Origin of the sequence: Corynebacterium sp. HMSC08F01 (assembly GCF_001807545.1) — a bacterium.
In the GTDB taxonomy this organism is placed as follows: domain Bacteria; phylum Actinomycetota; class Actinomycetes; order Mycobacteriales; family Mycobacteriaceae; genus Corynebacterium; species Corynebacterium coyleae.
In genome coordinates, this window is the sequence record NZ_KV789263.1 from 1 (window position 1) to 43,851 (window position 43,851).

Annotated in this window: 46 protein-coding genes and 1 pseudogene; 32 read left to right on the forward strand and 15 right to left on the reverse strand. The window is 62.0% G+C overall.

The window, feature by feature from the left end; genetic code table 11:
* The first annotated feature begins 117 nt into the window (after nucleotides 1-117).
* On the forward strand, nucleotides 118-579 hold the full coding sequence (locus tag HMPREF3171_RS00010; RefSeq protein WP_070482058.1) for an ASCH domain-containing protein: 462 nt from the start codon (nucleotides 118-120) through the stop codon (nucleotides 577-579).
* Between the two features lie 35 nt (nucleotides 580-614).
* On the opposite strand, the gene HMPREF3171_RS00015 is transcribed toward HMPREF3171_RS00010, so the two are convergent.
* Complete coding sequence (locus tag HMPREF3171_RS00015) at nucleotides 615-1,121, reverse strand: GNAT family N-acetyltransferase (RefSeq protein ID WP_070482060.1); 507 nt, start codon at nucleotides 1,119-1,121, stop codon at nucleotides 615-617.
* Nucleotides 1,114-2,148: an HAD family hydrolase gene (locus HMPREF3171_RS00020; protein WP_070482062.1), complete on the reverse strand. Its 1,035-nt coding sequence runs from the start codon at nucleotides 2,146-2,148 to the stop codon at nucleotides 1,114-1,116. Before HMPREF3171_RS00020 ends, HMPREF3171_RS00015 begins: the two co-directional genes overlap by 8 nt.
* Before the next feature lie 85 nt (nucleotides 2,149-2,233).
* On the opposite strand from HMPREF3171_RS00020, the gene HMPREF3171_RS00025 reads away from it, so the two are divergent.
* The 10 genes from HMPREF3171_RS00025 to HMPREF3171_RS00070 all read left to right on the forward strand — a co-directional run bounded on the left by HMPREF3171_RS00025 (nucleotide 2,234) and on the right by HMPREF3171_RS00070 (nucleotide 13,738).
* On the forward strand, nucleotides 2,234-2,470 hold the full coding sequence (locus HMPREF3171_RS00025) for a glutaredoxin family protein (RefSeq protein WP_070421703.1): 237 nt from the start codon (nucleotides 2,234-2,236) through the stop codon (nucleotides 2,468-2,470).
* Nucleotides 2,471-2,515: 45 nt separating this feature from the next.
* On the forward strand, nucleotides 2,516-3,841 hold the full coding sequence (locus HMPREF3171_RS00030) for a glutamyl-tRNA reductase (RefSeq protein ID WP_083291877.1): 1,326 nt from the start codon (nucleotides 2,516-2,518) through the stop codon (nucleotides 3,839-3,841).
* Nucleotides 3,842-4,723, forward strand: a complete 882-nt coding sequence (gene hemC / locus HMPREF3171_RS00035) for a hydroxymethylbilane synthase (protein ID WP_070421705.1) — start codon at nucleotides 3,842-3,844, stop codon at nucleotides 4,721-4,723. It begins immediately after the preceding gene.
* A 132-nt stretch (nucleotides 4,724-4,855) separates the two neighbouring features.
* On the forward strand, nucleotides 4,856-6,556 hold the full coding sequence (locus HMPREF3171_RS00040; RefSeq protein ID WP_070482066.1) for a bifunctional uroporphyrinogen-III C-methyltransferase/uroporphyrinogen-III synthase: 1,701 nt from the start codon (nucleotides 4,856-4,858) through the stop codon (nucleotides 6,554-6,556).
* Nucleotides 6,557-6,598: 42 nt separating this feature from the next.
* Complete coding sequence (gene hemB, locus HMPREF3171_RS00045; RefSeq protein ID WP_371325692.1) at nucleotides 6,599-7,600, forward strand: porphobilinogen synthase; 1,002 nt, start codon at nucleotides 6,599-6,601, stop codon at nucleotides 7,598-7,600.
* On the forward strand, nucleotides 7,593-8,207 hold the full coding sequence (locus HMPREF3171_RS00050; RefSeq protein ID WP_070482068.1) for a hypothetical protein: 615 nt from the start codon (nucleotides 7,593-7,595) through the stop codon (nucleotides 8,205-8,207). Before hemB ends, HMPREF3171_RS00050 begins: the two co-directional genes overlap by 8 nt.
* Before the next feature lie 7 nt (nucleotides 8,208-8,214).
* A complete protein-coding gene (locus HMPREF3171_RS00055; RefSeq protein WP_070482070.1) occupies nucleotides 8,215-8,736 on the forward strand; it encodes a hypothetical protein in 522 nt (173 codons plus the stop codon).
* Nucleotides 8,737-11,262: a heavy metal translocating P-type ATPase gene (locus HMPREF3171_RS00060; RefSeq protein WP_070449656.1), complete on the forward strand. Its 2,526-nt coding sequence runs from the start codon at nucleotides 8,737-8,739 to the stop codon at nucleotides 11,260-11,262. It abuts the gene before it with no gap.
* Nucleotides 11,263-11,288: 26 nt separating this feature from the next.
* Nucleotides 11,289-12,338: a uroporphyrinogen decarboxylase gene (gene hemE, locus HMPREF3171_RS00065; RefSeq protein WP_070482071.1), complete on the forward strand. Its 1,050-nt coding sequence runs from the start codon at nucleotides 11,289-11,291 to the stop codon at nucleotides 12,336-12,338.
* Nucleotides 12,338-13,738 (forward strand): protoporphyrinogen oxidase, encoded by a 1,401-nt coding sequence (locus HMPREF3171_RS00070; RefSeq protein WP_070482074.1) that lies wholly within the window; start codon nucleotides 12,338-12,340, stop codon nucleotides 13,736-13,738. The genes hemE and HMPREF3171_RS00070 overlap by 1 nt, the downstream gene beginning before the upstream one ends.
* On the opposite strand, the gene HMPREF3171_RS00075 is transcribed toward HMPREF3171_RS00070, so the two are convergent.
* Entirely contained in the window at nucleotides 13,735-14,157 is a 423-nt protein-coding gene (locus HMPREF3171_RS00075; RefSeq protein ID WP_070482076.1) for a type II toxin-antitoxin system VapC family toxin, read from the reverse strand. The two genes, HMPREF3171_RS00070 and HMPREF3171_RS00075, sit on opposite strands and share 4 nt — an antisense overlap.
* Nucleotides 14,154-14,468: a FitA-like ribbon-helix-helix domain-containing protein gene (locus HMPREF3171_RS00080; RefSeq protein ID WP_141743295.1), complete on the reverse strand. Its 315-nt coding sequence runs from the start codon at nucleotides 14,466-14,468 to the stop codon at nucleotides 14,154-14,156. The genes HMPREF3171_RS00075 and HMPREF3171_RS00080 overlap by 4 nt, the downstream gene beginning before the upstream one ends.
* A gap of 100 nt (nucleotides 14,469-14,568) precedes the next feature.
* On the opposite strand from HMPREF3171_RS00080, the gene HMPREF3171_RS00085 reads away from it, so the two are divergent.
* On the forward strand, nucleotides 14,569-15,387 hold the full coding sequence (locus HMPREF3171_RS00085; protein WP_083291878.1) for a DedA family protein: 819 nt from the start codon (nucleotides 14,569-14,571) through the stop codon (nucleotides 15,385-15,387).
* Nucleotides 15,388-15,565: 178 nt separating this feature from the next.
* Here HMPREF3171_RS00085 and HMPREF3171_RS00090 read toward each other — a convergent pair whose 3' ends face one another.
* The gene (locus HMPREF3171_RS00090) at nucleotides 15,566-16,402 is read right to left on the reverse strand and encodes an NAD(P)-dependent oxidoreductase (RefSeq protein ID WP_070482078.1); all 837 of its coding nucleotides are present in this window, start codon (nucleotides 16,400-16,402) and stop codon (nucleotides 15,566-15,568) included.
* A gap of 20 nt (nucleotides 16,403-16,422) precedes the next feature.
* Between HMPREF3171_RS00090 and hemL the strand changes: the two genes are divergently transcribed.
* From hemL to HMPREF3171_RS00130, 8 genes are read left to right on the forward strand one after another with little or no spacing between them, the layout of a single operon-like run.
* Nucleotides 16,423-17,745 (forward strand): glutamate-1-semialdehyde 2,1-aminomutase, encoded by a 1,323-nt coding sequence (hemL, locus tag HMPREF3171_RS00095; RefSeq protein WP_070482080.1) that lies wholly within the window; start codon nucleotides 16,423-16,425, stop codon nucleotides 17,743-17,745.
* Entirely contained in the window at nucleotides 17,742-18,371 is a 630-nt protein-coding gene (locus HMPREF3171_RS00100) for a histidine phosphatase family protein (protein ID WP_246815276.1), read from the forward strand. The genes hemL and HMPREF3171_RS00100 overlap by 4 nt, the downstream gene beginning before the upstream one ends.
* Nucleotides 18,372-18,380: 9 nt before the next feature.
* Entirely contained in the window at nucleotides 18,381-18,968 is a 588-nt protein-coding gene (locus tag HMPREF3171_RS00105) for a TlpA family protein disulfide reductase (protein ID WP_070482082.1), read from the forward strand.
* Nucleotides 18,969-19,742, forward strand: a complete 774-nt coding sequence (locus HMPREF3171_RS00110) for a cytochrome c biogenesis CcdA family protein (RefSeq protein ID WP_070449639.1) — start codon at nucleotides 18,969-18,971, stop codon at nucleotides 19,740-19,742. It abuts the gene before it with no gap.
* Nucleotides 19,743-21,404 (forward strand): cytochrome c biogenesis protein ResB, encoded by a 1,662-nt coding sequence (locus HMPREF3171_RS00115; protein WP_070482084.1) that lies wholly within the window; start codon nucleotides 19,743-19,745, stop codon nucleotides 21,402-21,404.
* A 26-nt stretch (nucleotides 21,405-21,430) separates the two neighbouring features.
* Nucleotides 21,431-22,441, forward strand: coding sequence for a c-type cytochrome biogenesis protein CcsB (gene ccsB, locus HMPREF3171_RS00120; protein WP_070482085.1), 1,011 nt, complete (start codon nucleotides 21,431-21,433; stop codon nucleotides 22,439-22,441).
* Nucleotides 22,441-23,439, forward strand: coding sequence for a UDP-glucose 4-epimerase GalE (gene galE, locus HMPREF3171_RS00125; protein WP_070482087.1), 999 nt, complete (start codon nucleotides 22,441-22,443; stop codon nucleotides 23,437-23,439). The genes ccsB and galE overlap by 1 nt, the downstream gene beginning before the upstream one ends.
* Nucleotides 23,436-23,684 (forward strand): helix-turn-helix domain-containing protein, encoded by a 249-nt coding sequence (locus HMPREF3171_RS00130; protein ID WP_070421722.1) that lies wholly within the window; start codon nucleotides 23,436-23,438, stop codon nucleotides 23,682-23,684. The genes galE and HMPREF3171_RS00130 overlap by 4 nt, the downstream gene beginning before the upstream one ends.
* A gap of 222 nt (nucleotides 23,685-23,906) precedes the next feature.
* Here HMPREF3171_RS00130 and HMPREF3171_RS00135 read toward each other — a convergent pair whose 3' ends face one another.
* A complete protein-coding gene (locus tag HMPREF3171_RS00135; RefSeq protein ID WP_070421775.1) occupies nucleotides 23,907-24,173 on the reverse strand; it encodes a hypothetical protein in 267 nt (88 codons plus the stop codon).
* A 39-nt stretch (nucleotides 24,174-24,212) separates the two neighbouring features.
* Here HMPREF3171_RS00135 and HMPREF3171_RS00140 point away from each other — a divergent pair, with 39 nt between their 5' ends.
* Nucleotides 24,213-24,524: a DUF4229 domain-containing protein gene (locus tag HMPREF3171_RS00140; RefSeq protein ID WP_070421723.1), complete on the forward strand. Its 312-nt coding sequence runs from the start codon at nucleotides 24,213-24,215 to the stop codon at nucleotides 24,522-24,524.
* 60 nt (nucleotides 24,525-24,584) lie between these two features.
* Here the strand turns inward: HMPREF3171_RS00140 and HMPREF3171_RS00145 are convergent, their stop codons facing one another.
* The 5 genes from HMPREF3171_RS00145 to HMPREF3171_RS00165 all read right to left on the reverse strand — a co-directional run bounded on the left by HMPREF3171_RS00145 (nucleotide 24,585) and on the right by HMPREF3171_RS00165 (nucleotide 29,363).
* A complete protein-coding gene (locus tag HMPREF3171_RS00145; protein ID WP_070421724.1) occupies nucleotides 24,585-25,343 on the reverse strand; it encodes an ATP-binding cassette domain-containing protein in 759 nt (252 codons plus the stop codon).
* On the reverse strand, nucleotides 25,344-26,405 hold the full coding sequence (locus HMPREF3171_RS00150; RefSeq protein ID WP_070482089.1) for an ABC transporter permease: 1,062 nt from the start codon (nucleotides 26,403-26,405) through the stop codon (nucleotides 25,344-25,346). It lies immediately after the preceding gene.
* Nucleotides 26,402-27,391 (reverse strand): substrate-binding domain-containing protein, encoded by a 990-nt coding sequence (locus tag HMPREF3171_RS00155; RefSeq protein WP_070449627.1) that lies wholly within the window; start codon nucleotides 27,389-27,391, stop codon nucleotides 26,402-26,404. The genes HMPREF3171_RS00150 and HMPREF3171_RS00155 overlap by 4 nt, the downstream gene beginning before the upstream one ends.
* A gap of 73 nt (nucleotides 27,392-27,464) precedes the next feature.
* Nucleotides 27,465-28,367: an AEC family transporter gene (locus tag HMPREF3171_RS00160; RefSeq protein WP_070482091.1), complete on the reverse strand. Its 903-nt coding sequence runs from the start codon at nucleotides 28,365-28,367 to the stop codon at nucleotides 27,465-27,467.
* A 9-nt stretch (nucleotides 28,368-28,376) separates the two neighbouring features.
* A complete protein-coding gene (locus tag HMPREF3171_RS00165) occupies nucleotides 28,377-29,363 on the reverse strand; it encodes a 1,4-dihydroxy-2-naphthoate polyprenyltransferase (protein ID WP_141743296.1) in 987 nt (328 codons plus the stop codon).
* A gap of 48 nt (nucleotides 29,364-29,411) precedes the next feature.
* Here HMPREF3171_RS00165 and HMPREF3171_RS00170 point away from each other — a divergent pair, with 48 nt between their 5' ends.
* The 4 genes from HMPREF3171_RS00170 to HMPREF3171_RS00185 are packed head-to-tail and all read left to right on the forward strand — an operon-like array spanning nucleotide 29,412 to nucleotide 32,874.
* Nucleotides 29,412-30,251: a glycosyltransferase gene (locus tag HMPREF3171_RS00170; protein WP_070482095.1), complete on the forward strand. Its 840-nt coding sequence runs from the start codon at nucleotides 29,412-29,414 to the stop codon at nucleotides 30,249-30,251.
* A 37-nt stretch (nucleotides 30,252-30,288) separates the two neighbouring features.
* Complete coding sequence (locus tag HMPREF3171_RS00175; RefSeq protein ID WP_070421730.1) at nucleotides 30,289-31,665, forward strand: TrkH family potassium uptake protein; 1,377 nt, start codon at nucleotides 30,289-30,291, stop codon at nucleotides 31,663-31,665.
* On the forward strand, nucleotides 31,658-32,350 hold the full coding sequence (locus HMPREF3171_RS00180; RefSeq protein ID WP_070421731.1) for a potassium channel family protein: 693 nt from the start codon (nucleotides 31,658-31,660) through the stop codon (nucleotides 32,348-32,350). Before HMPREF3171_RS00175 ends, HMPREF3171_RS00180 begins: the two co-directional genes overlap by 8 nt.
* A gap of 32 nt (nucleotides 32,351-32,382) precedes the next feature.
* Nucleotides 32,383-32,874 (forward strand): carboxymuconolactone decarboxylase family protein, encoded by a 492-nt coding sequence (locus HMPREF3171_RS00185; RefSeq protein ID WP_246815277.1) that lies wholly within the window; start codon nucleotides 32,383-32,385, stop codon nucleotides 32,872-32,874.
* Nucleotides 32,875-32,902: 28 nt separating this feature from the next.
* On the opposite strand, the gene HMPREF3171_RS00190 is transcribed toward HMPREF3171_RS00185, so the two are convergent.
* On the reverse strand, nucleotides 32,903-33,250 hold the full coding sequence (locus HMPREF3171_RS00190; protein WP_070421732.1) for an ArsR/SmtB family transcription factor: 348 nt from the start codon (nucleotides 33,248-33,250) through the stop codon (nucleotides 32,903-32,905).
* 82 nt (nucleotides 33,251-33,332) lie between these two features.
* Here HMPREF3171_RS00190 and arsB point away from each other — a divergent pair, with 82 nt between their 5' ends.
* Entirely contained in the window at nucleotides 33,333-34,412 is a 1,080-nt protein-coding gene (gene arsB / locus HMPREF3171_RS00195; RefSeq protein ID WP_070421733.1) for an ACR3 family arsenite efflux transporter, read from the forward strand.
* 346 nt (nucleotides 34,413-34,758) lie between these two features.
* On the opposite strand, the gene HMPREF3171_RS11450 is transcribed toward arsB, so the two are convergent.
* Complete coding sequence (locus HMPREF3171_RS11450) at nucleotides 34,759-35,625, reverse strand: Abi family protein (RefSeq protein WP_246815281.1); 867 nt, start codon at nucleotides 35,623-35,625, stop codon at nucleotides 34,759-34,761.
* Nucleotides 35,626-36,378: 753 nt separating this feature from the next.
* Between HMPREF3171_RS11450 and HMPREF3171_RS12205 the strand changes: the two genes are divergently transcribed.
* The 5 genes from HMPREF3171_RS12205 to HMPREF3171_RS00215 all read left to right on the forward strand — a co-directional run bounded on the left by HMPREF3171_RS12205 (nucleotide 36,379) and on the right by HMPREF3171_RS00215 (nucleotide 41,231).
* Entirely contained in the window at nucleotides 36,379-37,311 is a 933-nt protein-coding gene (locus tag HMPREF3171_RS12205) for a DUF262 domain-containing protein (RefSeq protein WP_246815278.1), read from the forward strand.
* Nucleotides 37,312-37,427: 116 nt separating this feature from the next.
* Nucleotides 37,428-38,195 (forward strand): hypothetical protein, encoded by a 768-nt coding sequence (locus tag HMPREF3171_RS12210; protein ID WP_246815279.1) that lies wholly within the window; start codon nucleotides 37,428-37,430, stop codon nucleotides 38,193-38,195.
* Between the two features lies 1 nt (nucleotide 38,196).
* Nucleotides 38,197-38,694, forward strand: a complete 498-nt coding sequence (locus HMPREF3171_RS00205; RefSeq protein ID WP_246815280.1) for a GIY-YIG nuclease family protein — start codon at nucleotides 38,197-38,199, stop codon at nucleotides 38,692-38,694.
* A gap of 129 nt (nucleotides 38,695-38,823) precedes the next feature.
* On the forward strand, nucleotides 38,824-40,467 hold the full coding sequence (gene istA / locus HMPREF3171_RS00210) for an IS21 family transposase (RefSeq protein WP_070452904.1): 1,644 nt from the start codon (nucleotides 38,824-38,826) through the stop codon (nucleotides 40,465-40,467).
* Complete coding sequence (locus tag HMPREF3171_RS00215; protein WP_070452901.1) at nucleotides 40,464-41,231, forward strand: ATP-binding protein; 768 nt, start codon at nucleotides 40,464-40,466, stop codon at nucleotides 41,229-41,231. The genes istA and HMPREF3171_RS00215 overlap by 4 nt, the downstream gene beginning before the upstream one ends.
* A 399-nt stretch (nucleotides 41,232-41,630) precedes the next feature.
* Here the strand turns inward: HMPREF3171_RS00215 and HMPREF3171_RS12150 are convergent, their stop codons facing one another.
* Complete coding sequence (locus HMPREF3171_RS12150) at nucleotides 41,631-42,308, reverse strand: TetR/AcrR family transcriptional regulator (RefSeq protein ID WP_070452898.1); 678 nt, start codon at nucleotides 42,306-42,308, stop codon at nucleotides 41,631-41,633.
* 91 nt (nucleotides 42,309-42,399) lie between these two features.
* Between HMPREF3171_RS12150 and HMPREF3171_RS00225 the strand changes: the two genes are divergently transcribed.
* The gene (locus tag HMPREF3171_RS00225; protein WP_052205465.1) at nucleotides 42,400-43,629 is read left to right on the forward strand and encodes an MFS transporter; all 1,230 of its coding nucleotides are present in this window, start codon (nucleotides 42,400-42,402) and stop codon (nucleotides 43,627-43,629) included.
* Here HMPREF3171_RS00225 and HMPREF3171_RS00230 read toward each other — a convergent pair.
* Nucleotides 43,630-43,851: pseudogene (locus tag HMPREF3171_RS00230) on the reverse strand (hypothetical protein); the annotation flags it as partial.

The window sequence follows — 43,851 nt, forward strand, 5'->3', positions numbered from 1 at the left end:
CAAACACAGAGCTAGACGACCAGGGAAAACGACTGTCCAGGATTGCGGAAACCCAAAACTACGAGGCATAACAGTGCGACACCAAGGACGGTGAGCCTCGCTGCCTAATATGAATGTATGAATCGGGACGCCGCAGAACCCATTTCGGAGTTGCCTCGTGGCGAGTTCGCCTTTCCAGGCCCGCTCCGTGACGCTCTTGTCAACGCCATCCTGGACGGCACGAAAACTGCGACAGCATCCTTGCTGGCTGAATACCCCAACGACTATCAGCCGCATGAGGAAGTGGGTGCCCTCGAGGCCGTCCTTGACTCACATGACAACGTGGTGTGCGTCATCCGCACGACTGAGGTTCAGATTTACCGGTTGGCGGACGTGAGCGACGAGCATGCCATTGCCGAGGGAGAGGGCTACACGGATGCCGGCGAATGGCGTGCCGGGCATGAACGTTATTGGCGCTCTCCAGAATTTGTGGAATACATCGGGGAGCTTGATATCGACGACGACACGCAGGTGGTGTGCCAACGCTTTACCGTTGATGAGCGGTACCCGATCAGGGCATTGGAGCCGTGGCGCGGCTGAGGCCACACAGCCCGAACCAACGCCGGCTTTCCCAGCTAGGAAAGCCGGTACACCTCGTAGTCGCCGGGGACGCCCGCTCCGGGAACATACGCAAGTCCGAGCCTCAAAGCTAGGCCAATCGATGCCTCATTCACAGGGTCGATGATGGCGATGACGGGGAGCGACGGGAAGCGCTCGCGGGCGCTGGCAATCGCGGCAGCCGCGGCTTCTTTGGCGTAGCCCTGGCCTTGCGATTCTGGTGCGAAACGGTAGTAGAGGTTCAGGACTTCTTCGCCGGCTTCCTCGCTGTGCCGTACCCCGGTAAAGCCGATGGTCGCGCCGTCGAGGGTGCGTACCGTGTAGTAGCCCAACTGCTGCTCAGCCCAATTGTTCTGCCACGAGCGCGCAAGCTCGACAGCCTCATCGCGGGTCTTCATTGTCAGCTCGGGGCGGTGCTCGTAGGTGCGGGGATCTGAGTGAATCGCAAAAATGGCATCGATATCCGCATCCGTCGGCACCGACAACTCAAGCCGCGGGGTGCGCAGGGCAAACGCATCAGGCATGGTGAGTCCTTTCCTGCCGCTTGTTCCACAGGCGCCACAGCGAGAACGCTCCCGCAGCGCCCAACACTGGCAGGGCGGACAGGCGCACGGCGCGGCGAACGGAGCGGTAGTCGCGGACGGCCCAGCCTTGGGCTTTTGCGTGGCGACGCAGCGCGCGGTCCGGATTGACGGCAACGGGGGAGCCGACCATCTCCAGCATTGGCAGGTCGTTGATGCTGTCGGAGTAGGCGGTGCACTGCTTCAGGTCGAGTTGCTGCAGCGCGGCCAGCGCGGCCACGGCGTGCTTCTTACCGGGGCCGTGGAGGATGTCGCCGACAAGGCGGCCGGTGAACTTGCCGTCCTCTTCTTCCGCCACGGTGCCCAAAGCACCGGTGAACCCGAGGGTTTCTGCCAGGGCCTGGCCGATCTGGACCGGGGTGGCGGAGACGAGCCAGACTTGCTGGCCGGCGGCGATGTGCATGGAGGCCAGTTCGATGACGTCCGAGTAGGACTTGTTCAGCATCTGCTTGTCGACGATCTCCTGGCAGGCCTCCTTGAGCTCGTCGACACGTTTGCCTTTGACCACAGCAAGGGCCTGTTCGCGGCCTTCGGCGATGTCGTCGGCGTTTTCGGAGCCGGAGACGCGAAACCGGATCTGCTTCCACAGGGCCGGGGCGAGTTCGCGCAAGGTGATGAAGCGTTTCTTGAACAGGCCTTGGGCGAGCAGGATTAGCGACGAGCCCTGGATGAGGGTGTTGTCGATGTCGAAGAATGCCGCCGCCTCGAGGTCCTGGGGAATATCGGGGTCCGGCTGGGTGATTTTTTGGCGGCCCGCGGTTTTGAAGGCGCCGCCGACAGAGTCGACGCCGAGGGCGAAGTCTTGGATGTTGATGCCAAAGGTTTCTTCAACGGCGGCAGCGGCGGCGGCTTGGCCGGCGGTGCGCTGGGCGTCGTCGTCAAGCGGGGGCAGTGCAAGGTCCTCAAGGAAGCGGCGGAGGTTTCCTTGAGAGACTGACCATTGTGCGAGGAATTCCCGCTGTTCTGACATGGCGATCGTGACTCTTTCGGTGGCGGTGTTAGCGTGAGCAATCGTACAACGGCGAGCGCCGCAGACACGATGTAGAGGAGTTCGGATGAAGACGGTGGAGTTGATGGTGCGGTCCACGTGCGGTTCGTGCGAGCGGGTGGCGGCGCAGATTGCTCCGGTAGTGGAGAAGTGTGGCGCGGAGCTAATGCTTGTCGACGTCGACCTGGACCCCGACAACGCTGCCGAATACGGCGATCGCGTGCCGGTTGTCGTCATTGACGGCGAGGAGCTTGCCTGCTGGGAAGTGGACAACGCAGACCTTGAGGCGGCGCTCCTCGCGTAAGGGGCTATCCTTTAGTTTGATTTCCAACGCGGACTGGAGGGTTTTGTGAGTGTTCTTGTCGTGGGGATGTCGCATAGGTCTGCACCTGTGTCCCTACTAGAACGTCTCAGCATGGATACGGAGCTGCAGGAGGGGACGTCCGCGGCTCTTGTTGAGCGGCCTTCGTTGTCCGAGGCGATGATTATCTCCACCTGCAACCGTCTCGAGGTGTATGCGGTGGCCAACGCGTTCCACGCTGGTGTGGAGGACGTGTTGACGGTGCTGACGAAGGTGTCTGGGGTGGGCATCGAGGAGCTGCGTCGCTACCTGTACGTGCGGTACGCGGATGCTGCTGCGGAGCACATGTTTACTGTGGCGTCGGGGTTGGATTCGATGGTTGTGGGGGAGCAGCAGATCATCGGCCAGGTGCGTACGGCGTATGTGGATGCGGCGGAGCGTGGCACGGTGGGGCCGAATCTGCATTCGTTGGCGCAGATGGCGCTGCATACCGGTAAGCGTGTGCACACTGAGACCACTATCGACGACTCGGGCGCGTCCATGGTTACCGCCGCCTTGGATGAGGCGATGGGGCTGATGGGGATTGAAGACTTCAAGGGGAAGAAAGCTCTGGTGTTGGGGGCTGGCGCGATGAGTTCGCTGGCGGCGACGCACCTGGGCAAGCGCGGCATTGACGGGTTGGTGATTGCCAACCGCACGCGCGACCGCGCCGAGCGCCTTGCTGGACATTCCCGCGAGGCGGGCGTGCCGGCGGAGGTTGTGGATTTTGAAGACCGCTCGCACGCGATGGGTGGGGTGGACATTGTGGTGTCCGCGACGGCGGCTGACGGCTTCACCATTACGCCGGAGGACATTGCGGGTCCGGTGATGCTGGCGGACCTGTCGTTGCCGCGCGATATCGACGACGCGGTCACTGACATCGACGGCGTGCACCTGGTCAACATTGAATACCTGCACGAGCAGATGCGTAACACGACCAACGAGGATTCGCGCGCGCTGCGTGAGGCAGAGGCGATTATCGACGAGGAAGTGAAACTGTTTTCCTCCGAGCAGCGGGTGCGTGGGGTGGCCCCGGCGGTGACGAGGCTTCGCAGAAACGCTGCGGAGATCTCTGGTCAGGAGCTGCAGAAACTTCGCACCCGGCTTCCGGATATGTCTGAGGAAGATTTTGAACAGGTTGAGCGCACGGTCCGTAGGGTCGTGGACAAGCTGCTGCACGCGCCGACGGTGAAGATTAAGGAACTTGCGGCGGCGCAGGAGACAGTGAGTGTGGAAGAGGTAGTGACCGAACTGTTCGGGCTGGATCAGCCGGCGGTGTCGGTGGAGGCGCAGCGTCTCCCGCTGCCTGAGGAACTGCGCGGTAAGGAGAAGTAAATGTTGAAGATTGGTACTCGTGGTTCGCACTTGGCGACGACACAGGCGGGCCATGTCCGCGACGACCTTGGCGCGGTTGGCCACCCGGCTGAGTTGAAAATCGTGGTCACCCCGGGCGACCTGTCGCAGGCGCCGGTGGAGCGCATTGGCGTCGGTGTGTTCACTTCCGCGCTGCGCGACGCGCTGTTTAATGGCGAGGTGGATGTTGCGGTCCACTCGTTTAAGGACTTGCCCACGGCGTACGAGCCGCGTTCCTATCTCATCGTGCCCAAGCGTGAGGACAACCGCGAGGCGCTCATCGCCCGCGATGGGCTGACGCTGGCGGAGCTGCCGGAAGGTGCCCGCGTGGGCACATCGGCACCTCGTCGTATTTCCCAGCTGCGCGCGATGCGTCCGGACCTGGACATTCGTCCGCTGCGCGGCAACATTGAGCGTCGTATGGGCTACGTCGAATCTGGCGAGTTGGACGCGATCATGCTCGCGTACGCAGGCTTGGTGCGTGGTGGCTACGGCGACCGGGCGACCCAGATCTTCGACCCGCACGAGTTCATCCCAGCGCCGGCTCAGGGTGCACTTGCGGTCGAGTGCCGTGTCGACGATACGGCTGGCCGCGAAGCAATTGCGAAACTTATCGACGACACCGCAACCGCCGAGGCCCGCGCCGAGCGCACCGTACTTGCCGTACTCGAGGCCGGCTGCACCGCGCCGGTGGCGGCAACCGCGCGTGCGACGGAGAACGGCATCGAGCTGCGTGCCGGCGTGTTTGCGCTGGATGGGTCCCGTTCCCTCGTGGAAGATGTCCAGGGTACGGACCCGGAGGAGATCGGTCGACGCGCTGCTGAGGCGTTGCTTGAACGCGGTGCCGCCGACGTTATGAAGTAGCGGTGGTTTTGTTCTGGGGCATATCCCTTTTATGGTGTAAATACCATACGTTCACACCCCTCCGCGCAACGGGTCGCTTAAGTGGATCCGTCTGCGTGGGGGATGTTATTTGTGCCTAGAAGAGATTCCTCTATGACATTGCCCTCTCACACCCCCCAGCCGGGGAAGGTGATCTTCGTGGGTGCCGGACCGGGCAACCCTGAACTGCTCACGGTCCGTGCCCGCGAGGTGATGGAAGCTAACGCTATCGCACTCGTCGATCCGGAAGTGTCGGCGGGGGTCAGAAACTTCGTTGGCTCAGCATTGCCAGTGCCACAGGCCAAGCTCGACGAGGCGAAAGCCGTCTACGAGCAGATGTGCGCCGACGCGAAGGCGGCGGGTGCGCGCCGTAAGCCGCCGAAGCCGGAAGATCCGACGGCGGCGGAGCTCCAGGAGTGCGACCTGGCAGGTGAGGGCATTGTGCCGAAGCTGCGCGAGGCGCTCGAGGCGGCAGCGAAGTCCATCGAGGACGGCGAGGCAGGCGACGGTGACGTGATCCGTCTGGTCGCCGGCAACCCGCTGACCCGTGATGCTGTGATGGAGGAGATCTCCGCCGTTGCAGACGCTGGCCTGGAGTTCCACGTGGTGCCGGGCATGTCCTTGCCGTCGACGGTGCCGTCCTTCGCTGGTATTGCGCTGGGCTCGACCTATACCGAGGCTGACCTGACCAACGGTCCGGTGGACTGGGATCAGTTGGCGTCTGCGCCGCAACCGTTGGTGTTCCAGGCCACCCAGGAGCACCTCGCAGAGATGGCAGAAGCGCTTATGGAGCGCGGTTTCCAAGGCGCCACTCCGGTGACGATTACGACGAACGGAACGACGCGTCTGCAGCGCACGTTTGATGCCACGTTGCAGACGGTGGGCAAGTTGGATGCGGATCTGTCGGGTGCGCTCGTCGTTACGCTTGGCACTGTTGCGGACGACCGCTCGAAGTACTCCTGGTGGGAAAACCGGCCGTTGTATGGCTGGCGAGTGCTTGTGCCGCGTGCGAAGGAGCAGGCTGGCCCGATGAACGCCCGCCTGACGCAGTACGGTGCGATCCCGCAGTCGGTGCCGACGATTTCGCTCGAGCCACCGCGCAACCCGGCACAGATGGACCGCGCGATCAAGGGCATTGTGGAGGGACGCTACCGCTGGGTGCTGTTTACCTCTGTTAATGCCGTTGATGCGGTGTGGGACAAGTTCGAGGAGCTTGGTCTGGACGCCCGCTCGTTTGCCGGCGTGCACCTGGGTGCGGTGGGGCAGAAGACCGCTGATGCGCTGCGTGCCCGTGGCATGTACCCGGAGCTGATCCCGCACCGTACAAAGCAGAACGCTGCTGGTCTGGCGGAGATCTTCCCGGAGTATGTCGAGGATATCGACCCGGTTGGCCGTGTGCTGCTGCCGCGCGCGGACCTGGGCTCCGACGTCCTGGTCGATGGCCTGGAGGCCAAGGGGTGGGAGGTCGACGACGTTGTCGCCTACCGCACCGTGCGTGCTGCTCCGCCACCGCCGGAGACGCGCGACATGATCAAGACTGGCGGGTTCGATGCCGTGTGCTTCACCTCCCCGTCGACGGTGAAGAACCTTGTGGGTATTGCCGGCAAGCCGCACGCGCGCACCATCATCGCCTGCATTGGCCCGGTGACTGAGACAGAAGCCCGCGAGCAGGGCTTGCGTGTGGACGTCGTCCCGGAGGTCGCCGATATCCCGTCGCTCATTGACGCCTTGGCAGAGCACGTTGCTGGCCTGCGTGCGGCTGGGCAGTTGCCGCCGCCGCGCAAGAAGCGCCGGAAGTCGGCAGCGAGCAACTAGCACGGCTGGGGTCGTGTCGGGTGACGTTCTAAGATGTGGCGCATGGCAGATTTTGAGCTCACCCGACGACCACGGCGCTTGCGGCAGAACCCCGCATTGCGCACCCTGACGGCGGAGACGAGGCTGCACCCGGCCGACTTCATCCTCCCGCTGTTTATCGCAGACGGCCTTGATGCGCCGCGCGAGATTGCCTCCATGCCGGGGGTGTACCAGCACACCGAGGATTCCCTGAAGGCAATTTGCCACGAGGCGCTTGAGGCTGGTGTGCGGGCGATCGACCTGTTTGGTGTGCCGCTTGAAGCGGATAAGGACGCCACAGGCTCCATCGGTGTTGCGGAAGATGGCATTTTGAACCGCGGGATCAAGGCGCTTCGCGACGAATTCGGCGACGACCTGGTCATCATTTCCGATACGTGCCTTGATGAGTTCACCGATCACGGCCACTGTGGTGTGCTGCGTACCGATGCACACGGCAACGAGATCGTGGACAACGACAAGACGGTTGAAATCTACTGCGACCTCGCCCTGTCCCAGGCGCGCGCTGGCGCACACATGGTCAGCCCGTCCGGCATGATGGACGGCCAGATCGGCGAGATCCGTAAGGCACTCGACCGCGAGGGCTTTGAGGACGTCATCATCATGGCGTACTCCGCGAAGTATGCCTCCAAGTTCTTTGGTCCGTTCCGCGATGCTGTCGGCTCGTCGCTGAAGGGCGATCGCCGCACCTACCAACAGGATCCCGCAAACGTGCGCGAATCCCTTTTGGAGACCGAACTGGACATCGCCGAAGGCGCAGACATTGTCATGGTCAAGCCGGCCTTGCCGTACCTTGACGTGCTGGCCAAGGTGGCAGAAATGTCACCAGTGCCGGTGGCGGCCTACCAGGTATCCGGCGAGTACGCGATGCTCAAGGCAGCAGGCGTGAACGGTTGGATCGACTTCGAAGAGACCATGATGGAGTCGCTGGTATCCATTAAACGCGCTGGTGCGGACCAGATTCTGACCTACTACGCCATCGAAGCAGCAAAGCAGCTCAATGGTTAGCCTCCCGCCACTCAACCCGAAGAGTCCCAGCCACGTCGACGCCAGCGCCGTGGACAAGAAGACGCCGGGCGGCCCGCCGGAGGCCGTGCAGTTGATGCTGCGGTGCTGGGCAGTGATGATCGCAGGCGAGTTAATCCACCAGATTCTCTCCGTCGTATTCGCGTTCGTCGACCCGTCCGCGCTGCGGGACGCCGCCAAGCAACAAGCTAAGCAGCGTGGCGAGGAAATCTCGGACGGCCTAATCAACATGGGCGTCTACGGATCCCTGATCCTCATGACACTCATCCAGTTGGGTGTGCTGCTGTTGTTCGTGTTCGCGCTGCGCGCCGTGCGGAACAAAAGCTCCCAGGCTGGCAACGCGTACCGGCTGCTGCAGATCTTCGGGGTGTTCTTCGCCCTCCGCATGATCACGCTGTTCATGATGCAGCCCGCCTCCACCGCCATACCGGTGGTGTTCTACGGCATCGACGGTGTCGTCCAAATCATTCTGGGTGTGGCCGGCATTCTGGGCATCATCTACTCCACGGACAAAGACGCCGTGAACTGGGTAGCGCCCAAGAAGGATGCGTCGAAGAAAGACGCAGCCAAGACAGAGAAGGAACAGTAGGTCCCCAATGGCAGGCATGTTCCCCACGATGGTCTCAGACCCGAATGACAAGAACCGTAGGTACAGCGGCGAGGCCACTGAGCAGTGGCCCCGACCGCTACGTACCGCCTACTACCTGGTGGTTGCCAGTGCGGTGTTGATGATCGTCATCGGGCTGATGACCCTGGCCAAGGGCGTGCCTGACCGGCTGCCGGATACCTGGATGATCGAAGGTGCCGACGAAGCATTGATCGAACGTTTCCGGTTCAATCTGCGCATCTTGGCGTGGGGCAACATCGCCTTGGCCATCCTGCTGTCGATGAGTGCGGCCTACTTCCATAAAGGGTCGAAGACTGCGCGAAGGATTGCAGCCGCAAGCATTGGGGCAACTGTGTTCCTCAACGTTGCCGGCTTCTTCATCGGCGTGGCTGGCTGGGCCTCCATCGTGGTGGTTGTCCTGCTTGTCGCAGCCCTGTTTGGGATGTTCCGGCCGGCGGCGAATGTGTTCGTCGATACGCGAAGTGGCGACCTGTGGAGGGGAGTTGCGTAAGTGAGCAACCACGAACACCTGGACAATTGCATCGAGGAAGCCCGCCACGCCGCACGCCAAGCAGGCATTGACCCGGGCACTGCGACGTGGGATCTGGACGGGGAACTTGTCCGCCCCAACGCCTCCTACGCCTTCGAGCTGGAGGGCATTGAGGACGGGCCCCAACTGACCGACATCGCCGAAGCACTTGAGGCGCTGCCAGGTGTGTCGGCGCGCTTGGTGTACCCGACGAAGATGGCGTGGGTCACCGCACCGGCAAGTACGCCGCTTGTGGAGCTCACCGACACCATCGAACGCTTTGGCGTCACCGCAACCGTGACCGACTCGACCCTGCAGCGTCGCGCACACGGCCGCTACTGGCAGGAACACCCGATGCCGCGCCGGGCGAAGCATCGTCGCAACGAAGAGGCGAACCTGATCGCCCGTGCGCAAGGGTTTGTGCGTCCGGTGTCGCGGCGCTCCCGCCGTGAAGGCGACGTGCTGTTTACCGCCCGCGACCTAGTCACACCGACGCGCCTTGTGGTGGCGGTGCTGCTGACCATCCCGGTGCTGCTACTCACCTACATCCCGTCGCTGGACTTCCCGGGCTGGCAGTGGGTGTGCTTCGCGCTGGCCACCCCGGTGGCGCTGTGGTGCGCATCCCCGTTCCACCGCGCCATGGCAGGCGGCGTGCGTCGCGGTATTTCGGCGCTAGACGGTGCGAGTTCGATCGCCATCCTGGCCTCCTATGTGTGGTCGTTTGCCATGCTGCTGTTTACCAGCGTCGGCGACATCGGCTACACCACCACCGGCAGCTGGATGCCGCTGCGCATGTCAGACAGCCCAGAGCTGTACTTCGAGGTGTCCTGCACTGTTACCACGTTGTTGCTGTTCGGCAGGTACTTCTCCATGCAGGTGCGCACAGACCTGCGCGAGGAGCTCGAATCACGCAGACCAGGTGCTGAGGACGTCTACAACGTGGATCACCGCGACAAACGCGGCACACCCAGCCCCGAAGAGTTGCCTGCAACAGAGATCAGGCGTGGCGACGACGTCACGCTCACCGCAGGCCACATCATCCCAGTCGATGGGGAAGTGGTTGGTGGTTCCGGCCGGATTGGTGGGGAGCTCGTCGATACGCACCGCGACCAAATCCTCAAAGTCGGCTCGATCGTCACCGCCGGCTCGGTGCTCGCCTCGGGCGAGATCAAAGTCCGCGCCGCGCGCGTCGGCCACACCACACTGCTTGCGGCGGTGCAGCGCTGGCTTGACGACGCCTCACGTCACCAAAACGCAGCCACCATGGTCTCGACTCGCTCCGCGGGCCTGCTGATCCCAACCGCCTATGTCATCGCGGTGCTCAACTTCGGACTCTGGCTGCTGTTTAACGGCAACATCAACACGGCCGCTGCGACGTCGCTGGCCATCCTGGTCGTCGTCGCACCCGTGAGTTTGGCCATCTCACCTGCACTCGCCATGCGCCAAGGCCTCGACTCCGCCGTGCGCCACGGCATGCTTGTGCGCGACGGCAACGCGCTTCGCACCCTGGCCGACACCGACATGGTCGTCTTCAACCGTGTGGGCACCCTGGTCAAACCGGAAATGCATGTGGAAACCGTCACCGCAGTACGTGGCGAAAGCACTGAACTGGTGCTGCGCATCGCCGGCGTCCTGTCTGCCGACTCGGACCACCCGGCCTCCAAAGCAATCGTGAAAGCAGCACGAGGAGCACGCGACGCCCGCTCCGGCGACCCACGCATCCCAGACTGGATCGAAGCCAACGGTGACACCTTCTCACCCGACGGCGAGTTCGGTGGACCAATTACCGCAACGTGGGGCACTGGTGAAAACGCACGCTCCGAAACGTTTGCGGCATCGCTGTGGCGCCCGACGAACCTGTCGCAACTCCACGGCAAACTCTCCGTCGCCGCCACGACTGGCGGCACACCCGTCGTCGTGCGGTGGGGTGGACGTGACCGCGGCGTGATCACGCTGTACGACCCCGCTAAAGACGACGCCATCCAGGCCATCGACCGCCTGGAATCCATGGGTGTGGAAACCGTCATGCTCACCCGCGACACCTACCCGGTGGCGCGCCGGTTCGCTGACTTCCTCGGCATCTCTCAAGTGCTTGCCGGCATTCACGGGCTGGACAAACCCCATGCTGTGCGTGCACTGCACACACAAGGTTCCAACGTTGCCATGGTTGGCGACGCCTCCGTCCTGCCCACGCTGCGTGTGGCCGACTCCGGCATCCTGTTCGCCGAAGACGACCTCGCCGGCACCAAAGAGCCACGCTGGAGCGACGACGCCGAAGTCGTCCTCATCCGCGAAGACGTCATGTCCGTGCCCCAACTCATCGAGCACGCCCAACGCGTTAAACGCATCGCCAACAGCAACCTCGCCTTCGCCGTTGCGTACAACGCCACCGCAGTCGTCCTCGCCGCCGCCGGAGCCCTACCGCCCGTCGGTGCGACACTGCTCATGCTGGGCAGCTCCCTGTTCATCGAGGCGAAGTCGCGCCGGGCACGCCGGTTCAAGATCTAGGCTTTTCGCAGGTAGGCTAAGGCACTATGACTAGACGCGACCTTGTTAACGCTCCGTTCCTTGAGGCCGCCTACGGCCGCACTCCGTCCCGCACCCCGGTGTGGTTCATGCGCCAAGCCGGCCGTTCCTTGCCGGAGTACCGCAAGGTGCGAGAAGGCATTGCAATGCTGGATTCGTGCTTCATGCCGGAACTGCTCGCGGAGATCACGCTGCAGCCGGTGCGCCGCCACGACATGGACGCGGCGATCTTGTTCTCTGACATTGTGGTGCCGCTGAAGGCAGCGGGTGTTGGGGTGGAGATCGTGCCGGGAACGGGCCCGGTCGTCGATACGCCAATTCGCTCTCGCGCGGACGTGGACAACCTTCCGATCCTGGATCACACCGTCGAGGAAGTCGCCGAGGGCATCCGCATTATTCTCGACGAACTGAGCGACACCCAGGCCCTCATCGGCTTCGTGGGGGCGCCGTTTACCCTGGCCAGCTACCTCATCGAAGGCGGGCCGAGCAAGAACCACGAGAAGACCAAGGCGATGATGCACGGCGATCCGGAAACCTGGCACGCGCTCATGCGCCGCCTCGTGCCAACGATCACCGAGTTCCTCCGCACGCAGGTCGAGGCCGGCATCGACGCGATGCAACTCTTCGACTCCTGGGCAGGCTTCCTCACCGAAGCCGACTACCGCGAGTTTGTCCTGCCGTACTCGGTTGAAATCCTGGATTCAGTGGCGGGAGAGATCCCGCGCATCCACTTCGGTGTGGCCACCGGCGAGCTGCTCGGCGCCATGTCTGAGGCAGGCAGCGAGGTGATGGGTGTGGACTGGCGCGTGCCGCTGGACACCGCCGCGAAGCGTTTCGCCTCCCCGCGCGTGCTGCAGGGCAACCTGGACCCGGCGCTGCTGTTCGCCGGCACCGACGTGGTGCGCGAGGAGATTACCCGCATCAAGGGTGAGGCCGCCCGGGCAGTCGAAGCTGGCGACGCCACCGGACACATCTTCAACCTGGGCCACGGCGTACTGCCGACCACCGATGCGGACGCCATCACTGAGGCAGTGCGCATCATCCACGAGGAGAATTAATGAACATCGCCATTATCGGAGCAGGCCTTGCGGGCCTGACTGCCGCCTACGAGCTTCGTAAACTCAGCTCGAACGAGGACACGGACGAGGCGAAAATCGACGTCTACGAAGCCACTGACCGCATCGGCGGCAAGCTCTACACCGTCGCGTTCGAAGCCGGCCCGACCGATATGGGCGCCGAGGCATTCCTCGCACGCCGCAAGGATGCCGTCGAGTTCTTCACCGAGTTGGGTCTTGGTGATTTGCTCGTCGAGCCGTCCGGGTTGCGCTCCCTGATCTGGTCCAATGGCGAGGCCCGCGGTCTGCCTACCGGCGGCGTGATGGGTATCCCGTCTACCTCCGAAACGGTTGCGCACTTGGTCAGCGCCGAAACCGCAGCGCGTATCGACGACGAAGCTAACCGCGAAGGTTTCACCTGGGACACCGACGGCGACATGAACGTCGGCAAACTCGTGCGCGAGCGCTACGGCGACGAAGTCGTCGACGTCATCCTGTCGTCTCTGCTTGGTGGGGTCTACTCCTGTACCGCCGATGACCTGGGCGTTCGCGCCACCATCCCGCAACTGGCAGAAGAGCTCGACCGCCTCGCTGAAGCCGGCGACGGCAAGGTGCACCTGTCCACCGCCGTGGCCAACCTGGAGCGCTCCCGCGCGGAGCTGCCAACCGGCCAGGGGGCGGTCTTTAACACGTTCCGCGACGGCTACCACGAACTCTACGAAGCCCTCGCAGAGCAGTCTGGGGCGGACATCTACATCGACGCGTTCATCTCGGAGATTCGCCGCGAAGGCAACGGTTTCCGCCTCAAGGGCGGCGAGGACACCATCTACGACCACATCATCCTCGCCGTACCCGCACCAACCGCAGCGCTGCTGCTCAAGGAAGTCGTCCCAGAGGCGGCACAGGAGCTCCAGTCGGTGAAGTTGGCCAACTCGGCCGTTGTCGGCATGCGGTTTGCCACCGACGAGGGCCTGCCACAGAACTCGGGCGTGCTCGTCGCCACCGGTGCCGACGACGTGAAAGCGAAGGCGTTCACCTTCTCCTCGCGCAAGTGGCCTCACCTCGCCGAACGTGGCGGCGCCATCGTGCGCGCAAGCTTCGGCCGCTTCGGCGACAACATCGCCCTGACCGCCACCGAAGACGACCTGGTGGACTGGGCACTCGACGACCTGAAAACCATCACCGGCTTCGACGGCCGCGACGCCGGCCTGGAGGAAATCTTCGTCCAGCGCTGGTTCGGCGGCTTGCCGCGTTTCGACGAACACCACCTCGCCACCGTGGCCAACGTCCGAAACATCATCGACAAGGTGGACGGCATCTCCGTCACCGGCGCCTGGGCGAGCGGCGTGGGGGTGCCGGCGGTAGTGGCGGACGCGCGCGTCGTCGCCAAGCAACTGCTTTAGGCATCCTCCCAGGGGTCGATGACCTCCACACCCGTGCCCTCAAAATCCTTGAGGTTGCGGGTGGCAAGCGGGGCATCGTGGGCGCGACAAATCGCGGCGATCATCGCATCGGCGTCATGGATCGGGCGCCCCATCCTTTTTCGCTCCACGACGATTTCGCCGAATGCCCAGGCAGCGTCTGTATCAAAAGCAAGGACACCGTTGCGCTGCTCGAAATTAGACAATTGCCAGAAGACAACGTGCTGAATTTCGTTCCGTCGGGCACCTGACGGCAAACTCCGAACGCCTCGGACAATCTCGCCGACTGTAATGGAAGTAATGCACTGCTTCGGGTCCGTGGTGGCTGCCCATCGTCTGACGTTTTCGTGCGGAGCCTTCCGGCAAAGCTCTGAAACAACGTTCGTATCAAGGATGATCATGATTGACCGCCGCGACGGGCAGTGACCATTTCATCCATAACACCGGCGAGGTCATCCATACCTCCCACCTCTTGGGAGAGCTCGAAAAGCTCCAAGCCAGCCTTTACAGGTCGGACTGCTTCTTCCAGAATATGACGTACCTCTGCCTCCATAGACCGTCCATTCATACTGGCCTGAAGTTTGATCTTGTGGCGCACTCTCTCGTCGACGCCACGGATAGTCAACGTTACGGTCTTCTCTGGCTTTTCAGCGACTATGGTCTCAGCCCGACGCGTGATGCGCGTCGCTTTGCTTTTTTGGATAGCGCCCATGCTGCCTCCTTACGATCCAAATTGTGCTGTCAAAATGCTAGCATCACTGGGCGATGTGTGGCTAGGGTCAAATGCGGGTTCTCCGCTAGGTTGATCACCTATGGAAGAACACGCCAACGAGCGCGACACCGCCGAAGCCGTCGAAGCCGCCGAAGCTGCCGGCGCTGCTGATGCCGCGGCACCCACCGAACCCGCCGAGAAGGAATGGTGGGAAGAAGAAGGCCTGCCCTGGAACGGCAAACCCACCAAAGCCGACTACTGGTGCCTTGCCTGGTTTGGCTTCGTCGGTATCTTCGGCCTGGCGATGATCCCGCTGCGTGCATGGCTGCTCGGCCTGCACCCGCCGGTCCTGCTGGCACTGACCGGCTCACGCGTCGGCGCAGCCTCCACCGGTGCGCTCGCCGCGGTGGGGGAGGCGCCCCACTGGCTGATCTACCTGCTCATCGGCTCGCTGGTGAACATCAAGTTCGACTGGATCTACTGGTGGGCCGGCAAACTCTGGGGTCGCGGCATCCTGGACGTGCAGGCGGCGAACTCGAAACGCGCGGCGAAGAACATCGCCCGCGTGGAAGGGTGGGCGATCAAGCTCGGCTGGATCGGTATCTTCCTGGCGTACGTGCCCATTCCGTTGCCGATCGCATTTGTGGTGTTCGTGTTCATGGGCATCTCGGGTATGCCGTTGTGGAAGTTCATGGTGCTGAACTTCATCTCCAAGACCTTGTGGTCGTTCCTCTACCTTGGACTGGGCTGGTGGATCGGTGAGCCGGTCGTGGAGGTCCTGGACCAGTACGCCAAGGTAGCCAACTGGGTTGCAATTGCGCTGTTGGTCGTGGTGTTTTTCGGTATCTTCCGCAACCAGTCGAAGAAGAAAGGGCGCGCCGTCGAGGCCGTGGGCAACGAGCTCGAGGCAGGCAAGTAGCGAAAATGGTCGCCAACGCAAAATAGTTCCACGCTCCCGGTTGGGGCGTGGAACTATTTTCGTTCTGGTTGCCGTCTTTCCTGGGGAAAGTGAATCTTCTTGCCCGTCGGGGTGAAGAAAGTTCCCTGCCCGGGAACTTTCTTAGAAGAGGGGCTGAGGGAGAGGCAGGGCCAACCCCCTACCGGTTGACCACGACGGTGGAGAAGTCCTCGTCGCCGCGGCCGGCCTCCTGCTGCTCCTCCAGGGACGCGAGCGCGGCGGCGACGGCCGGCAGGTCCTTGTCGGCGGTGGCCAGCATGAGGCGGGCGTCCTTGGCGATGGCGTCGGCGGTGAAGTCGCCAGGCGAGGTGGAGCGCTCGCCCAACAGGAATGGGCTCTTCATGTTCACGATGAACTCCAGGCCGGTCGAGCCGAGCATGTCCACAACCTGCTCCGGCGCCAGGCCCTGCGACTCGCCCAAAACCAACGCCTCCTTGAAGCCCTGGATGGTCACGGCCAACGCCAGGTTTGCCAAGAGCTTGCCGGTGGCGGCGGCTGGGGCCGAATCGACAACCTTCAAACGCTCCGGGTTGGCGGCGGCCCAGGGGGCGACGACGTCGGCGACGGTGGATCGTCGAGAAGCATCGGCTCCGCCGACGTAGACGCCCAACTTGCCTGCGCGGGCGGGCGGCAGCGAGCCGACCACCGGGGTGTGGACGTAGCCGGGGACGGCAGCGGCGAACTCGGCGGCGTCCTCCGGGGAGATCGTGGTGGAGTCGGCCCAGGTCACGCCCTCGGGGATGAGGGACGGTTCGATGACAACCTCACGGACGGTGTCCGGGCCGAACAACGACGTAATGACAAGGTCCGCGCCCTTGACGGCCTCCTCCGGCGTCTCGACGGCACGCGCGCCACGTTCGACCAGGGGAGTGGTCTTTTCGGCGGTGCGGTTCCACACGGTCAGCGAGTGGTCGTCGACAAGTTTGAGCGCGAGCTCAGTTCCCATACGGCCAAGGCCTAAAAACGCAATATTCATATGGCCTACGATAGACAACCATGACTTCCCAGAACCCGACTTCAGGCAATACGCAGCGTTCGGCAGAATTGTTCGAGCGCGCGCAACGTTTCACACCGGGCGGGGTGAACTCGCCTGTGCGCGGGTTTGGCTCGGTTGGCGGCCAGACCCGCTTCATCCAGAGTGCGCACGGCTCGCAACTTATCGACGTCGACGGCAACAAGTACGTCGACCTCGTCTGTTCCTGGGGCCCGATGGTGCACGGCAACGCCCACCCGGAGATCATCGAGGCGGTAGAGAAGGCCCTGGTTAACGGCTTAAGCTTCGGTGCGCCGACGGAGGCTGAGATCGAGATCGCCGAGCACATCGTCTCCCGCACGTCCGTGGATGAGGTGCGCATGGTCAACTCCGGCACCGAGGCCACCATGTCTGCTGTGCGCCTCGCCCGCGGCTTCACCGGCCGTCCGAAGATTCTGAAGTTCGAGGGCTGCTACCACGGCCACGTCGACGCGCTGTTGGCGTCTGCGGGCTCCGGCATTGCAACGTTCTCCCTGCCGGATTCGCCGGGTGTAACCGGTGCGCAGGCTGCGGACACCATCGTCGTGCCGTACAACGACATTGAGGCCGTCGAGCGCGCCTTCCGTGAGAACGAAGGCCAGATCGCCGCGATCATCGCCGAGGCCGCTGCCGGCAACATGGGTACCGTCGCGCCGCAGAACGACTTCAACGCGAAGCTCAAGGAGGTCGCACACCTCAACGGTGCGTTGTTGATTCTCGACGAAGTGATGACCGGCTTCCGCACCTCCTACTCCGGTTGGTACGGCGTGGACAACGTCGCGGGCGACCTGACCACCTTTGGCAAGGTCATCTCCGGCGGCCTGCCGGCAGCCGCGTTCGGTGGCCGCCGCGACATCATGGAGAAGCTCGCGCCGAACGGCCCCGTCTACCAGGCAGGCACCCTGTCCGGTAACCCGGTGGCCATGGCGTCCGGCCTCGCCTCGTTGCGTCTGGCCAACGAGGACATCTACCCGACGCTGAACCGCAACGCCGATACGCTTGCGCAGCTTCTTAGCGACGCGCTGACCCGCGAAGGCGTCGCCCACCACATCCAGCGCGCCGCGACCATGCTGTCCGTGCGTTTTGCTGAGGGCGAGGGCCACAACTTCGCCGACATGCAGGCAGCGGACACGTTCCGTTACGCACCGTTCTTCCACGCCCTGCTGGACGCAGGCGTGTACGCCCCGCCGAGCGCGTTCGAGACCTGGTTCGTCTCCACCGCGCTGACCGACGAGGACTTCGGCCGCATCGAGGACGCCCTCGGTGCCGCGGCGAAGGCAGCCGCCCAGGCGGTGGCGCCGGAGTGAGCGACGCGTTGAACCCGGGCGGGCAGTCCCGGACGATTGTGCACCTGGTACGCCACGGGGAGGTCTACAACCCGAAGAAGATCCTCTACGGGCGGATGCCGGGCTACCACTTGTCGTCGCGAGGTAAGTCCATGGCGCTGGTGACCTCGAAGTTCTTTGAGGGCCGCGACGTGACGTACCTGGCGGCGAGCCCGCTCGAGCGCGCGCAAGAAACGGCGCAACCGATCGCGGAGGTGACCGGCTGCGAGATCCAGACCCGCGAGGACATCCTCGAGGCCGGCAACACCTTCGAGGGCCTACGTACCAAGGGCTGGCGCACCCAGTTGGCCAATCCGATCCGCTGGCGCCACATGACCAACCCGTTCAAGCCGAGCTGGGGCGAGTCCTACGACGCCATCTTGGAGCGCATGTGGGACGCCGTGCTCGACGCCCGTGACATCGCCGACGGCCACGAGGCCGTCATGGTCAGCCACCAGCTGCCCATTGTCATGGTGCAGCGCCAGGTGCAGGGCAAGCCGCTCGCACACATGAGTCGCCAGTGCGACCTGGCCAGCGTGACGTCACTTGTGTTTGAAGGTGGCCGTGTTGTTGACTGGGCCTACAACACCCCAGCCCAGGAGATCTAGGTAGACACCATGACGAAGAAGCGGAAGCTTATCGCCACTGCGTGCTGCGCGGCGGCGCTGGCGCTTTCGGCCTGCTCAAGCTCGTCGGCGGACCAGGGCGGAACCTTCTCGTTCCACTCCCCAGGTGGCCAGACGGAGATCACCTACGACGAGGCAGAGCGCAAGCCCCTTGCCGGTTTTGAGGGCGAGTCCCTCATGGAGCCAGACCAGACGATCGCACTGTCGGATTTTGAGAACCAGATCGTGGTGCTCAACGCCTGGGGCCAGTGGTGCGCGCCGTGCCGTGCGGAGGTGGATGACCTCGAGGAGATCCAGCAGCACCTGCAGGCCAACGGGCAGGGCACCGTGCTGGGCATCAACGTGCGCGACTCCAATGCGGAGATTGCCCGGGACTTCGTCAAAGACAACGGCGTGACCTACCCGTCCATCTACGACCCGCCGTTTAAGACCGCCGCCTCGCTCGGTGGCGTGCCGTCCTCGGTGATCCCGACCACGATCGTGCTGGACAAGCAACACCGTCCGGCCGCGGTGTTCCTGCGCGGGGTGACTGCGGATGACATCATCGAGGTTGTTGACCGTTTGGCTGAGGAGGCCTAGGTGGGCCTTGCCGACATCGTCACCGACGGCCCGCTGCTGTTCGGCCTGCTTGCTGCCGCGCTGGCCGGGTTGGTGTCGTTCGCATCCCCGTGCGTGATCCCGCTGGTGCCGGGCTACATCTCGTATCTGACCGGCGTGGTCGGCGGCGAGATGACCATGGACGACAAAGGCCCGCGCGTGGCCCGCAAACACTGGGCGGTCGCCGGTGCGGCTACGTTGTTCGTCGCCGGGTTCACGGTTGTGTTCCTGCTGGCCACGGTCACGGTGTTCGGCGCGGCCAGCGCGATCGCGCTCAACGCCCAGACGCTCACCCGCATCGGCGGGGTGGTCACCATCCTCATGGGCCTGGTGTTCATGGGTGCGGTGCCGGCGCTGCAAAACGACACCCGCATGCAGCCCAAAAAGTGGACCACGATCCTTGGCGCGCCGCTGCTCGGCGGTGTGTTCGCGCTGGGGTGGACGCCGTGTTTGGGGCCGACGTTGGCGTCGATCATCTCGGTGTCGGTTGGCACCCAGGGGCTTACCGCAGCCCGCGGCGTGCTGCTTGTCGTCGCGTATTGCATCGGCCTAGGCCTGCCATTTCTGCTGGTGGCGTTGGGGTCGTCGAAAGCTGTGCGCTCCATCGACTTTCTAAGCAAGCATTCGCGCGCCATCCAGATCGCAGGCGGCATCGCCATGATCCTCGTCGGGCTTATGCTGCTCACCGGCGCATGGGACGCGTTCATCGGCTGGTCGCGCCAACTCGTCGACGGTTTCGGAAGGACGATCATCTAAATGAAGACGGCACAAACCTGGCTGCGCAAGGCGTGGCACTGGCTCACCAGCATGCGCACCGCACTCATGCTGCTGTTCATCCTCGCGCTCGCGTCCGTGCCGGGTGCTCTGCTGCCGCAGCGCCAAGTCAGCGCAACGCTTGTCGACGACTACCTGCGCGCCAACCCCACCATGGGGCCCATCTACGACCGCCTGCAGCTCTTCGACGTCTTCAACTCCACCTGGTTTGTTGCCATCGTGCTGTTGCTGGTCATCTCCCTGATCGGCTGCATCCTCCCGCGCTCGATGGACCACTGGCGGGCCTATAACGCCAAGCCGACCCGCGCCCCGCGCTACCTCACCCGCATGCCAATGCATACGGAGGGTGTGGTTGAGGGGGACGAGGGGGTCGTCGCAAAGCAAGTGCGCGACAAGCTCAAGCGCTGGCACGTCGCCGAATACCAACCCGACGAGGACCGCGCGGGCGTGTTCTCCATCTCGGCGGAACGCGGCTACACGCGTGAGTTGATGAACCTGATCTTCCACATCGGCATCGTCGGCATGATCGTCGCCTTCGCCGCAGGCCGCATGGTGTTTTACGAGGGCCAGGCCATCGTGATCACCAATTCCGAGCACGAAAACGCCATCCCCGTCGAACAGTCGCGCGTGTTCTGTAACACCTCGCCCGCCAACTTCGACGTGTTCCGCGCCGGGCCATTTTTCGACGGCACCGGCCTGACCCCCTTCTGCTTCGAATCACAAGACTTCAAGGCGAAATACCTCAACAACGGCCAAGCCAACGAGTTCTCCTCGGACGTGACCTACACCGACGACCTCAACGCGCCGCGGGACGAATGGGATCGCGCCACTCTGACCGTCAACGGCCCGCTGCGCATCAACGGCGACCGCATCTACCTGCAAGGCCACGGCTTCGCCCCGCAGATCACCATCACCTGGCCGAACGGGGAGACCCGTACCCAGATGGTGCAGTTCCGCCCCACGGACGTGACCACGTTCCTGTCGTCTGGCGTGATGCGTTTCGATCCACCGGCCGGCATGTACCCGGATTTGGGGGAGCGCCGCAAGAACCAGATCGCCATCGAGGGCAACTTCGCGCCCACCGCCAACTGGACCGGCCCGAACGGCGACCAGTTGCAGTCCGCCTTCCCCACGATGGATGACCCGGCGATTTCCGTCGACGTCTACGTCGGTGACGCCGGCCTGGATACCGGCCGCCCGCAGAACATCTTCACGCTCGACCAGGCGCTCGTCGCCGAAGGCCTGCTGCAGAAAGTCACCCGCGTCCAGCTGACCCCGGGCTCCGAAGCCACCGTGGACACCGACGGCGGCGAGGTGAAGGTGCGTTTCGACGGCGCCGCCGAATACGCCAACTACCAAATCTCGCGCGACACCACCCAGATCTGGGCGCTGATCGCCTCCACCGTCATGCTGCTCGCACTCGCCGGCTCGCTGGCGATTAAACGCCGCCGCATCTGGGTCCGCCTGCACCCGTCCGACACGCCAGGCCACACCGCCGTGGAAATCGCCGGCCTCGCCCGCACGGACCGCGCGGGGTGGGGACGCGAGTTCGACGAGCTCGCAGCAGAGCTTCTTAGCGACGATTCACACCTCGAACGTCGCGAAGACGAGGAAGAATTTGACCCCTATGACCTTGGAAAATAGGTGCCTGGTGGAGTAGGTTAAGACCTATGCTTGTCAACACCACCATGGCGGAACTGTCCGACCTGACATTCCGCACCGCATTCATCATCTACATCGTGGCGCTGATCATGTCCTTCATCTACTACGGACGCGTCACGGCAGTCATCGACGTCCGCCGCGAGGCTTTGGCAGAGAAGGCCGAGAAGGCTGAGAAGAAGGTGCTGGTGGGAGCTGGCGGGCCGGATGTCGTCGATACGCAATCGCCGTTCGACGACTCGGAATACACCGCCAAGGTGGCCAGCGCCCGCAAATGGGCCGGCATGACCCAGGCGCTGGTCTGGGTGGGCGTGGCGCTGCACGTGGTGGCATTTGTCACTCGTGGCCTCGGCGCGAAACGCTTCCCGCTGGGCAACCTGTACGAATACATCCTGTTCATGACCGCTGTGATCATGGTGGTCGCCGCCGTGGTGATTCAGCGTAAAGGCTGGCACACCATCTGGCCGTGGCTGCTGTTCCCAATGGTCATCGCGATGTTCCTCAACTCCACGGTGTTCCACATGCAGGCCGCCCCGGTGGTGCCGGCGCTGCAGTCCTACTGGCTGCCGGTCCACGTGTCCTCCGCGGCGATCGGCGCATCCATCGGCCTGGTCTCCGGCGCGTTCGCCCTGCTGTACCTGCTGCGCATGTGGCAGCCCCGCGGCGGGGAGCACGGCTTCTTCGGCGCCATTGCGCGCCCGCTGCCGTCCGCGAAGACGCTCGACCAAATCGCCTACAAGACCGCCGTGGTCACCCTGCCGCTGTTCGGCATCGGCATCGTCTTCGGTGCCATCTGGGCCGAGGTAGCCTGGGGTCGCTTCTGGGGTTGGGACGCGAAGGAAACCGTGTCCATGATCACCTGGATCCTCTACGCCGCCTACCTCCACGCCCGCGCTACCGCCGGCTGGAAGTCCACCGCAGCGGCGTGGATTAACGTGTTCGCCATGGCGATGACAATCTTCAACATGACCTACGTCAACACCGTGATCGCGGGTCTGCACTCCTACGCAGGGCTGAACTAGTGAAGGTGCTGATCACCGGCGGTGCCGGTTACATCGGGTCCACAATTGCGTCCTGCTGCGATGATGCCGGCATCACGCCGGTAATTCTGGACGATTTCTCTACCGGCCTGCGCACCTTCGGCGAGCGCTTCGCCTGCTACGAGGGCGACGTCGCTGATGTCGCCTTGCTCGAGCGCGTGTTCACGGACCATCCCGATATCTTCGCGGTGATCCACTGCGCCGCCAAGATCGTCGTCCCCGAGTCCGTCGAGCGCCCCCTGTTGTACTACGACAACAACGTGGCCAAATCCATCACGCTGCTGTCCGTCATGGAGCGCTTCGGCGTGCGCCGCTTCATCCTGTCGTCCACCGCGTCCATGTACGAGCCGGGCTCCGACTACATGGTCGACGAAACCAGCCCTGTAGACCCGCAAAGCCCCTACTCCGCGTCGAAGTGGTTGTTGGAGCGAGTGCTTCGCGACGACACCGCCACCGGCCACCTCAACGCCATCGCCCTGCGCTACTTCAACCCCATCGGCGCCGACCCGGCCCTGCGCACAGGCCTGCAGAACCCGGTCCCGTCCCATGCGTTGGGCAAGATGATCTCCGCCTACCGCGCCGGCGAGACCTTCACCGTCACCGGCGTTGATTGGCCGACCCGCGACGGCTCCGGCCTGCGCGACTACATCCACGTTTGGGACCTCGCCCGCGCCCACGTCGCCTGCCTGCAGCGTTTCGACGACATCTCCACCGGCTACGACGTCATCAACCTCGGCACCGGCCAGGGCACCACCGTCTTCGAACTCGCCGAGGCCTTCGGTGAGGCCACCGGCACCCCACTGTCCGTGGCCACCGGCCCGGCCCGCCCCGGCGACGTAGTCGGCTGCGCCACCCGCACCGACAAAGCCCACGACGTGTTGGGCTGGACCCCCGAACGCTCCATCGCCGACGGGGTGCGCGACTCCCTGGCCTGGTCTGAGAACCTCCCCGCCGTTCTGGAACAAGAGGCCAACCGATGACCAAACCCCGCAACAAGCAGGGTAAACCCGCCAGCGACGATCCGGTGCTCATCGCCCTCGGCGAGCAGATTGCCTCCAGGCGCCGCGCTTCGGGGCGTTTGCAGCAGGACGTCGCCGACGCCGCCGGCGTGTCCCGCTCCACCCTGCACACCATCGAGCACGGCGGCGCCGGCGTTCGGTGGGAGAAGGTCATCTCGGTGGCCCACACCCTGGGCCTGAAGGTTGTCCTGGCGGAGTCGGACTGACACTTTCCGCCGGAATCTGTCAGCGCACCGCATTGCGCCTGGTCAGAAATCGGACCTGACAGATTTCGCAAAATCTGTCAGGGAGGGACAAATAGTTCCACGCCCGCGCCGGAACCCGGGAACTATTTGCGCGATCTCAAAAACCGACCTGGGGGAAGTGAAATATTTCTCCTCCCAAACCCAAGAAAGTTCCCGGGCGGGGAACTATTTGCAAACCCGCCCCTAGTCCAGTTCGCCGCGACGCCGGCGGCGCTCCTCGTCCTCGCGGCGCTTACGTTCGGCTTCTTCGCGGGCGCGGCGCTCCTTGAACCGGTTCTTCTCGATGTTCCAGAGGAACTCTTCGTCATCGTCAGGACCTTTAATGACCGGCTTTTGGGGTTCCTGGAGGCCGCGCTGGCTGCCGTAGCGCTGCGCGGAGCCGGGGCCGAACGCTTTCCACATGAGGATGACGGCCAGGATGATCAATGCAAGGAGTAGCAATCTTCCCATGGTTTTAAACATACTTGCCCGCCGGTTAGGGTTAGCCATGTGAATGAGGAAACTTCTCCGCAGGTAGATCCGCAGGCTAAGTCGCGCGCGAATAGGGCGGTCGCGGTGTATGGCGTGTTGCGGTTGGTGTTGTTCATTGCGCTGACGGTTGTGATTCAGCTCTTCGCAGTGCTTATCGACGCCCCCGTGCCCGTCATCATGTCCGCCCTCCTTGCCCTTATCGTGGCGTTCCCGCTGTCCATGCTGGTGTTCAAGCGCCAGCGGTTGGAGGCGAACGCGGCGGTGGCGGAGCTGAAGCGTCAGCGCGATGCTCGCAAGGAGTGGATCCAGAGCGAGCTCGCGGACCGCTAGAGGCGCCGGCAGCGCAGCGCGGACAGTCGGCGCGAGCAGCCAGGGCGCCGATAGCCGTCGCTAGCGGCCGAGTTCGTGGCTGAGCGCCTCGAGTTCGCCGCCGCCGGCCATTTGGTGGGTGAGCTCGTCGAGCGTGACGTTCTCGCGGGGCTCATCGAGCTCCTGGCGGCCGAGTTTCAGGATGGTGAAGTGGTCGCCGACCAGGTAGGCGTGGTGGGGGTTGTGGGTGACTAAGACGACGGCGATGCCGCGGTCGCGGGCGGCCGCCACGAAGCGCAGGACCACGCCGGATTGTTTGACGCCGAGGGCGGCGGTGGGCTCGTCGAGAATAAGCACGCGGGCGCCGAAGTAGACGGCACGTGCGATGGCGACGACCTGGCGTTGGCCGCCGGAGAGGTTGCCGGCATCGACGTCGACGTCGGGGATGTCGATGCCCATTTCGCGGAGTTGTTCGGCGCAGATCTGTTTCATTTCGGTGTCGCGAAGTGCACCGAAGCGGCCGGTGAGTTCCTGGCCGAGGAAGAAGTTGCGCCACACGCTTAACTCGTCGACGATCGCGAGCGTTTGGTGCACGGTGGCGATGCCGGTGTCGATGGAGTCGCGGGGGGAGGTGAAGGTGGTGGGGGTGTCGTCGATAAGCAATTCGCCCGATGTGGGCTGATGGAGCCCGGCGAGGATCTTGATCAGTGTCGACTTGCCTGCGCCGTTGTCGCCGAGGACACAGGTGACTTCGCCTTCGCGGACGGTCAGGTTCACACCGCGCAGGGCGTCGAAGCTGCCGTAGGACTTGGTGATGTTTTTCAGTTCAATGACAGCCACTTAGCGCCCCTTGGTGTATTTGGCGAAGGACGTGTTGGTGAACACGGCGAAGAGCAGCGTTGCGCCGAGGAAGAACTTGAACCAGTCGGGGTTCCAGCCGGCGTAGACGATGCCCTGGTTGGTCAGGCCGAAGATCAGCGCGCCGATGGCGGTGCCCACTGCGGTGCCGCGGCCGCCGGTCATGGCGCAGCCACCGATGACGGCGGCAATGATGTAGAGGAATTCGTTGCCCACGCCTTGGCCGGCCTGGATGGAGTCGAAGGCGAACAGAGTGTGCATGCCGACGAACCAGGCGGCGAAGCCGACGCCCATGAACAGCAGGATCTTCACGCGGCGAACCGGCACGCCGACGGCGCGGGCTGCGTCCTGGTCGCCGCCGACTGCGGTAATCCAGTTGCCGAACTTGGTGCGAAATAGCACGAACGATGCGATGGCGACGAACAGGATCCACCACAGGACGGTCACGTTGAGGGTGACATCGCCGATGTTGAAGGTGCCGGCGAAGACCTTGCGGGCGGACGGGAAGCCCTCCATGTCGGCGATGGTCGGCGTGGCCACCTGGCCGGTGATGAACTTAGTTAAGGCGAGGTTGAGGCCCTGCAGCATGAGGAAGGCCGCCAGGGTGATCAGGAAGCTCTCGATGCCGGTGCGTGTGACCAGGTAGCCGTTGAGTGCGCCGATGGCCAGGGAGATGCCCAAAGCCATGAAGGCGCCGACCCACGAGTTGAGGTGCAGGTTGTAGTTCAGCATCGTAGCGGCGAGCGCGGCGGTGGTGACGGCGACGCCTGAGGACAGGTCGAATTCCCCGCCGATCATGAGCAGTCCGACGGCGAGTGCCACGATGCCCAGTGTCGACGACGCGTACAACGTGGTCGCAAACGCTTCAAAGGAACGGAATGCGGGCGCGACTGACAGGAAGAACGCGAAGATGGCGATGAAGCCGAGCAGGGATGCGAACTCTGGCCGTCGGATCAGTTTGGAAAGGCCGGTGTGGGTGCGTAGTCGGTCGTCGCTGGAGGTCGATTCCTCGCGCGACTCGTTGGCTGTGACGGCTGTGCTCATCGCATACCTGCCTTCGCAGCCTCAGCGACCTTGTCCACGTTCGACTTATCGACGAACGACGGCCCCGTATACACCGGGCGTCCTCCACCGAGTGTGCCGCCGTTGCGTTTCGCGACCCACAGTGAATCCACGGCAAGGTAACCCTGCAGGTACGGCTGCTGGTCGACGGCGAAGGCGACGCGGCCGTCGGCGATGGCGTCGACAAGCTCGGCGTTGGTGTCAAAGGTGGCAACCTGCGCCTCGGAGCCGGACTGCTTCACCGACTCGGTTGCGCGCATGGCCACCGGTGCTTGGAGGGCAAACACGGTGTCGAAGCTCTTGTCTTGCGACAGCTTTGAGGTGATCGTGGACTGCACGGCGGTGAGGTCTTGGCCGTTAACGTAGAGCAGCTCGACGTCGCCGCCGAGGCCGTTCCGGACGCCGTCGCAACGCGCTTCCTGCGAAGAGTTGCCCTGCTCGTGGATGATGCACAGGACCTTCTTCTTGCCTTCCTCCTTGAGGCGCTCGCCGGCGGCGTTGCCCGCCACGGTTTCGTCTTGGCCGAAGAAGCCGGTCATGCCGTAGTCCTGGTACTTGCTCATGCCGGCGTTGAGGCCCACCACGGGGATGCCGTGATCAACGGCGTTGCGGGCTGCTGGGCCGATGGCCTCGGCGTTCGGCATGGTCACGGCGATGCCGTCCACACCGGCGTCCACGGCAGAGCGCACCAGGTTGGCCTGGTTGGGAGCCTGCGGGTCGGAGGAGTAGCGCAGCTCGATGTTGTCTTTTTTGGCTGCGTCCTCGGCGCCCTTGCGCACGAGGTCCCAGTAGGTGTCGCCCGGTGCGCCGTGGGTGACCATGGCGACGACGTAGCGCGGCGTGTCTACGCCACCGGCGGTGCCTTCGGTGTTTTCTGCTCGCGGGGCGCCGCCTGTCGACGAGCACCCGGCGAGCATCGTCGCAGCCATCAGTGCTGCGGCAACGAGTGTTTTCCGTGCCTTAAGCATTACAAGATTGTGATCCAAAGCACCCTATTTGTCAAGGTCATGGGCAGCGTCACAGGCAGCGCCGCGGGCCGACTCAGAAGACTCCCGCAATAAGCAACATTGCAGGTAGCGCCAGGAAAGTGGTGAGGAAGACGGTGTCGCGGCAGATCACTTCGCCGGAGCGGTACGTGGCCGCGTAGTTGTACACGTTCTGGGCGGTCGGCAGCGCACACAGGATCAGGGCGGCGTACATGTCGCTGCCGGTCAAGCCCATTTGCGTAGCGACGATCCACGCCACCGCCGGCATGCCGATGAGTTTGAGGGCGGTAGCGGTGATCGTCGGTAAGCGGTGGCTCTGGAGGACCTTCTCGCCCGTGAGCGACGCGCCGAAACTCATGAGGATCAGCGGGATGGAGGCGCCGCCGAGGATTTCCAAGGGGGCCAGCACCGGTTCGGGCACGGTCCACGAGGAAGCGGACACGGCAAAGCCCGCGAAGGCCGCAACAACAACCGGGGCGGTCAGACCAGCAAGGACCGACTTGAGCACGCCCGACGCGCCGCGGTCCAGACCTGCGATAACGATGGGGGAGAGCACCGCCATCTGCAGCACCAGCGCCGGGATGACGTACGTCGGATCGCCCAGCACATACGTGGCAATGGGCAGGCCGATGTTGACCGAGTTGTAGTAACTCGACGACGCCGCACCCGCCATCGTCTCCGCCGTGTCCTGCTTGAACCACACGGCGCTGATGATCCAGTAAATGATCATCGTGGCCACCGTGGCAATCGCGATGACCAAAATGACCGGGGAGAAAAACGCGTCCGTGTCCGAGACCGCCACTGAGGAGAAGATCAGCGCCGGGGTGGCCACGTAGAACGCGATGCGGTTGAGCTGTAGACGTTGCTCGCCCGGTCCAATGACGCCTTTGTGTGCAAGCCACCACCCCGCTGCGATGACAGTGAAGATGATGGCAAAACCGGTAAGGACGTCAAGCATGCCGTTACCTTAGAACGTCTCCTTCGGGACGTACTCACTCCACCCGAAATCGCTCTCGTTCGGCATGTCGGAGGTGTACGGCACGGGCTCGCCCGCGCCGCCGAAAATCGCTGAGCCCACCGACGCCATGGCCAGGGCTGTCACCACCGACCAGATCAGCATCGCCTTGCCGTTCATGCCCAGCACCGGGATGAGGTCCTTGCCTTCAGCGCCGCTGCGCACCTTCATAATTGCCGCTACCGCAAATGGCAGGGCAATAAACGCCGCAAGCGCAGGCTTTGCAGAGATGGCCAGCACGATCGACACCCCGAACGGGACGAGGGTGAGGAAGGTGAAGAGGCGGCGCGAGTTGTCGTCGCCAAGCCGCACTGCAAGCGTGCGCTTCCCGGCCTCGGCATCGGTGGGGATGTCGCGGATGTTGTTGGCCAGGTTCACCGACGCGGAGATCGCACCCACCGCGATGGCGCACAGGAGGGCCTCCCATGACACGAACCCGGTCTGCGTAAACGCCGTACCAATCACGGCGACCAGTCCGAAGAAGATAAACACGGACACTTCACCTAAGCCGGAGTAGCCGTAGGGGCTTTTGCCGCCGGTGTAGAACCAGGCCGCGGCGATGCACAGCGCGCCAACCAGGATGAGCCACCACGCGCCCGAGGCGATGGAGAGGATGATGCCAAACACGGCAGCCACCGCGAACGACGCAAACGCGGCGAGCTTCACATGCTCCGGCTCCGCAAGCCCGGCTGCGGTGAGGCGCGTCGGGCCGGTGCGGTCCTCGTCGGTGCCGCGGATGCCGTCGGAGTAGTCGTTGGCAAAGTTCACGCCGATGATCAGCGCCCACGCCACGATGAACGCCAAGATTGCGTACTCCAGGTCCGCGAGCCCGTAGAGGGCGGCGGCGCCGGTGCCGGCGATGACGGGGGCGAAGGCGTTTGGCCAGGTGTGGGGGCGTGCGGCCTCCCACCAGTGGTGCAATGTGGCGGAATCAGTCATGCACTCCATCATGCACCCTTGCGCTGCGGTGGGCTAGGGTAGTTCGCCATGTGGATTGACTATGCCGTGCGCCAGGGGCTCGTGGCGACGAGCGCGTTTGTGCGGCTGCCAATCCTGAACCACGCCGCGCAACACGCCGATATTGCCTTCCCTACCAGCGGGGATACCGTTATCTCCCTGACCACACACGGTTCGAGGGTGAAGTCGGCAGCGTCTGCGATCGCCTCGCTTCTTGTGGGCACGAAACGCCTGCCGGTGCATTTGTGGCTCGACCCGGCGGACTTTGATGCACCCTGGCCCGCTACCTTGCGCGGGCTTGTGGACCGCGGCCTGCACGTCCATAAGTCCCCCGGCGGCCTCGGACCCCACACGAAGTATTTCGGTACCTTCCAGGAACTACCCGGCCACAGCGTGATCACGGTTGACGACGACGTCCTCTACCCCCGCAACTTCGCCGAAACCCTCCTTGCAGCCGCCGACCCCGCCAACGTCACCGCATTCCGCGCCCACCGCATCACGCTTGATTGCGACACCATTGCCCCCTACAAAAAGTGGCGCCCCGTCCGCACCACCGAGCCATCGCACTTGAACTTCGCCACCGGTGTGGACGGCGTGCTGTACCCACCGAACATGGTGGAGTTCGTCGCCTCCCGCGGCACAGCGTTTCTCGACGTCTCCCCGCGCGCCGACGACGTCTGGCTCAACCACTGTGCGCTTCGCGCCGGATTCCCCGTCCGCCAGGTGGCGGACCGCCCCGCCTCGTTCCCGCTCGTGCCCGGCTCCCAACGCGTGCGCCTGTCCCGCGACAACCTCGCCGGCGGCAACGACACCCAAATCGCCGCAACCTACACCGAGAAGGACGTGAACCTGCTCCTCGCTGCTGTGTAGTGGGTGTACACGGCGGTGGAGGACTACGCTTTTACGCGTGAGCACACCATCCACCCCACGGTGGTTCCGTCCGGCGCAGCTGACTGCGCTGGGTTTTCTCGTACTGATCGCGTTCGGCACTGCGTTGTTGTGCATGCCGTTCGCCTCAGCCGACGGCACAGCAACGCCGTTCATGGATGCCTTGTTTACCGCCACGTCCGCCACATCGCTGACGGGCCTGGTCACGGTGGATACCGGCAGCCACTGGAGTATCGCGGGCCGCGTCATCGTTATCACGCTGATCCAGGTCGGCGGCCTGGGCATCATGAGTATTGCCTCGCTGACCGGCATGCTGCTGACTGGCCGAGTGAAGTTGCGGTCGCGCTACTCTACGGCTGCTGAAGGGCGTCCGATTTTGGAAGGCGGGGTGCGTGCCACGCTCGTCGCTACGCTATTGCTCACCTTCGCCTTCGAACTGTTTGTTGCAGTGATCCTGTTCTTCCGCTTCATGGTCGAATACGACATGCCGGTCCTCAGCGCGGCGGGCGAGGGGATCTTCCACGCAATTTCCGCGTTTAACAACGCCGGGTTTGGGCTGCGCTCGGACAGCCTGATCTCGTACAACTCGGACGGCTGGATCCTCCTGCCGCTGGCAGGCGCGCTGATGATCGGCGGGCTCGGCTACCCGGTGCTTTCCGAGTTGGTTGGCCGCAGCCGGGAGCGCTTCCGCGGCCTGCTGCGCGGCACACCAGTCAGCGCCCGGAGACTTTCAGTAACCACCCGCATTACCCTTGCTGGCACAACGTTTCTGGTGCTCTCCGCCATGGCGCTCATCGCCGTGCTGGAGTGGCGAGGATTCCTTGCAGACATGTCCACGGGCACGAAGCTCCTCAACGCATTCTTCAGCGGCGTCACCCCGCGTACCGCCGGGTTCAATTCCATCGACTACGCCGACGCCCACCCGATCACGCTCATGGTCACCGACATCTACATGTTTATCGGCGGCGGCTCCGCAGGTACCGCGGGTGGCATCAAGATCACCACCGCGATCGTGCTGATTGCCGCCATGGCAGCTGAGTTTGGCGGGCGTGACCAGACCACCGTGGGCAAACGCACCGTCCCAAAGTCGGTGGTCCGCCAGGCCATGACGGTCGCCGCCGCAGGCGTTACTGCGGTCACCCTCGGCGTGGCCGCGCTCCGGGTGTTCGACCCCCAGTTCACCGCGGACCAAATCAGCTTCGAGGTCATGTCAGCCTTTGCCACGACAGGCCTATCCACGGGCATTACCTCGTCGCTAAGCGTGCCCTCCCAACTCGTGCTGTGTCTTTTGATGTACCTCGGGCGCATTGGCCCGTTCACTCTCGTGGCGGCGCTTGCCGCCCGTAACGTCGTGCGCAGGTACGACTACCCAGTAGAAAGGCCTTTCATTGGCTAGCTTCCCCGGCTCCCTGTTGCGGAGCAAACAACGCATCGACATCCCACCGGTTGTGGTCATCGGCCTCGGCCGCTTCGGTGGCGCGCTTGCCCACGAACTGACCCGCCACGGCGTAGAGGTCCTCGGCATCGACGTTGATGAGCGACTCGTGCGCGATCATGCGCCATTGCTTACCGACGCCATCGTGGCCGACACCACCGACCTCGAAGCCCTGCGCCAACTCGGTGTCCAAGAAGTGGAACGTGCCGTCATCGGCATCGGCTCCGCGCTCGAGGCATCTATCCTCACCGCCTCGAACCTTGTCGATCTCGGCGTACCTGACATCTGGGCCAAAGCCGACTCCGAATCCCACGCCCGCATCCTGCAACGCCTCGGCGTCGCCCACGTCGTCCGCCCAGAGCACGACACCGGCCGCCGCGTCGCCCACCTGCTCGGCGGACGCTTCCAGGACTTCGCCGAACTTGCCGAGAATTACGGCGTGATCAAGATGGTCCCGCCACGCCCGCTACTCGACGGCCCCTGCGACGCCTCGCGTCTCTGGGACAAACACCGCGTGCAAGTGGTGTCAGTGCGCAACGGCTCAGGCCAGTGGCACCCATTCGCACCAGGCATGGAACTGACCGCTTCCGACCTGGTCGTGCTTGCCGGTGCGCCCGACGACCTGGAGCGGTTCTCACAGCTGTAGGTGGTCTGTTTCTGCTGCGGTGTAGGGGTGTCATGTACCGTCGTGGCATGTCGCACACACCCCGCAAGCCGATCCCCAAAGTTGCTTACGCTCCGATGCTAGGCCTGGAAACCTATGTGCGCGCACGGGTTGAAAAGGACGCGTCACACCTCGTCCAACTTCGTGCATCTGCGTTGAACCAATGTGTTTACTGCCTGGCAATGCACCGACGGGACGCAAGGAAAGATGGCTGGTCCAAGGAGCGCGTCTCGCAGGCGGAGAACTGGACCGACAATCGCGAGCAGTTCACCGAAAAAGAACGAGCCGTTCTCGAACTGACCGATGCAGTGACGAGAATCAACGGCGAGAGCTCCGTTCCGGATGAACTCTGGGAACGCGTCGAGGAGCAGCTCGGCGAAAAGGAAGCACGAAACGTATTGATGGCGATTGTCGCAATCAACGCGTGGAACCGCATCGCCATCACCACCCGGATGGATCCACGAAGCCTTTCACGAGTCGACGCGTTTGACCTCGGTAATGAATGACAAACATTGAAGCCCTGCGCCGTTAGTCTCAGTCCATCTGCAGCACGGTGCGAAGTTCCTGGAACAGCTCCGGGCGCAGCCGGTGTATGACCGTCCTGCCCTGGCGGCTCTTTTCTAGGAGGCCGGCCTCGGTAAGCATTTTGAGGTGGTGGGAAACTGTCGGTTGGCTTAGCCCGGAGCGTTGCGTGAGTTCGCCCACGCTCATCGGCTCGCAGCCCTCTTCGGCGATTCTGGAGAGAAGTTGTAGCCGTCCGGGGTCCGCTAAAACTTTGAATAGGGCTGAGTAGCGCGTCGCGTCGTCTTCGGAGAGCAAGCCGGAGCCCAGTGAGCAGCAGTCGAGGTCAGTGTTTTCTGTAGTGGCGACGTAATCCTTCATGCTTCCTACCTCGTCATATTGACGGTGATAAATATGAGGCTTAGTGTTCGTTTTGAATGCTGTCAATAGATAAGGATTCCAGATGGAAGACACAACCTCTCAGCCAGTAGAGCGTATGTCGTTTCTTGACCGCTTCCTACCAGTGTGGATCATGCTCGCCATGGCGGCGGGCCTCGCTCTTGGACGGGCAGTGCCGGGACTTTCGGGCGCACTTGAGAGTCTCGAAGTCGGAAGCATCTCGCTTCCGATCGCGCTCGGCCTGTTGGTGATGATGTACCCGCCCTTGGCCAAGGTGCGCTACGACAAGACCCGCGAGATTGCCACCGACAAACGGTTAATGACCGTCTCAATCATCTTGAACTGGATCGTCGGCCCCGCGTTCATGTTCGCACTCGCCTGGATCTTCCTGCCGGATGAGCCGGAGCTGCGCACCGGCCTCATCATCGTTGGTCTCGCTCGCTGCATCGCCATGGTGCTGGTGTGGTCGGACCTGTCATGCGCCGACCGTGAAGCCACCGCAGTGCTCGTGGCCATCAACTCGGTGTTCCAGGTTCTCATGTTCGGGGTACTCGGCTGGTTCTACCTGCAAATCCTGCCCAGCTGGCTGGGTTTGGAGACCACCTCGGTGGAGTTCTCCTTCTGGGCAATCGTGTCCTCCGTGCTGGTCTTTTTGGGCATCCCGCTGCTCGCCGGGCTGCTGTCTCGCATCATCGGTGAGCGCACCAAGGGCCGCGACTGGTACGAAAACACCTTCCTGCCCCGGATCTCCCCACTCGCGCTGATTGGTCTGCTGTACACAATCGTCCTGCTCTTCTCGTTGCAAGGCGACCAGATCCTCTCCCAGCCGTGGACGGTGGCACGGGTAGCGATCCCGCTGTTGTGCTACTTCGTCGGCATGTTCGCTATCGCACTCGTGGTGTCCAAGGCATCCGGGATGGGCTACGCCCAGTCCGCGTCCGTGTCCTTTACCGCGGCGGGCAACAACTTCGAGTTGGCCATCGCCGTTGCGATCGGCACGTTCGGCGCCACGTCCGCCCAGGCGTTGGCGGGCACGATTGGACCGCTTATCGAGATCCCCATCCTCGTCGGCCTCGTCTACCTCATGCGCGGGATCGGCCCGAAACTGTTCCCAGGCGATCCCACCTTGCCCAAATTGTCCTAAGGAGACGTTGTGAAGCCCTCAGTCCTGTTCGTGTGCGTCGGCAACGGCGGCAAATCCCAGATGGCGGCGGCATGTCGCACGGCACGCTAGAGCGCTCGCTTATCGACGAACTCCTGTAGCGGCTTAGCACGCCGAGGTCATCGGGATTCGCTGCTTATTGCGGAACCTCGTCGCCTGCATGCGTGCCGGCGACGTGCCGCGGTAGTGGGTGGTGGAGGGGGGGAGGTTGCGTACTTCGGATTGCTGAACGGTTTTCGGGAGCGTTGCTTCTCGATCCTCACACCGCCGCATTCTGGCACGGCTTACACGGTTGTGCTTTGTGAGTTCTCGGGGCGAAGCCACAAGCTCAAGAATGTTTAGGACGTGCGATGCCGTTCCGGTATGAGGGTGAAGCAGCCGTGACCGCGAGGTAGTCACTGAGGAACCCCTTCCAAACACCAGCCCGGAAAAGGAAATTGTCCAAGGCGACAATGACTGATAGCACTGAATTGCTGTCGTACTCCCCGCCTACGATGCGTTCTGCCCGTCGACGCACTCCATCCGCAACTGCCGGTTGGTCGAGTACGAAGCAGTTCCACAGTCGCGCCGAGTGCGCGCATTTGTTTCGGACGAAAGTAAATGACCGCATTTGGCTGGCGAGAAACTGTTTCTTTGTTCCTAAAATCGAGCACGCTCTGCTGTACACGGCATTGCCGTCGTTGCGAAAGCATATCGCCTTCGACAAGGTGCCTAGCGAAAGTGCTTCAACCGCTGCCCATACTGGCACGTCATATATCCACTCCCGACTTCCACCGGATGCATCTCGTCGGTACTTGGCAAGGTACGGCTCCTTCGATCGTCTCAGCTCGCTAATGATTAGTTCGTTGGTTGGCTGAACCGACGGATTTTTGGGGACTCTGTAAGCATTGGTTTTCAAGTAATCCTCATACGGCGTATGAAGATCTCCTTCGCTGAGAGCGAATGCTGTTCGGGTCGCGATCTCTGCTGCTTGAATGCCACGTAACAGTAGGGATCGGACTTCGACATCCATGTTGTAGATCCCAACAATGTCGTCCCATTGGGCGTCTGGCCTGAAACGCTGATCGCCATTCGAGGGATCATTCTGAAAGTAACGGGCGTACCCGGAAAAACGGTAATAATTCTGTCGCTCTAGAAATCTTTCAGCCTCTCTTCTGGCCGGAATTTTAAGGCCCCGAGCAGACAACAGGTCCACTTGTTGATCGACTGGGAGAAAAGATTTCCGTCGATTTAGCGAAGTCAAGATAACAAAGCCCCCCTCTCATATGACGCTGATCTTACGGGAAGCTCGGAGGGGGTCTCGATTGATTTCAATATAACCAAAGTTGCGTGACTTAGGCAACGGAATGAGACAGGGGAGGGTAGCGATGCACGCGGAGACCAACTCACCGCGGTCCGAGACCGCTTCCTCGTTCGCGGATAACCAAGCGGACTACTGGCCAGGCTGCACGAAGAGATCGTCCACAGGTCACGTCCCGTGTAGTGGTCCTTCGAATCGGCGGTGAAACCTCTTTCATGGCACCCCCATTCTTGTCTTGCCGTTTGGCGTAATAGTTCGCAAAGTAGCACGGCTTTACTGGGTTTAGCAGGGCTTCGTCTCGTTATCTCCACTGGTGAGGGGCGAATGAGTGATTCGCCCGTTATGGAAGAACGTTTTAGGTAGATTCCGGCGCTCCCGCATCGGGAGCGGTTAATGCAGTCAGCATGCCGAATCGCGTGCTCACCGTCGCTCGAGAAATTGCGGAACAAGAAGGCGCAACAACAAACGACGTGCTGCGATCCCTCGCTGAAAATGGACTGAATCAGCGGCACAGCAGCGGTGGCGAGGCACATCCCGCCACATGACTGCGGGTCTGACGGCATATTTGTTCGAAAAGTTCCATGACAGTGTCTTTGTGACCTCTATGCTCGGAGGTGTTTGACGCAGCAGTGAACTGAAAGGAACATCATGGGTTTCCAGACTCCCATGTACACGTTGGAGAAATATCTCGAGCGCACCACAACTGGCGTTATTCAGCTGCCGGACTTTCAGCGGCAGTACAAGTGGGATGAAGAGCGCGTTCGTCAGATTCTGGTCACCGTGCTCCGTGGGCACCCCATGGGCGTTGTTATGTTGCTGGAAACCGGTAACGACCAGGTTCGTTTCAAGCCTCGCCCGGTTGAGGGGACTGACGTGAAGGAAAGAGAACCCGGGTACCTGCTTCTGGATGGGCAGCAGCGCCTCACCTCCCTGACCCAGGCACTTACTGGCGACGGCGTCGTGCACACGAAGGATGCCCGAGGGAAGCTCCTCGATAGAAGGTTCTTCATCAATATTGCAGATGCTCTCGCTGACCCCGACAGGGTTGAAGATGCAGTGATTGCGGTCCCGGCGGACGGGATCATGAAGAAGAACTTCGACCGCGACGTAGTGCTGGACCTGAGCACCACAGAAAAGCAGTACGAGAACGGCTACTTCCCGTTGAACTTGCTCTACTCAAGCGAGGGCACTCGGTGGCTGATGAAGCACCCGGACAACGATGTCGCGCTCGAGTTCCTCGATACCTATGTGCAGCGGGCTTCTCAATACCAGATCCCTGCAATTGAGCTTGACAAAGAAACCGATAAGGCGGCCGTGGCCACCGTCTTTGAGAAGGTGAACATCGGTGGGCTTCCACTTAATGTGTTCGAGCTTTTGACTGCTGTATTCGCAGGTGATGGTTCCTATTACGCCGAGACCGGTGAGGACTTCAGACTTAACGACGACTGGCTGGAGACCAAGAAGCTCTGGGAGGACTATCCGGTCCTTAGGAAGGTGGAGAACACCGACTTTCTCCAGGCGGTCACCATGCTCTCGAGCTTGAAAAGCAGCAGTCCGCACCGCCAGAAAAGCGAAAGATAGCGGTAACCGCGAAGCGTGAAGACGTTCTTCGTCTCACCCTCGAGGACTACCTTGAATGGCGCGATCTGTTGCGTGATGCCTTCTTGTGGACCGCGCAATTCCTCGCAGACTTACACGTGTTCACCGCACGAGACATCCCATACCAGAAGCAACTGGTTCCGCTCGCTGCGATCAAGGTGGTGCTGGGACAGGATGCTGACCTTCATTCGGTGCGTGCCCAGCTTGTCCGCTGGTACTGGTCTGGCGTGTTTGGTGAGTTGTACGGCAGTGCCATCGAAACCCGTTTCGCGCGTGACCTGGAAATGGTCCCTGCTTGGTGCAAGGACGAAACCAGCCCTGCACCGCGTACCGTCACCGATGCGAACTTTGTTGAATCTCGTCTTCACTCGATGCGCACCCGTAACTCTGCAGCGTACAAGGGTGTGATGGCGCTGCTGATGGCCAATAATTCCAAGGATTGGATGGAAGACAAGATGTTCGGTGCCGTCCAATACAAGGACATGAGCGTCGATATTCACCACATCTTCCCGCAGGCTTGGTGCAACAAGAACAATATTGACGACGAACACCGCGAGTCCATCGTGAACAAGACGATGCTCAGTGCCCGTACCAACCGCGTTATTGGTGGCGTTGCGCCGTCGAGCTACGTCGACAAGATCGAGCGGACCGCGAAGATCTCGGAAGCAGAACTCGACGAACTGCTTCGACCACACCTCGTTGACCCACAAGCGTTGCGTTCGGACGATTTCGACACGTTCTTTGCAACTCGCCGCGAAGCACTGTGCCAGTTGGTTGAGAGCGCGATCGGCAAACCAGTCCAGCGTGACATCTCTGCTGGTCAAAGCGAAGAAGACTCCTCGCACTTCGACCAGGAAGAGATGTAGCGTGCAACTTCCCGAGGGACGAACGATCGACGTTCGAGATCTTTCATCTCTGGCTCCCGCGTTCAAGAAGGGCGAGTGGAAGTGCGGTGTGTACCGTCTGCACTTTGAAAATGGCGAGGCGTATCCGGGGCAGTCGAGGAATGTGGTGACTCGGTTCGCGGGTCATCGTAGGCGTTGGCTAGACATTGTTGCCGTAGATTTCTTCCCTCTTCCGGTAGACCAGCTCAACGAAGCCGAGCAGTTCCTCATTACGGAAACCGAAGCCGAGTATTCGGTGAGGAACATCATGCTGACGAATCGGCCACGGGGTAACGACACCGCTGAAATTGTTACCCGAGAGGGAACAACCATCGCGCTTCCGTGGGAGCGCGAGCGAGCAAAGGGCGCGACGCAGTCTTACGCAGATGAGGTTGATGCCAAACTTGTAGAGCTGTTGCGCCACCCGAAGTTTCTTGAGGTCCGGGCGTTAGTCGGCTGGTATATTGTTGCGACCGGCTAGTTGGTAGCGGTGTGGTGACTTTCGGGTAGCGGTTGAGTGGGTTTCCGGTAGCGGGGTTGGCGGTGGCGGGTGATGCTTTCGGGTGGTTGCACCACAGGGGTGTAGCCGGTTGCCGGAAGGAGTCCGCTGATGACGGATTACCGGGCGGTGATGAAGCTGCTTGTGCAGCAGCGTTCGTACCGCCAGATTGAACAACAGCTGGGATGCTCCCACCGCGCGATTTCCCGGTCGAACCAGGTGCTTCGATCCCTCGGGATTCGCACGGTCGACCAGGTTTTGGCGCTGACGGATGATGAGCTCGACGAGTTATTCGTGGATGGGCGCAGTACAGGCCAGGGCGAATTCGTCCCTATCGATTTCGATGCGGTGGTCAAAGCCCGCACGGGGCGTAACAAGCAGACACTGCAAGTGCTGTGGGCGCGCTACACCACCACACCTGCTTTACCCGGCCAGCTCCATTACAGCTACGACCGGTTTCGCCAGTTGGTGGCGTCTCATGTCGATGCGGCCGGTTTGACCGCACGCATCACTCACACACCGGGGCACACCATGCAGGTGGATTGGGCAGGCACCAAGATGCGCCTGTTCGACCCTGACGGCGCACCGGGGGTGAAGGTCAGCGTGTTTGTCGCCTCAATGCCGTATTCAGGGATGATTTTTGCCCTCGCATGTCCGGATGAGCGCCAGCATTCCTGGCTTGATGCCCACCACCACGCGTTCGCCTACTTCGGGGGCGTGCCTGAGGTTGTGGTGCCGGATAATGCCTCGACTGCGTCGAACGCGATCAGCGCGGCGGATCGAAACCGCAAGGTCAACGACACCTACGAGCAGTTTCTGGAGCATTACAACACCGCAGCACTGCCTGCACGAGCGAAGCGGCCGAAAGACAAAGCCAATGTCGAAGCCGCAGTCAAGATCGTCACCCACAAAGTTATCCACGCACTCGATGGCCACCAGTGCGTCGACCTAGACGAACTCAACACGCGAATTCAGCAGCTGGTTGACCAGATCAACCAAGCGGTGCCGTTTCGTCACCAGCAGTCAAGCCGCAAAGACATCTTCGATGCGCACGAAAAGCACCTTTTGACAGCACTTCCCGATACCCCGTGGCAGCGCACCGAGTGGAAACGCGCCAAGATCGCCCCGGATTTCCACATCACCGTAGCCAGCGTGCGGTACTCCGTGCCGCACCAGCTCGTTGGCCGCACTGTCGATGTGCGCATCACCGGGCAAGTGCTCACGGTCTTCGATGGTGGCCGTGCCGTTACAACCCACACGCTTGCCCACACCCGCGGGGCGTATGTCACCGATGCCGACCACATTCCGGCGAACATGGATCACACCCAGGGACTGTGGACGAGCGATTACTTCCTGCGCGAAGCCCAAAAGATCGGCCCGGCGACACGCACCGTCATCGAGGAAATGATCGCGGCGAAAGCAATCCCGGCCCAGGCCTACCAATCGTGCAGAAACGTGCTGTCAATGGGCAAACACGCCAACAAGCTCGTGCTGGAAGAAGCATGTAAACGCTTGGTCTCCTCCGACGAGACCCGCCGGGCAGTGTCCTACACCGCGGTCAAAAACATGATGGCCGCCGTACGCAAAGAAGCCGCAACCCGACCACACGGCTTCGACCACCAGACACCGGCCACACCTGGACATCCGGATCGCACGCCCGCCGCTGCCACACGCGACACCAGCGGCGCCTACCTCGGTGGTGCAGCACAGTTCAGCCTGGACAACCTCATCAAGAAAGGAACCACAACACCATGACCCCACCGACCCCGCCGCAAGAGCGTTTCCTCGACGAATCCGTCCTCGCGGACTTCACAGCAATGCGCATGACAGCTTTCGGCAAAAGCGTCATCGACATCGCCAACGACCCAACCTTCGACACGTGGACCTTCTCACAAAAGGTGCTCTACGCACTCGACAAAGAAGTCGCGGCCAGACGCGAACGCCGCATCAACAAACTGCTCAAGGCATCACGATCGCCAAACCCCGATGCCTGCCTCGAAGACGTTGTCTACGCGCCTGACCGCAACATCAACCCAGAACAAGTCAGCCGACTCGCTCACGGGCAATGGTGCCACCTGGGCCAAAACATTGTCATCTTGGGCAAATCCTCAGTCGGCAAGAGCTACCTCGCCCAAGCACTGATCACCGCAGCATGCCGCAACGACTACTCCGCCAGGTTCTACCGCACCGACATGCTTGCCGCGCACTTCGCAGTGATGCCACTCGACGACCCAGCCCGGCTCAAACTCACCCGCGAGTTGATCAGCGTCGACGTGTTAGTCCTCGACGACTTCCTCACCACCCCAGTCGATGCCGCCACCGCGCACCTGCTTTTCAACATTCTCTCCGAACGAGAAGGCAACCGATCAACCATCGTGACCTCACAGTTCACCCCGCAAGACTGGTACAGATCCATCCCGGATGCCGTCATCGCCGAGTCCATCCTCAACCGACTCATCGCCGGCGCCGAAATCATCACCCTCGAAGGACCAAACATGAGACTGGGAGCTAACCAGTAACACACAAAACGCCTGAGCAGGAACCGCTACCGGATCCCCACTCAGGCGCTACCACAAACTCACCACACCGCTACCATTTCAATCTTCTAAACAGCGCTGGCGACGGCTGAACAGGATGTGGTGGAGCCGACCACGGCGGGTGCTACCGAGTAGACGCTAGCCCGTAGCAGACAGCGAAGGGGTCAGGGTGTGTGCCTTGGCCCCCTTTACCCATACCTGGATGAAGGGCACACCATGAATAATCCGTATCAGGAAGAACTACTTAACCGTCTCCGTGACCATGAGAACGCGGGGGTGAACGTGAACTGACCCGGCTTATCAACTGGGCTACATCCGCTGTGTTGAAGTACACAGCTGTGCGGGCGCTCACTAAGACGATGATTGAGAAGTGGGTCAGAGTTAAGGCAGCAGGGTGTGTTCGATGCCGTCTAGGATCACATCGATGACGAGGTCGTAGTATTCCTCGGACATCGCTTCTTCTTCATCAGGGTGTGAGAGAGGCTCCAGGTAAGAGTTGACAATACTGGTCAGTCCAACAGATTGAGCCATCATAGGCTCAAGCCTGACAAGCATTTCGTGCAGGTTGTGGCGAGGCTGGATTTGATTGGATGCGCGCAGGTTTCTCGCTCCGATCGTGTGGATGATCGAGTTCGCGATAATTGTGTAGGCCACAGGCGAATTGTCACCAAACCCAGCTTCTTGTAGTTTGGCCCAGGCTCCATCGATCATCGGCAAAAACTGTTCGGTGAACTTGCCCCGCGCGAACCTGTCGGTAATCCCCGGATATGCTAACAATGCGGGGCGTAGATTGTGAGCCATAGCTCGAAACCAGGCTTTCCATTCAAGGTCCGAGTCGGGAACTTCAATCCCGACACATACCCGGTCTACAACAGCATCACAAATGGCTTCCTTGTTTGGAAAATAATGATAAATCACTGAGGGAACCACGCCCAGTTCACGGGCAATGTCCCGTACTGACCATCCCTCAACGCCACTGATCGCGCTTAACTGTACAGCTTGTTTGACAATCAGCTCGCGTGATAGCCCAGCCCTTCGCCCCGTTAGCACAGTGTTCATAAGGTGACCCTAACTTATTCCTTGACCCTTACTAGAACACCATTCTACAATATCCCTAAGTGAAACAGTGTTCTAGTAATGGAGTGTAGTGATGCCCGACCCTCGTAGTAATAAGCCGACACAGAGCTCTATTGATCCAGGAGCGCAAGCGAACCTGGTAGTGGGAATCGTTTTTCTCGCCTTTATGGGGCAAATGATTCTCAATCCGATCATCGCGCCACTGTCACGACAGATGGGATTGCGGGAATGGCATATTGGCGCCACTATCTCTTTGGCAGCGATTGTACTAGCGAGCTTGAGTGCTTATTGGGGGCGAGCTTCCCAACGTGTCGGCGCTAAACGTGTACTCGCTGCTGGGCTTGTGATCGCGATCATCGCTTTGAGCGCCTTCGGTATTGTCTCCTACCTGGGGATGAACCAGGTAGTTGGCGGTGTCGGACTAGTTTTTGGTGTTGTGATCACTCGTGGTTTGCTCTATGGTGGAGGGATTTCAGCGATCGCCCCGACCGCGCAAGCCCACCTGGTCACGCATGCTGCCAGCGAGAACGGGCGGGTAAAAGCACTGGGCATGATTGGAGCGGCTCAAGGGATGGCCTCCATTGTTGGAGGTGTTACTGGAGGTGTGTTAGCCGCTGCTGGTGGCCTGCTCTTGCCCTTGGTGGTCATGCCCGTTGTGATGGTGATTGGTCTGGTTGTTCTCTTGGTGAGTTTCGCACCTCAAAGCCGAGGGCAACTTTTTGCAAAGCCTCAACGGATTCGCTTCACTGATCCGCGTGTAGCTCCCTGGCTAGCAACTGGTCTGGTGATGTTTCTTGTGTTTTCTTCTGTTGCTACGATTTTTGGATTCACTGTCCAAGACCGCTTCGCCCTGTCGGCAACTGCGACCGCAGGTATTTCCGCGATTTACCTGACCATCATGGGCGTGACCATGATCATTGCCCAAGCGGTGATTGCTCCAAAGACAGGGTGGGGAGCAGCGAAGCTTTTACGTACTGGTCTGGCCATTACACTAGTTGCAACTGTGCTCATTTGGCCTACCTCCTCGCACGCTTTACTGGTTGTCGGGTGTATCGTGCTGGGGGTAGGTATGGGACTGGCGATGCCCGGGTACAACACTGGCCCAACCTTGAAGATGAGTGCAGATGAGCAAGGCGCAGTGGCTGGCATCATCAACGCTAATAATGGGTTGGCGTACGCGATTGCCCCGCTGGCTTCGACCGCCCTTTACGGGTGGAACCCGCTGGCACCCTTCGCCGTCTGTATCGCCTTGATTGCAGTGGTCGTCATCTACGCCCACACCGTACCCGCACTACGCCAATAACTATGAGCGTGCCTGAAGTAGCCGTTCCATCACGTTATCCGCAGGAGTCGGCCCCGAGTAGTCCACCAGCGAGTTGTCTTTGACGACATCGAAAATCTCGTACCAGAGCGTATTCGCCTGCTTGCTAAACGACTGAGACATGGCCACGAATGGGGACGCGATAGCTGTTAGGACTACGGATTTAGTAACACCGTGGTGAGTATCCAGTAACGCCCGGGTGAG

Bases quoted from the DNA above. Each gene is read 5' to 3' on its own strand.
- HMPREF3171_RS00165 (WP_141743296.1), bottom strand. From the start codon at position 29,363: ATGACTGATTCCGCCACATTGCACCACTGGTGGGAGGCCGCACGCCCC.
- HMPREF3171_RS00085 (WP_083291878.1), top strand. From the start codon at position 14,569: ATGGAAGAACACGCCAACGAGCGCGACACCGCCGAAGCCGTCGAAGCC.
- HMPREF3171_RS00025 (WP_070421703.1), top strand. From the start codon at position 2,234: ATGAAGACGGTGGAGTTGATGGTGCGGTCCACGTGCGGTTCGTGCGAG.
- HMPREF3171_RS00080 (WP_141743295.1), bottom strand. From the start codon at position 14,468: ATGGGCGCTATCCAAAAAAGCAAAGCGACGCGCATCACGCGTCGGGCT.
- HMPREF3171_RS00130 (WP_070421722.1), top strand. From the start codon at position 23,436: ATGACCAAACCCCGCAACAAGCAGGGTAAACCCGCCAGCGACGATCCG.
- arsB (WP_070421733.1), top strand. From the start codon at position 33,333: ATGGAAGACACAACCTCTCAGCCAGTAGAGCGTATGTCGTTTCTTGAC.
- hemL (WP_070482080.1), top strand. From the start codon at position 16,423: ATGACTTCCCAGAACCCGACTTCAGGCAATACGCAGCGTTCGGCAGAA.
- hemB (WP_371325692.1), top strand. From the start codon at position 6,599: ATGGCAGATTTTGAGCTCACCCGACGACCACGGCGCTTGCGGCAGAAC.
- HMPREF3171_RS00215 (WP_070452901.1), top strand. From the start codon at position 40,464: ATGACCCCACCGACCCCGCCGCAAGAGCGTTTCCTCGACGAATCCGTC.
- HMPREF3171_RS00225 (WP_052205465.1), top strand. From the start codon at position 42,400: ATGCCCGACCCTCGTAGTAATAAGCCGACACAGAGCTCTATTGATCCA.
- HMPREF3171_RS00020 (WP_070482062.1), bottom strand. From the start codon at position 2,148: ATGTCAGAACAGCGGGAATTCCTCGCACAATGGTCAGTCTCTCAAGGA.
- HMPREF3171_RS00105 (WP_070482082.1), top strand. From the start codon at position 18,381: ATGACGAAGAAGCGGAAGCTTATCGCCACTGCGTGCTGCGCGGCGGCG.
- HMPREF3171_RS00115 (WP_070482084.1), top strand. From the start codon at position 19,743: ATGAAGACGGCACAAACCTGGCTGCGCAAGGCGTGGCACTGGCTCACC.
- HMPREF3171_RS00160 (WP_070482091.1), bottom strand. From the start codon at position 28,367: ATGCTTGACGTCCTTACCGGTTTTGCCATCATCTTCACTGTCATCGCA.
- HMPREF3171_RS00010 (WP_070482058.1), top strand. From the start codon at position 118: ATGAATCGGGACGCCGCAGAACCCATTTCGGAGTTGCCTCGTGGCGAG.
- HMPREF3171_RS12150 (WP_070452898.1), bottom strand. From the start codon at position 42,308: ATGAACACTGTGCTAACGGGGCGAAGGGCTGGGCTATCACGCGAGCTG.
- HMPREF3171_RS00170 (WP_070482095.1), top strand. From the start codon at position 29,412: ATGTGGATTGACTATGCCGTGCGCCAGGGGCTCGTGGCGACGAGCGCG.
- HMPREF3171_RS00055 (WP_070482070.1), top strand. From the start codon at position 8,215: ATGGCAGGCATGTTCCCCACGATGGTCTCAGACCCGAATGACAAGAAC.
- HMPREF3171_RS00185 (WP_246815277.1), top strand. From the start codon at position 32,383: ATGTACCGTCGTGGCATGTCGCACACACCCCGCAAGCCGATCCCCAAA.
- ccsB (WP_070482085.1), top strand. From the start codon at position 21,431: ATGCTTGTCAACACCACCATGGCGGAACTGTCCGACCTGACATTCCGC.
- HMPREF3171_RS00050 (WP_070482068.1), top strand. From the start codon at position 7,593: ATGGTTAGCCTCCCGCCACTCAACCCGAAGAGTCCCAGCCACGTCGAC.
- HMPREF3171_RS00190 (WP_070421732.1), bottom strand. From the start codon at position 33,250: ATGAAGGATTACGTCGCCACTACAGAAAACACTGACCTCGACTGCTGC.
- HMPREF3171_RS12205 (WP_246815278.1), top strand. From the start codon at position 36,379: ATGGGTTTCCAGACTCCCATGTACACGTTGGAGAAATATCTCGAGCGC.
- HMPREF3171_RS00090 (WP_070482078.1), bottom strand. From the start codon at position 16,402: ATGAATATTGCGTTTTTAGGCCTTGGCCGTATGGGAACTGAGCTCGCG.
- HMPREF3171_RS00075 (WP_070482076.1), bottom strand. From the start codon at position 14,157: ATGATCATCCTTGATACGAACGTTGTTTCAGAGCTTTGCCGGAAGGCT.
- istA (WP_070452904.1), top strand. From the start codon at position 38,824: ATGACGGATTACCGGGCGGTGATGAAGCTGCTTGTGCAGCAGCGTTCG.
- HMPREF3171_RS00155 (WP_070449627.1), bottom strand. From the start codon at position 27,391: ATGCTTAAGGCACGGAAAACACTCGTTGCCGCAGCACTGATGGCTGCG.
- HMPREF3171_RS00070 (WP_070482074.1), top strand. From the start codon at position 12,338: ATGAACATCGCCATTATCGGAGCAGGCCTTGCGGGCCTGACTGCCGCC.
- hemC (WP_070421705.1), top strand. From the start codon at position 3,842: ATGTTGAAGATTGGTACTCGTGGTTCGCACTTGGCGACGACACAGGCG.
- HMPREF3171_RS00150 (WP_070482089.1), bottom strand. From the start codon at position 26,405: ATGAGCACAGCCGTCACAGCCAACGAGTCGCGCGAGGAATCGACCTCC.
- hemE (WP_070482071.1), top strand. From the start codon at position 11,289: ATGACTAGACGCGACCTTGTTAACGCTCCGTTCCTTGAGGCCGCCTAC.
- HMPREF3171_RS00015 (WP_070482060.1), bottom strand. From the start codon at position 1,121: ATGCCTGATGCGTTTGCCCTGCGCACCCCGCGGCTTGAGTTGTCGGTG.
- HMPREF3171_RS00040 (WP_070482066.1), top strand. From the start codon at position 4,856: ATGACATTGCCCTCTCACACCCCCCAGCCGGGGAAGGTGATCTTCGTG.
- HMPREF3171_RS00135 (WP_070421775.1), bottom strand. From the start codon at position 24,173: ATGGGAAGATTGCTACTCCTTGCATTGATCATCCTGGCCGTCATCCTC.